Source organism: Glycomyces sp. NPDC049804 (genome assembly GCF_040674615.1).
Taxonomy (GTDB): Bacteria; Actinomycetota; Actinomycetes; order Mycobacteriales; family Micromonosporaceae; genus Glycomyces; species Glycomyces niveus.
This window is the reverse complement of the sequence record NZ_JBFAMQ010000010.1, coordinates 1-56,635: the sequence shown is the minus strand read 5'-3', so window position 1 is coordinate 56,635 and position 56,635 is coordinate 1. Positions and strand designations below refer to the sequence as shown.

The following is a 56,635-nucleotide window of genomic DNA, read 5'->3' as shown; positions in this document are numbered from 1 at the left end:
CCGGTCAAGTCCAACAGCTTCCGGATCCGCGGATTCGCGACCACCACCACGAGACTCCCGCCCGAATCCGACAGCCGCCGCCGCGCCCCGATGAGCACGCCCAGACCCGTCGAATCACAGAACTCCGTCGGCGTCAGGTCGATCGCGACCCGCATCCGACCCTCCGAAGCCAGCTGCCGCACGGCCTCCCGCAACTGCGGCGCCGTGTACATGTCGATCTCCCCGGTCACGCTGATGACCGCGTAATCGCCGACCTCGGAGAGGCTCAACCCCAGCTCGGGCTCGGCCGCGCCATCACCTGATGTTCCCCTCACGCCGTCGCTCCCCTCTCTCGGCGAAACCCGCGGCCCGCAGCCGCGGCGGCGCGCGCGGGCGGGCCTCGGGCGGGCCCGGTCCCCGCTCGGGCCGGTGATCACTGTGTCTTGGCCCATAAGCGTACTGCGTTCCCAGTGGAGTGGAGCCGGGAGCGTATGACCGAATTGCGGACGCCCGCCCCCGCCGCCGCACCACCCTGTCGGTGGGCTGCGGCATCATTGGACGGTGTCCGTCGACCAGCTGATCGCCGCCCTCGAAGCCGACGAGGGCGGCCTGCGCCACCTGCGCCGCCTCCCGCCGCGCCGACCCGTGCGCACCGACTGGCCCGCATGGGTCCCCGACACCGTCCGCACCGCCCTCGGCGACACCGGCATCACCCGCCTCTGGCCCCACCAGGCCGAAGCCGCCACCCACGCCCACGAAGGCCGCGACGTCATCGTCGCCACCGGCACCGCCTCCGGCAAAAGCCTCGCCTACCTCCTCCCCCTCCTCACCGAAGCCGCCGCCGGCGGCGAAGGCCGCACCATCTACCTCGCCCCCACCAAAGCCCTCGCCGCCGACCAGGCCCGAGCCGTCGGCGAATTCGACCTCCCCGGCCTCATCCCCGCCATCGTCGACGGCGACACCCCCTTCGAACACCGCCAATGGGCCCAGCGCTTCGCCAACCTCGTCCTCTCCAACCCCGACCTCCTCCACCACTCCCTCCTCCCCCGCCACCGCATGTGGCGCTCCCTCCTCAAGAACCTCAAATACGTCGTCATCGACGAATGCCACGTCTACCGCGGCGTCTTCGGCGCCCACGTCGCCCTCACCCTCCGCCGCCTCCTCCGCCTCGCCGAGCACTACGGCGCCCGCCCCACCGTCATCGCCGCCAGCGCCACCGCCGCCGACCCCGCCGCCTCCCTCACCGTCCTCACCGGCCGCCCCGCCGTCGCCGTCACCCGCGACTACTCCCCCCACCCCGGCGCCACCGTCGCCCTCTGGGAACCGGTCACCTACGAGATCGAAGGCGAACCCCAGCAGGCCTCCACCCTCAGCGAAACCGCCCGCATGCTCGCCCAGCTCACCCGCCGCGGCATCCGCACCCTCGCCTTCGTCCCCTCCCGCCGCGGCGCCGAGATCGTCGCCGCAGAAGCCAAATCCCGCCTCGGCGCCGACCCCGCCGCCGACCGCATCGCCGCCTACCGCGCCGGCTACCTCCGCGAACACCGCCGCGACCTCGAATCCGACCTCCGCGAAGGCCGCCTCCTCGGCGTCGCCACCACCAACGCCCTCGAACTCGGCATCGACGTCACCGGCCTCGACGCCGTCCTCCTCTGCGGCTACCCCGGCCGGCTCGCGAGCTTCTGGCAGCAGATCGGCCGCGCGGGCCGGGGCGACACCGAGGCGCTGGCGGTGATGCTCGCGAAGGACGACCCGCTCGACACGTACCTGGTGCACCATCCGGAGGCGATCTTCGACCGGCCGGTGGAGGCGAGCGTGTGCGACCCGTCGAACCCGTACGTCCTGGCCGGGCACCTGTGCCTGGCGGCGGAGGAGCTGCCGCTGCGGGACGCGGACCTTGATGCGATCCCGGGCAGCCGGGAGGTGGCGGAGCGGCTGTGCGAGCAGAAGCTGCTGCGGCGCCGGCCGGGCGGCCGGTACTACTGGATCGGGTCGGAGCGTCCCGAGGTCACCTTGCGCGGTTCGGGTCCCATGGGCGTCGACATCGCGGAGACGAAGACGGGCCGGCTGATCGGCACGATCGACACGGCGGCGTCGCACCGGCTGGTGCACAAGGGGGCGCTGTACCTGCATCAGGGCGAGTCGTACATCGTCGACGACCTCGACCTCGAGGACGGCCTGGCGCTGGTCCACGCGGCGAAGCCGCCGTGGATGACGAGCGCGCAGGAGATCACGCACCTGGAGGTGCTGTCGGAGCGCGAGCGCCTGGAGATGGGCGACGTGACCCTGTGCCTGGGCGAGGTCGAGGTGACGTCGAACGTGATCTCGTACCAGCGCCGCAGGCTGCCTTCGGGCGAGGTGATCGACACGCAGCCGCTGGACCTGCCGCCGCAGACGCTGCGCACGGTCGCGGTGTGGTGGACGGTGGAACCTGAAGCGCTGGAAGGGGTCCCGGATCTGGCGGGGTCGCTTCACGCGGCCGAGCACGCCTCGATCGGCCTGCTGCCGCTGGTGGCCACGTGCGACCGGTGGGACATCGGCGGGCTGTCGACGCCCGCGCACATGGACACGGAGCTGCCGACGGTGTTCGTCTACGACGGTCACCCGGGCGGCGCGGGCTTCGCGGAGCAGGCGTTCCGCAAGTGGACGGACTGGCTGCGGGCCACGCAGGAGGCGATCGCGAGCTGCGACTGCCGTTTCGGCTGCCCGAGCTGCATCCAGAGTCCCAAGTGCGGCAACGGCAACGAGCCGCTGCACAAGAAGGGCGCGGTCGCGATCCTCGGCCTGCTGCTGAAGGCGGGGGAAGGCCCGGTCAAGTCCACGGTCTTCAGGGACAAGCCCGAACCCGAACCCGAGCCCGCAGAGGCGGACGACGACCTGTGGCCGGGAGACTTCTAAGCGCCCCAGCGCCTCCCGAAGGTTATCCACAGGCGAGCAACTCTTTGTTGTCGCTCCGCTACCACCCGTGACACGCTTGGGGAATGCGCCGTACAACCGCCACCACCAGCCACGCAACCGCAAAGCCCCGCAAGGTCGCGGCGCGCGGTGCATCACGCCCGCAGGAAGTTATCCACAGCCGGAAACTTTCTGTTGCCGCACAACTGCGGAGCGTGTCAGCCTTGAGACAAAAAACCATCAGGCCCGGCGGGATGGCGGCGAGACAAGGGGATTCGCGAACGTCGCCATACCGAGACCGCGCGCGGGAAGCCACCCGCGCGCGGTTCCCGCACCGGCCGGCCTCCACGTGGAGGAACACCAGCGGGCGGCCCGGCACACCAGCCAGGCCGCCCGCCACAACGAAATATTCGAGGCCTACCCGGCCACGCGGTTCAGGCTGGCGCTCAAGTGGGGGCTCAGCGGCTTGCCTTCGGCGGCCATCTCCTGGGCGTACATGAGCGCGCCTTCCACGATGCCGTACAGGCGCTTGCCGGCGGTGACCTCTTTCGCCTGCGGGCTGCGCACCACCGCGTCGGTGGCGATCTCGATCTGCATGCCGTCCACGTGGCCGTAGTACAGGTCGAGGATGCCGGTGGGGTGCGAGAGGAGCACTTCGATCTCGGGGCGCTTGGGGTCGTCGCCCTTGACCACACGCCACCAACCGGTCTCCTGGGCCGCGGGGCGCACGGGCTTGCCGTCGGCGTCGATGATCCAGGAGCGCGCGTGGTAGCGCAGGAACGGCCGGCCGTCGTGGACGAAGCTGATCTCCTGGGCGTACAGGAAGTCCTCGGTGCCGGGGTAGCCGCCTTGGCCGCGACCGCGCCAGCGGCCGACGAGGGGCAGCAGGGGCAGCAGGTCGTCGTGCAGGTTGGGCCCGCGGCGGAGGTCGTCGGTCTCCTCGAACGGGTAGGGCTCGACCTTTTGGAAGGTCGAGGCGAACTCTTCGGGTACTTCGCGCTCGCTCATTTGTTCCTCGCGGTTCGAATGGTCCAGTAGCCGAGTGCGCCCGCCATGGCGCCTGCGGCGATGACGAGCACGGCCGTCAATGCCGTCTCCACGGGCACCACTTTACGTCCGGTCCTCGTCGTTTTCTCCGAGCGATGGCAAGATGTTGAGCATGACTACACCTGGACCCTTCGACAGCTGGCTCTCGGACATGGACGGCGTGCTCGTCCACGAGGGCGTGCCGGTACCCGGCGCCAACAAGCTCATCGAGAAGCTGCAGACGGCGGGGAAGCGGTTCCTCGTCCTGACGAACAACTCGATTTACACCCCGCGCGACCTGCATGTGCGGCTGAAGAACTCCGGGCTGCAGGTGCCGGTCGAGTCGATCTACACCTCGGCGATGGCGACGGCGGACTTCCTGCAGTCGCAGCGTCCCAAGGGCTCGGCGTATGTGATCGGCGAGGCGGGTCTGACCACGGCCTTGCACGAGATCGGGTACGTGCTGACCGACTACCGTCCCGACTACGTGGTGCTCGGGGAGACCCGCCGGTACGACTTCGGGGCGCTCACGACCGCGGTGCGGCTGGTCAAGTCCGGCTCGCGGTTGATCTGCACGAACCCGGACACGACCGGGCCGAGCCCGGAGGGCTTGATGCTCGGTGTGGGCGCGGTTGCGGCGATGATCACTGCGGCGACGGGTTCAGAGGCGTACTTCCCGGGGAAGCCCAACCCTCTGATGATGCGGAACGCGTTGCGCCGCATCGGGGCCCACTCGGAGACGACGGTGATGATCGGCGACCGCATGGACACCGACGTGCTGTCGGGCCTCGAGGCCGGGCTCGAGACGGTCCTCGTTTTGTCGGGGGTCACTGACACTATGGAAGAAGTCGAGCGCTACCCCTTCCGGCCGAACCACGTCAAGGATTCGGTGGCGGACCTCATCGACTGGATCGAGTAAGGAGCTGCCCCATGCCTCCCGGCCAACGCCCCGCCGAGTCCGTTTCGCGTGCGCGCCAGGGAGGTGAGGAGCTCCTGCCGGTGCCGCGCCCTGCGCGCGGGCCGCATGAGGCCTCCCGTCCGGCACGGGAGGCGCCCCCGAAGCAGGCCGCGCCCCAGCGGGAGTCGCGCGAGCCCGAGTCGAAGCTGAGCGCGCTCGAGTCGCGGCTCCTGGCCTTCGAGGCGCGCTGGTGGCGCGCATCGGGTGCGAAGACGCAGGCGATCAGTGACGAGCTGGAGCTCACCCCCGAGCGGTACTACCAGCATCTGGCGCGCCTCATCGACCATCCGGAGGCGGCCGCGGAGCAGCCTGCGGTGGTCCGCCGGCTCAGGGCCGCCCGGGATCAGCGCCGGGCTGAGCGGTAGTCGAAAGAGGGCTGGGCGGGCCCCAGTTCGTCTGCGCATTGCAGGCAGCGATGGCGGGCTTGGTTTTCGGCGTGTCCTCCGCCGCCGTGTCTGCGGCTGCTCGGGTCAGGCGGTGCGCGTTCGGTGTTCGGTGATCGCGTACCAGCCGGCGCCTGCGGCGAATACGGCGAGGCCGCCGAGTACTGACGGGAGCGGGAGGCTCGCGGCGACGATGAGGCATCCGGCGAGGCCGAGCCATGGGAGCGGGTCGCGCCGGTCGAGGGTGGCCGCGGAGGCGTTGGCGACACCGTAGTAGACGAGGACGCAGAAGCTGGAGAAGCCGATCGCGCCCGTCAAGTCCATTGTGGTCACCAGGATGAGGACGAGGGCGCTCGCGGCGACCTCGGCCGCCCAGGGGACCCCGAATCGTTCGGAGACGGCGGTGAGCGCGCCCGGGAGGCGCCGGTCGCGGGCCATGGCGAGTGCGGTGCGGCCGATGCCGGCCAGGAGGCTGAGGAGGACGCCGGCGACGGCGACGCCCGCGCCGATGGCGACGACGGGTTTGAGGGCGGGTGCGCTGGCGCCGGCGAGGTCGGCGAGGGGCGCGGTGGAGTCGGCGAGGGTGCCTGCGCCGAGGACGGTGAGGACTGTGATGGCGACGGTCAGGTAGACGGTGAAGGTGATCGCGAGGGCGATGGGGACGGCCCGGGGGATGGTGCGTTCGGGGTGTTTGACCTCTTCGCCGAGGGTGGCGATGCGGGCGTAGCCGGCGAAGGCGAAGAAGATGAATCCGGCGGCGGTGAGGACGCCCCAGGGGTGGGTGTCGCCGAGGGGTTGGGCGGCGGCGGGGCCGGTGGTGCCGGCGATGACGACGGCGGCGAGGACGGCGAGGGTGATGGCGGTGAAGACCGTGGAGGCGAGGGCGGTCTTCTTGACGCCGAGGAGGTTGATCGCGCAGAAGGCGGCGACGGCCGCGGCGGCGAGGGCGCGGGGGTGTTCGGGGAGGAGGTAGGCGCCGAGGGTGAGGGCCATGGCGGCGGCTGAGGCGGTCTTGCCGACGAGGAAGGCCCAGCCGGCGGTGAAGCCGGCGGCGGGATGGAGTTGGCGGGTGCCGTAGATGTAGGCGCCGCCGGCTTGGGGGTGGCGTGCGGCGAGGCGGGCGGTGGAGCGGGCGTTGCAGTAGGCGATGACGCCGGCGATGAGGAGTGCGGTGAGGAGGCCGGGGCCGGATCCGGCGGCGCGGGCGGCGGGGGCCCAGACGGCGAAGACGCCGGCGCCGAGCATGGAAGCGAGCCCGATGGTGATGGCGGAGGGGAGTCCGAGGCGGCGCTGGAGGGTCGGCCGCTCGCGCGGCGGTGTGGGCATGTGTTGAAGATACCGTGCGGGTTTTCGGTGGTTCGGTTAGCGATATCGCCGTTCGGGTTCGAGCCAGAGGGGGAGTTCGACGGTGTCCCAGGGGATGCGTTGGACGGTGCGGAGGATGACGATGCCGATGCAGAGTCCGGCGGGGGTGTCGGTGAACCAGTGAAAGCCGAGGTAGGTGGTGGAGAAGGTGACGATGATCGGCGGGAGGATGAGGAAGGCCCGCCGCAGGGCGGGGTGCCAGCGCGTGCCGACGAGGAAGACGATGAAGCCGTACCAGATGATGGTGTTGAGGACGTGGCCTGAGGGGTAGGCGCCGGAGGGTTCGAGTCCGGAGAAGAGGACGGCTTGCGCGGCGTCGGCGTAGGGGGGGTTGGAGGCTTCGGGCCAGTGGGGGTAGACGCGGGGGAGGGTGTATTTGAGGGCGAGGACGGCGCCGGCCATGGCGTAGGCGGCGAGGAAGGCGATGAGGGGGCGGACGTTGCGGCCGCGCCAGGCGAGGATGGCGGCGATGCCGAGGGCGATGCCGCCGAGGAGGCCGCCTTGGCCGAGGCGGTTGGTCTGGATGGCGATGAAGTTGGCCCAGTCGGGGCGGTTGGCGTCGGAGAGGTCGCGGATCCAGATGTCGAGGTCGATGAGGGCGCTGGGCCAGGCGAGGGGGATGGTGATGGCCGTGAAGGCGGCCGCCATGGCGATCTCGGGGAGCCATGAGCGTGGTCGTCTGAGGACGAAGGGCCGCCATGCCTGGGTGTCGGTCTTGCGGCGCTGGTCTGCGGCGGTCACGGGCGTAAGCCTAGCGACCGTGGTGCGGTGGTCGAATCCGATATCGGGTGCATGGGGGGAAACGGTTCAGGGGCGCTCCGTTGCGGGAGCGCCCCTGGGTCGTGTCAGCGGGGGTCAGAGTCCGGCGACGTCGGCCTGCTTGGTGCGGACGGCTTCGGCGGCTTCTTTGAGGTTGGCGAGTTCGTCGTCGGTGAGGGGGGTTTCGACGACGGCTTTGACGCCTTCGGCGCCGATTTGGGCGTTGACGCCGAGGTAGACGCCGGAGATGCCGTATTCGCCGTCGACCCAGGCGCAGACGGGCATGACGGCGCCGGAGTCTTCGGCGACGGCTTTGGCCATGCGGGCGGCGGCGGCGGAGGGCGCGTAGTAGGCGGAGCCGGTCTTGAGGAGGGCGACGATCTCGGCGCCGCCGTTGCGGGTCTTTTCGACGAGTTCGTCGATCTTCTCGGCGGGGAGGAGGTCGGCGAGCGGCTTGCCGTCGACGGAGGACTGGCTGGGGACGGGGACCATGGTGTCGCCGTGGGAGCCGAGGGTGAGGGTGGTGACGGATTTGACGGGGACCTGGAGCTCTTCGGCGACGAAGTTGGTGAAGCGCGCGGTGTCGAGCATGCCGGCCTGGCCGAGGACCCGGTTCTTGGGGAAGCCGGAGGCGAGTTGGGCGAGGGCGGTCATTTCGTCGAGGGGGTTGGAGACGACGATGATGACGGCGTTCGGGGAGTGCTTGACGAGGTTCTCGGTGACGCCGCGGACGATCTTGGCGTTGACTTCGAGGAGGTCCATGCGGCTCATGCCGGGTTTGCGGGGGAGGCCGGCGGTGATGACGATGACGTCGGAGCCGGCGGTCTTCTCGTAGCCGTTGCCGTCGTTGTCGGTGGTGGCGCCGACGACTTTGGTCTCGAAGCCCTCGATGGTGCGGGACTGGTTCATGTCGAGGGCGATGCCCTCGGGCTTGCCGTCCACGATGTCGGTGAGGACGACCTCGTCGAAGATGTCGTACTCGGCCAGGCGCTGGGCGGTGGTGGAGCCGTAGAATCCGGCGCCGACGACCGTGACTTTCTTACCCATCGAATGCTCCTCTGCATTAAGGCTGCCTGTGCGGTTCGCAGGCCCTCGGGTTGTGGCGGCGGCGCGAGCGTCGCCTTGTGCCAGGTGAATGGCACGCTACGCGAGCGTAACCAGGTCTGTTCGTTCACGCTATGACCCTCGTCTCGGGGAGTGCATCCGGCCCCTGACCGGGTGGCGTCGGCCTCCAAATGCGGCGGTTCGGGGTGTGAGGGGCGGGGGTGGCGGGGGCGGGGGATGATGTGGGGACGGGTGGGTTCCCGGTGCCGCGTCTCATTTGGCGTCCCGAAGCGTGGGCATTCGTTGACTTCTCCTATTGATCTAGTGGACTATTCAGGGGCCGTCCGTATCCGAGGGAGCCGCGCGTGCTGTTCGCGACTACTGTTCTCTATGCCGTCGCCGCGGGGTTCGTCGCCCAGCTCGTCGACGGCAGCCTCGGCATGGGCTTCGGCACGATCACGATGACGTTCCTGCTGGGTCTGGGCATCGCTCCGGCGGTGGCGTCGGCGTCGGTGAACGTGGCGACGATCGCGACGGGCGCGGTGAGCGCGGTGTCGCACCACCGGCTGCGGAACGTGCACTGGCCGACGACGTTGAAGCTCGGCGTCCCGGGCGCGGTCGGGGGTTTCGCGGGTGCGTGGGCGCTGGCGTCGTTGACGCGTCTTGACGCGGCGACGCCGGTGACGAGCGCGATCTTGATCGCGTTGGGCGCGGTGATCGTGTGGCGGTTCGTGCGGGGCCGGGGCGCGGGTCACGGCCCGGTGCGGTCGGGGTTCGCGGTGCCGACGGGCCTGGTGGGTGGTTTTCTGGCGGCGGTCGGCGGGGGCGGCTGGGGGCCGGTGACGATGCCGATCACGTTGACGACGTCGCGGCTGGAGCCGCACCGGGTGGTCGGTTCGGTGTCGACGGCGCAGGTGTTCGCTTCGGCGGCGGCGGTGCTGGGGTTCTGGATGGCGGTGCCGGACACGTTGACGGTGCTGTGGCCGGTGGTCGCGGGGATGGCCGTGGGCGGGATGGCGGCGGCGCCGCTGGCGGCGTGGTTGACGCGCAAGATCCCTACGGCGAAGCTGGGTTCGACGATCGGGATGCTGGTGGTCGTGTTGAACCTGCGGACGCTTCTGGGGAATTTCGCGGTGCCGTGGCCGATCGTGACGGGCTTGTATTTGGCGCTCGCGGCCGTCTGGGCGTTCGTGCTGGTGGCGCCGAGGCGCAAGGCGGCGCGGCGGGACGCGGTCGAGCTGGCTCCGGTGGAAGCCGAGGCGTAGTCCCCCGGCCGTCTGCTCGCCGGACGGTCCGGTGGCGCTTTTCCCTGGTGCCGTTTGCGTTCTCTGAGGCGGGAGAAAAGACCCGGACCGATGACTGTCCGGGCCTTTTCCACTCGCGATGCGAGTCCTGGGCAGGTCTTCAGAAGGCGTTGCCGCGTTGGAGTTCGCGGGCGATGACGATGCGCTGCACCTGGTTGGTGCCTTCGTAGATCTGGGTGATCTTGGCGTCGCGCATCATGCGTTCGAGCGGGAAGTCCTGGGTGTAGCCGTAGCCGCCGAGGACTTGGACCATGTCGGTGGTGATCTGCATGGCGGCGTCGGAGGCGAAGCACTTGGCGGCCGCGCCGAAGTAGGTGAGGTCGGCGTCGCCGCGTTCGGAGCGGGCGGCGGCGGCGTAGGTGAGTTCGCGTGCGGCGCTGATCTTCATGGCGGCGTCGGCGAGGAGGAACTGGACGCCTTGGAACGCGGCGATGGGCTTGCCGAACTGCTCGCGTTCGGCGGCGTAGGCGGTCGCGGCGTCGAGGGCGCCCTGGGCGATGCCGAGGGCCTGCGCGGCGATGGTGACGCGGGTGTGGTCGAGGGTGCGCATGGCGAGCGAGAACCCTTGGCCGGCTTCGCCGATGAGGCGGTCGGCGGGCAGGCGCACCGAGTCGAAGTACACCTCGGCGGTCGGGGAGCCCTTGATGCCGAGCTTCTTCTCGGGCTTGCCGAAGGACACCCCGGCGTCGGCCTTCTCGACGATGAACGCGGAGATGCCCTTGGCGCCCTTGCCGGGTTCGGTGACGGCGAAGACGGTGTAGTACTCGCTGACGCCGGCGTTGGTGATCCACCGCTTGACGCCGTTGAGGACCCATTCGTCGCCGTCGCGTACCGCGCGGGTGGTCATCGAGGCGGCGTCGGAGCCCGCTTCGGGCTCGGAGAGGCAGTAGGAGAACATGGCGTCGCCGGCGGCCACGGGCGGCAGGTAGCGGCGCTTGAGGTCGTCGCTGCCGTCGAGGATGAGCGGCAGGGAGCCGAGCTTGTTGACGGCCGGGATGAGCGACGAGGACGCGCAGGCGCGGGCGACCTCTTCGATGACGATCGCGGTGCCGAGCGCGTCGATGCCCGCGCCGCCGTACTCGGCGGGGATGTGCGGGGCGTGCAGGTCCGCGGACTTCAGCGCCGCGTAGGAGTGCTCCGGGAAGGTGGCGGTGGCGTCCGCCTCGGCGGCGTGCGGCGCAACGCCGGTGTCGCAGACATCGCGGGTGGCGGTGCGGATGTCGGCGTACTCTTCTGGCAACTGGTAGGGGCTGAACCCGGTGGACATCGATGGCTCCCGCGTTTGTTACTCGTCAGTAAGACAGGCCGAGTGTAACCCACCGCGGACCGGACCGGTGATGGCCGCCACCGCGAATTTTCTACGGCTTCGCCGCAACTTACGACGAAGTTCATGCGTGAGGCTGAATATACGACTGCGCAGGCCATAGTCGCATTCACGTACAATTCGAGGTCGCCGCGCACGGATCCAACGCCGCACGGGCGGGCCCGCACCGGGCGCACCCGCCGCACGAACAGACAGGGCACGCCACAGCATGGTCAACGCGATCCAGACCCCCTCGCAGAACACCACCACCCGGCCCCGCATCGCCTTCCTCGGCTGCGGGTACCTCGGGGCGACCTACGCGATCTGCTTCGCGGAACTGGGCTACGAGGTGATCGGGTACGACGTCGACGCCGCCAAGATCGAGTCGTTCAGCAACGGGGTCCTCCCGATCCACGAACCGGGCCTGCCCGAACTGCTCAAGAAGAACCTCGAGTCCGGGCGCCTGCGGTTCACCACGGACATCCAGGCCGTCGCCGACTTCGCCGACGTCCACTTCATCTGCGTCGGCACCCCGCAGCGCAAGGGCGAGCACGGCGCCGACCTGTCCTACATCGAGGCCGCCGTCGTCGACCTCTCCCGACACCTGAGCCGCAAGGTCCTCATCGTCGGCAAGTCCACCGTCCCCGTCGGCACCGCCACCTGGGTCCAGGAGCTCGTCGACCGCCACGCGCCCGAAGGGCTCGGCGTCGAGGTCGGCTGGAGCCCGGAGTTCCTGCAGGAGTCGAACGCGATGCACGACGTCCTGCGCCCCAACCGGATCGTGTACGCCGCCCAGTCCGCATGGGCCTCGCAGCTGCTCAAGGACGTCCACCGCGGCATCCTCGAGCTCGCCGCCGTCGAAGACCGCGAAGTGCCGGTCGTCGAGACCGACCTGGCGACCGCCGAACTGGTCAAAGTCGCCGCGAACGCGTTCCTGGCCACCAAGATCTCCTTCATCAACGCCATGGCCGACCTCAGCGAGGCCGCCGGCGCCGACGTCGTCGACCTCGCCCGCGCGATCGGCTACGACCAGCGCATCGGCAACAAGTTCCTGCGCGCCGGCATCGGCTTCGGCGGCGGCTGCCTCCCCAAGGACATCCGGGCGCTCTCGGCGCGCGCCGGCGAGCTCGGCGTGGGCGAGTCGTTCCGCTTCCTCGACGAGGTCGACACCGTGAACACGCGCCGCCGCTCGCACACCGTGCGCGCGGTCGCGAACCTGGCCGGACGGCCCACCGGCCCGAACGGCCCCGACCTGTCCGGGGTGCGGATCGCCTACCTGGGCGCGACGTTCAAGCCCGACACCGACGACATCCGCGACTCCCCCGCGCTCGACATCGCGCGGCGGCTGCGGGCCGCCCGCGCCGACGTGGTCGTGTACGACCCGGAGGGCCTGGAGAACGCGAAGGCCGCCGCGCCCGAGCTGAGCTTCGTCAAGACCCTCGCCGAGGCGGTCGCGGGCGCCGACGTGGTGTGCGCGATGGTGCCGTGGGAGGAGTTCCGCACCCTCGACCCGGAGGCACTGGGCCAGCAGGTCGCCGAGCGGCGCATCCTCGACGGCATGAACGCGTTCGACCCCGAGCGCTGGCGCGGCCACGGCTGGACCTACCAGGGCGTCGGCCGCTAGACTTCGAGACGCGAATTCCCCGAACCGCCCGGCGCGCACGACGCGCCGGGCGGTTCGTCGTCCACCGCGGCTCGGCCTCGGTCAGGGCGCGGGGTTCACCCGCGTGAACGGCCAGGCGTGGGGGGCGCGCTCGATGAGCTCCCCGGGCGGGTCGGGGAGGCGGCGGGGCGGGTTCGGGCCGACGGCGATGACGACGACGCGTTCGCCGGCGATGAAGACCTCCAGGCGCACCTCCGGGTCGGCGACGGCGTGCACGCCCTCGTCGAGCACCCAGCGGAGCAGTTCGGCCCCGCGTCCGGCGGCGGCCTTGGCCTCCCACATGAGCGTGTCCACCGCTACTCCCCTTCCGCGTCAGGGCCTTGCAGGCCGTCCCAGCGCCGCGCCTTCGGCGACTCGAGCCCGAACTGGTCGAGCGTGCGCGCCACCACGTGGTCCACGATGTCGTCGATCGTCTCAGGCCGGTTGTAGAACGCGGGCACCGGCGGCAGCACGACCGCGCCCATGCGCGAGAGCGCCAGCAGGTTCTCCAGGTGGATCTCAGAGAGCGGGCTCTCCCGGGCCAGCAGGACCAGCCGTCGCCGCTCCTTGAGCGTCACGTCCGCCGCCCGCCCGATCAGGCCCTCCGTGTACCCGGTGCGCACGGCCGCCACGGTCTTCATCGAGCACGGCGCGATGATCATCCCGTCGGTGCGGAACGACCCCGACGAGATCGGCGCGGCCTGCTCCCCCGGCCCCCACGCGTGGTCGGCGAGCGCCGCGACCTCGGCGGGCGCGTACGGGGTCTCGAGGCGGAGCGTGGTGCGGGCCCAGCGGCTCATCACGAGGTGGGTCTCGACGCCGTCGAGGTCGCGGAGGGCTTCGAGGAGGCGGACGCCGAAGATCGCGCCGGTCGCTCCGGTAATGCCGACGACGAGTCGCATGTGTCCCCTCCAGCTTTCCCTGCAATGTGGCCTAGAGCACTTACAATCACGACATGGTTCGTCACCAACTGTGCATAGCGGCTGCCGTCGCCGCGCTGCTCGCGCTCGCCTGGGTGTGGCCCGAAGGGGCGGAGCCCCCGGCGGACGCGGTGACCGCGACCGAGCCTACTGGGTCCGCGTCGCAGGCGCCTTCGAGTGCGGGCGAAGGGGAGGCCGAAGACACGGCGTCCCCCGAGAAGCCCGCGTCGTCCGAGGCGGCGCCGGAGCCGGAACCGGGACGGGACGCGGCGTCGGGCGACCCGGCACCGCCGAGCGGGTCCGCGCCGCCCGCGCCGGCGGCGGCCCCGTCCCCGCCGGCGGTCGAGCTGTCGGCGAACACGTACGACGGACCACTGGGGACGCGCAACCACACCGGGGACGAGCGAGTGGCGCTCACGTTCGACGACGGGCCGTCGCCGGAGTGGACGCCGAAGGTCCTCGACATGCTGCGCGAGCAGGGGGTCAAGGCGATGTTCTGCCTCATCGGGGCATACGCGGAGGCGTACCCCGAGCTGGTCGCCGACATCGCGCGGGAGGGGCACACGCTGTGCAACCACTCGTGGTTCCACGAGTTCGACCTGGGCACGTGGAGCGAGGCCGAGATCGGCGCGAACCTGCAGCGCACGAACGACGCGATCGTCAAGGCCGCGCCCGGCGCCGAGGTGCGGTACTTCCGCCACCCGGGCGGGCAGTGGACGGACCGGGCGATCGCGGTCGCGGCCGACCTGGGCATGGAGTCGCTGCACTGGACGGTGGACCCCTCCGACTGGGACGACCGGGTCACCGAGTCGCAGATCCGCGACCACGTGATCGACCGTTCGTCCCCGGGCGCGATCGTGCTGCTCCACGACGGCGCGTCGAACCAGAAGGACATGTGCGGGGCGCTCAGGTCGATCCTCGCCGAGTTCACGCGCCGCGGCTACGTCTACACGGCGATGTAGACGCCGCCGGCCCGGGCCCACGGCCGCGAGGCCACGGCAGCCGGTTCACGTTGCGCGGCAACCGTTCACGCCTCGCGTCAGCGAAGGTCGGCGGGCATCTTCCGGCCCGGCAGGAGCGCGAGGAACGCGAGGGCGAGAAGCCCCACGCTCATGCCCGCCTGGACGGGGAACGCCAGGTTCAGCAGGCCGCCGTCACCGCCCCCGCCATCGCCGCCGCCCTTCGGCCCGGTCTCAGGGGTCGCCCCGCCCGGGTCCGGAGTGCCGTCGCCGTCGGAGTCCGCCGGGCCGGTGCTGTCGGGGTCGGAGGTGCCGTCGCCGTCGTAGCTGGGGCTCGGGGTGGGCGAGCCGGGCGGGATCGGGTAGGTCTCGTCGACGTTCGTCCAGTCCACATGGGAAATACCGGAATGGCTTGCAGTGGCGGCATCGTTCGCGGTCGGGCTCCCGGGGATCAAGGGCAGCGAGAAGAGCCCCGCCACCCCGATCACGGTCGCGGCGAGCACCAGACGCGAGAGCCGGAACTTGCGCACAGGTACACCTTAGTCGTGAGAGACCAGCGATGCTCGCCTGTCGGGCCATGTAACCCGAACGAGTTCGCTTGGCGGTCAAGCATGACGGCCCGATCGGGCCGCACCGCGCACGGCGGCGGCGGTTTCGGGCCCGGGGCGGCGCGGTCAGGCGGCGGCCGCGCGGGAGGCGCGGACCGTGCCGGTGACGACCGCGCCCACGAACACCGCGGCGACGTACACCGCGAGCGCCCCGTAGACCACAGTGGCCACTGCCGGAACGGTCGCCACAGCGACCGCGGCCGCCGCGATCGCGATGAGGCTCCGAGCGGGCCAGCCGAGGCCGAGGTCGCGGCGGGCCACCGGGGAGGCGGCCTTGTCGAGCCCTGCGGCGAGGTCGTAGAAGTACAGGGCGATCACCGTCAGCAGCGTGTACAGGACCGGCCAGGACACGCCCGCGGCGATCCCGGCCGCACTGACGATGCCCAGCTCGACCGCGCGCAGCCCGGCGGGGATGAACCAGTCGAGCAGGCCCTCATGGTCGGTGCGGGCCACCGAGGCGGCCAGGACCAGGGCCAGCCCGGCGAGCCCGAACGGCACCCACGGCGGCGTCCCGAACGCGGCCGCGACCACGGCCGCGCCGGCGGCGAGCACCGCCGCGCCGGTCGCCGCGAACGGCGTCATGTCCCCGCCGACGGGGCTGCGCGGCACGAGCTTCCCCAGCGGCCCGTCGTCGCGGTGCGCGGCCCGGTCGGGCCGGCGCAGCGCCGCCGTGCGCGCCGCCAGGGACCGGAGCGTCCGCCCCGCCGTCGTGTACCCGAGCGCGAGCAGCTGCCACACCAGGAGCGCCGCGAGCGCGGCCTGCGGCCCGAACGCGACGGCGGCGACGGCGAGGAGGAGCCAGCGCTCGCCGACGGGCGCGACGATGGTGCGCTTGATCCAGTACAGGGGGGTGCGGTGGGCGCCCATGACCTGCTCGGAGGCGGAGCCGAGGCGCTGGCCGAGGTGGGCGGCGCGGCCCACGGGCGGGGCCGACTCGCGGGTGCGGGCCTGGCGGACCACGGCGGTGTCGAGGAGGACGGCGTACCAGGTGTCGGCGGTGTGCCGGATGGTCTGGGTGGCCATGGCGGCGATCGCGAGGCCCCACGCGGCGGGCGCGGGGACGCCCCCGGCGGTGGCGCCGGCGGCGAGGCCGGCGTAGATGAGGAACTCCTTGGAGCGGTCGGCCATCATGTCGAGCCAGCCGCCGAAGGAGGAGAAGTTCTGGGTGTAGCGGGCGAGCTGCCCGTCGACGCAGTCGAACACGAAGCTGGCGTACATGAGCGCTGCCGCGGCGAGGTACCACCAGGACCAGCCGGCGGCGAAGACGGCGGCGGAGCCGACGGCGAGGGTGATGGACACCCAGGTGATGGGGGTGGGGGTCCAGCCGAGGCGGGCACTGAGCTTCACCAGGTGCGGGGTCCAGGTGGAGACGGCGTACGTGGCGAAGAAGTCGTCGTCGTGCTTGATGGCGTTCTTGAGCCGCCACGCGTCCATGTCGACCGCTTCGAACGCGGCGATCGTCGCGCGCGCCTCGTCGCCGGTGGCGGCCTGCCGGTGCTCGAGGCCGGCGGTCCGGTAGGCGTTCACGGGGATGGCGCGGGCGTGCAGGGCCGCGAGGAGGGCGGCGAACGCGTCGCCTTCGGCGCGGCGCGGCCAGTGGCGGCGCAGGCGCGCGAGGTGGGCGGCGGAGACCTTCGCGAGTCCTCCGAGGCGCGCCGGCCCGGGCCCGGGCCCGGTGACGAGGCCGCGCTCGCAGTGCACCGGTTCGGCGGTCGGGTCGTCGCCGCCGACAAGGACGCCCGAGCGGCGCGAGGAGTCGGAGAGGACCGCCGCGATCGTGGTCGGGGAGGCGACGAGGTCGGCGCAGGCGACGAACAGGGCGCCGTCCCCGGCGAACGCGAGCTCGGCGAGGTGGCGCAGGTCCGCGGTCGCGTCCGCCGATTCGATCTGGGCGGCCTTCACGGGCCGGTCCGTGCCGGGCCGGGTGAGGACGGTGACGTCGTCGCAGCCGGCGTCGCGGATCTGCGCGATGAGCCGGTCGACGACGGTGGTGTCTTCGGTGATCTCGGCGTAGCCGCCCCGAGCCGGCAGGATGACGGCTCGGCTCACGTGGCCGCCTCGACCGCTCCCGGGACGGGGGCCGGAGCGGCGGCCTGCTCCGCGGCGGCCTTCGCCGCCTGCTCGCGCTTCTTCTTCTCGGCCTTGGCGTCGGCGTCGCGCTTCTCGGCGGCCTTGTAGGCGGCGAGGGCCTCTTCGACGGTGCCGTCGGTCTCGAGCGTGCCGGCGTCGAGGAAGATCCCGCGCTTGCAGTACTTCTTGAGGTCGCCTTCGGAGTGGGAGACGAACACGAGGGTGCGGCCCTGCTCGAGCAGGTTCGCGATGACGGCCTGGCACTTGCGCTTGAACGCGGCGTCGCCGACGGCGAGCGCCTCGTCGACCAGGAGGATCGGGTGCGGCAGCTGCGTGATGACGCCGAAGCCGAGGCGCACCTTCATGCCCGACGAGTAGTGCTTCAAGGGCGTGTCCATGAAGTCCTCGAGTTCGGAGAACTCGACGATCTCGTCGTACTTGGCCTTGATCTCCTTGTTGGTCATGCCGTGCAGCGCGCCCACGAGGTTGACGTTCTCGCGGCCGGTGAGGTCGCCCGAGAAGCCCGCGGAGAGCGCGATGAGCGGGGCCACGCGGCCTTCGCGGCGCACGTACCCCTCGTCGGGGATGAGCACGCCGGTGATGAGCCGCAGCAGCGTCGACTTGCCGGTGCCGTTGCGGCCGATGATGCCGACGGCCTCGCCGGGGAAGATGTCGAAGTTGACGTGGCGCAGCGGCCAGAAGTCCTGCGCCGCGGCGCCCTTCTTGTTGGCGGAGCGCCTGACGAACAGGTCTTTGACCCGGCCTTTCTTCTGCTTGCCTTTCGCGAAGCAGATCCCGAGGTCACGAGCCTGGATGATCGGCTCTTCCATGGGGGCGGCCCTCCCGGACAGGTGGTTGCTGTGCAGCTGGTCGATGGCGCGCCAATAGTACCGCCCGGCGGTTTTCGGCAGCTCGCGGCAGATCGGAGAGCTTCCTCATGTCCCCCTGGGGACGCTCCGGTCAGGCCGCGTGGTCGCGTTCGGCGGCGCGCCGCCGCTCCGCTGCCAGGCGTTCGACCTCGAACGCGGCCAGGATGCGGCGCAGGGTGACCTCGGCGCGCTCGGCGGACGCGCGCGCCTCGAGGCGGGTCTGGCGGCTCTCGTTCCACACCAGCGCCAGCGCGCCCAACGTGACCAGGCTCATCAGCGATGAGACGACCCACACCAGGCGCTGGCCGCCGAAGAGGGCGACGGCGAGGAGCGCGAGGGCCGCGAGGGCCGCCGCGGCGGCGGCGACGTGCGCGGGCGCGGGCCGGCCGAGGCGGTGGTAGGCGGCTTTGAGGATCTGCTTCATCGCGGTCTCTCTCATCGGGCGACGGGACTGGGCTGGCTGTTGGGACCGTGGCGGGCGGGCTGGTCGGCGACGGCCGCGAGGTCCGCGCCGGCGGGGGCGGCGGGTCGGGCGAGGAGGCCGGCCACGAGGCGGCGGTAGGAGTCGTGGCTGAAGCGTTCGCGGACGCGCTGCTGGGCGAGGGCGCTGCGGGCGAGGAACCGGTCGGGGTCGGCGTAGAGGCCGTCGACGATGCCGGCCACTTGGGACGGTTCGCAGTAGAGGGCGGCGTCGCCGAAGACGGGCGCGAACCGGTGGGGCAGGATCGCGACGCATCCGGCGGCGAGCGCTTCGAGGACGGCGCGGCCGAACGCCTCGTACTGCTGCGGGTGGGGGAAGTAGATCCAGAAGTCGAGCTGGTACAGGAACGATTCGACGTCGGTCTCGTCGAAGCCGTAGCAGGTCCAGGCGGTGGGCGGGTCCTGGCCGGTGATGCGGGCGACGGCGGCGGCGCCGCCCATGATGCGCACGTCCCAGCGGCCGTCCCCGGGGTAGATGAGGGGGAGGTCGGCGGCGGTGGGCCATTTGGTGCGGTCGTCGCGGGAGTGGCGGCCGACGACGGGGAGGACGGACCGGAACCCGGTGCGGGCGGGGGCGATCGCGGCGGCGTCGAGGATGCCGGGCATGTCGAAGTCGGCGAGGGTGCCGGCGGTCAGGTCGGCGAGCGCTTCGCGGACTTGGGGGCCCTGCGGGACCCAGAGGGGTTCGACGCCGAACATGTCGGCGGCGTTGGCGTGGCAGGCGTCGGGGACGTAGCGGGTGTCGGAGCCGTCGCGTTCGTGGGGGGCCTGGTTGGCGAGGACGATCATCCGCTCGGGGCGGACGTTCGAGCGTTCTCCGGACCGGAACTGCAGGATCGGCGGGTAGCGGAGCACGAGGAGGTCGCAGGCGACGTCGTCGGTGACGAGGACCTGCTCGACGGCGCCGCTGTTGACGAGCCGCTGGAACGGCTCGCACATGGGCCGGTCCTCGACGGTCATGTGCCGCCACGACTCCAGGTGCATGACGGCGACGTCGAGGCCGGCGGCCTGGAGGGCGCGGATCTCCTCCAGCATGGACTTCTGGGGGCCGCCGAAGGGCCGCCAGTCGAGGCAGAAGACGACGTCGAAGCGGCGCTGCCGCTGCTCGGTCCGGGCGACGGCCGCGTGGTAGGGGGCCCAGAAGGGGCGCCGTGCGGGGGCTTTGGGCAGGTACGGGTCGGCGCCGGCGCGGATCGCGTCGTGCCAGAGGGGGTACGCGGACTGGTAGGCGCGGCGGGCGGGGTGCTTCCAGCCGGGCCCGAACTCGTCGCGGGAGAGCGACCCGGGCGCCTGCCGCATGATCGTGTCGCGCACGGGGAGGCGGCGGACCGCGCCGTCGCCGAACGCCGCCGCGACCCGGTGCAGGAACTCGGTGTCGGCGCCCTTGCGGACCTCGTCGTAGTAGCCGATCCGGTCGAGGGCGCTGCGGCGGAACGTCATCGAGGCCGTGGACACCGTCGTCAGGACCCGGCCGGGGCGGGTGACGGTGAGGTCCTCGTTGCACAGGAACGCCTCCCCGTACGTCAGCTGGAGTCCCGGTTCGGCCAGGAGCGGGGCGACCGACCGCGCCAGCCGGCCCGGCGCCGCCCAGTCGTCCGAGTCCAGACCGGTCACGAACTCCCCGGTCGCGGCGTCGAACGCGGTGTTGCGGGCGGCGAACGTCCCGCCGTTCGCCTCCCGGCGGATCACCCGCACCCGCTCGTCGAGCGCCGCCGCCGCGTCGAGGACCGCGTCGAACTCGGGCCCCGAGGCGTCGTCGACGACGAGGACCTCCAGGTTCGCCCACGCCCCGTCGAGCAGCGACCGCACCGCCGTCAGCAGCGCGCGGCCGGGCCGGTAGGCGGTCATCACGACCGACACCAGGGGCCCCGAACGGACCTTCGGCACCGGGACCGAGCGCAGACGGTCGAACCGCGGCAGGATCTCGCCGTCCACTGCGGCCGGACCGAGCCGCAGCCCCCGCTGCCCCGACAGGGCGCCGAGCCGCTTCACCCACGCGACCTCGTCGCCGCCCGCGTCCGGGTGCGCCAGGTCCGCGGCCAGCGCCGCCCGCTCCAGCCCCGGCAGGTGCCTGCCGTAGCGGCGCAGGAGGCTTCGGGCCTTGCCGGGGTCGCCGAGGACGTACGCGAGCTGCGCGTGGACGGCGGCCTCGCGCGGGCTCACCCGGCGCGCGCCGCCGGTGTCGAGGGCGAGGTCGAAGAGGGCCAGGGCGTCCCGGCGGTCCTGTTCGGCGCCGGTCTGGAGGCCGACGACGTAGGCGAGGGACGCGAGCGCGGCGGCGTTCACCTCCGGTTTCCTGTCGCGGGCGTGCGCGGCGGCGATGAGGGTGGGCAGGTCGAGCGAACGTGATGCGGCCCTGGCCAGCAGGTGCCGGGCGCCCGGGGAGCGGGTCCGCAGCGCGGTCGCGGCCATCGTGCCGGGCGCCCGCTCGCCCGCGCGCACCAGGAGGTCGTCGGTGAGTCGTCCCGGATAGCGCGCGGTCTCGTCAGCTGCGTTCATCTTGTCCGTTCATCTCCAGGTTGCATTCCGCCCAGATCTTCGCGTGTCGAATGGCAATAAGGCTGAATTGAATAAGAACAATGCTCTTCTCTCGCGTAAACAGCTGTTGAACTGGGAAGCCGGTCAATCCTCATTTACGGGCGCGGGATATCGTGGGCGCGAAATGAGCGACTCACCGAAACGCCCGCGCATCGTCCGCAACGACTATAGGGCCCTGCACCCGCCGGTTCCGGGTGATTGGAAGCCGAGTCTCGCGGTGAGCGTCATCGTTCCCGCCTATGGGGGACAGGGCGAACTGGACCTGGTATTGGCGGCGCTCGCCGCGCAGTCCTATCCGGCCGGCCTCATGGAAGTCGTCGTCGTCGACGACAATTCCGCGCCCCCCTTGCGCCTGCCCGAACTGCGGCCCGAGCACACGCGGCTCGTCGCGACCGCGGGCGAGTCCTGGGGGTCGGCGCACGCGGTCAACACCGGTGCGGGCCATGCCGACGGGCAGGTGCTGCTGCGCCTCGACGCCGACATGGTCGCCTTCCGCGACCACGTCGAGCAGCAGATGCGCTGGCACCACGCCGCCGACTACCTGGCCGTCCTGGGGCACAAGCGGTTCGTGGCGTGGGAGCCGGGGCGGTTCACGCCCGAGCAGGTGCACGAGAAGGTGGCCGCGGGCGAGGCGGAGGCATTGTTCGCGGTCGAGGACTCGGTGCCGCACTGGATCGAGAACGTCATCGCGGACACGGGCGGGCTCGTGCAGCACCACCCGGGGATCTTCCGGGTCTTCGTGGGCGCCACCAACTCCGTGCACCGCGACTTCTTCAAGGCCGTCGGGGGGCTCGACACGGCGCTGCGGTTGGGCTCCGACACCGAGTTCGCGTACCGGCTCGCGCAGGCCGGGGCCGTGTTCGTGCCCGAGACCGCTTCGTCCGCTTGGCATCTGGGGATGCCGCAGATGGTGCAGAAGTGGGACGAGGGCCGCCACCAGCGCGTTCCTTATATCGCGCAGCGCGTGCCCCTGCACGGGATGCGCCGCTCCGCGCCGCCGCGCGCGTGGCGGGTCCCGCTGGTGGACGTCGTCATCGAGGTGGGGGACGCGACCGCGGCCGAAGTGGACGCGTGCGTCGCGCCCGTCCTCGCCGGGCAGGACGCCCGGATCACGCTCGTCACCGGGCAGGGCCCGGCCCCGCAGGACCGCGCCTCGATCCTCGCCGGGGACGGCGCGCAGCTGCGCCTCATCGAAGAGGCCTACGACGTCGAGGGGCGCGTGTGCATCGCCGCGGAGGCGCCCGCCGCCGACCCGGCCGTCCCCTACCGGCTGCTCCTCCCCCGGCCGGTCCCGCTGCACGCCAAGAGCATCGGGAAGCTCCTCGCCGCGATGGAACGCGTCGACGCTGGGCTCGTCCTCGCCGACCTCCCCGACGCCCCGCCCGCGCGCCTCGAGCGCACCGCCGCGTTCGCGCGCGCCCGCCACATCACCGGCGGCACCGGCCTCGACCAGGTCGTCGCCGGCATCTGGGGTGCCGACCGGTACACGGGCCTGGCCGCCCGCGAACCCGAACCGACGGTGTACGAGCCCGGCCCGCCCGACGCCGCCCGCCGGATCCTGCGCCGCTTCTTCGACGCCCGCCAGCGCGCGCGCCTGCGCGCCCTCCTGCGCCGGTGAACGCCGTGCCCTCGCCCGCCCTGCGCGGCAACGACTACAGCCCGCTCGTGCGGCCCGGCGACGGCTGGGAGCCGCGCCTCTCGGTCACGGTCGTCGTCCCGGCGCACGGCCAGCAGGACAAGCTCGACGTCACCCTCGCGTCCCTGGCCGCTCAGACGTACCCGGCGGCGTTGCTGGACGTGGTCGTCGTCGACGACGGCTCCGACCCGCCGCTGCGGCTGCCCGAGATCCGGCCCGAGTCGACCCGGTTGATCGCGTCGCCGCCGGGCGGGTGGGCGTCCGCGCACGCCACGAACGCGGGCGTCGCCGCGAGCAGTGGCGACGTGGTGCTGCGGCTGGACGCGGACATGCTCGTCTTCGCCGACCACGTCGAGTCGCAGCTGCGCTGGCACCACACCGCTGACTACCTGGCGGTGCTGGGCCACAAGCGGTTCGTCGCGTACCGGGCGGGGGACCTCGACCCGGCGGCGGTGTTCGACGCGGTCCGGGCGGGCAAGGCCGGGGACCTGTTCGACGCCGAGGCGTCGGAGCCGCAGTGGATCGAGCGGATCGCCGAGGCGACCGGGGGGCTGCGCCAGGCGGACCACCGGGCGTTCCGGGTGTTCGTGGGCGCGTCGTTCTCGGTGCACCGCAGCCTGTTCGACGCCGCGGGCGGGATGGACGCCGACGTCCTGCTCGGCTCGGACACGATCTTCGGGTACCGGCTGCACCAGGCCGGGGCGGTGTTCGTCCCGGACGACCGGTCGTCGGCGTGGCATCTGGGGCCGCGGCAGATCGCCGAGCGCGGCGCGCTCGCGAAGGCGTACCGGCGCCCGCGCATCGCGAACCGGGTCCCTGAGCTGGATGTGAAGCGCCCCAGGGCCGCGCGCGGGTGGGCGACGCCGCTGGCGGAGGTGGTCGTCGACGCGGGCGGGGCCCCGTCGCTGGACCTGGAGGCCACGGTGGACGAGCTGCTGTCGGGGTCGGTGCCGGACGTGCGGGTGACGCTCGTCGGCGACTGGCCCGAACCGCACACGGGCCGGCATGCGCCGCTGGACGACCCGGCGCTGGAGGCGCGGCTCCTCATCGAGTCGTTCCGGGGCGACACGCGCGTCGCGTTCGCGGCGGCGTGGGAGCCGGACCCGAAGGTGCCGTATGTGATCCGTCTTCCCGCCGCGGTGCGGCCGGGGCCGGACGCGGTGGCGGCGCTCGTCGCGTACGCGAACCGGCACCGGCTCGGCCTCGTCGAGGTCGCGACCCCGCACGGCGTCGCGAGCCTGGAGCGGACCGCTGCGGCGGCGCGGGCGGCGCGGCTGGGCGTCGGCATCGACGCGGTGTGGGGCAGTGCGAAGCTCACCGCGCCCGCCGAACGTCCTGTCAAGGACGGCAGCGGGAGTGCGTTCGGCGGCGCGCTCGCCGAGGGCGGGTCAGGGCACGCGCGGGGCGGGCAGCGTGGGCTGCGCGGGAAGGCCCGGCGACTCGTCCGCCGCCTGCTGGACCGTTGAGGCGCCGATGCCGGTCGGGGCGCCCATCGAGCCGTTCGCGGAGGACGCCTCGACTTCGGACGCGGTCGGCTCCGGGGCGGGCGCGGGACGGCCCGGCTGCCCGGACCGGTTGACGCGCTTGGCGATCCGGTACACCTGCCGGAACGCCTCGTACCCGAGGTAGGCGCGGGCGGCGAGGAGCCGCTGCTTGAGGCCGGTCACGCCCGCCGCGGGCTGCCAGGCCTCCGGGCCGGGGTGGTAGCGGCGGTACAGCTCGGAGGTGCGGCGGAAGAACGCGCGCCGCTGCTTCGGCTCGACCCGCTCGGTGTTGCCGATGACGAGCAGGAGGTGCCAGACCATGTGGTTGAACAGGGCGACGCGGATGCCGGGGTCGTCGACGTCCTCGAAGTCGTCCCAGGTGCGCTGCCATTGCGTGAACACGTCGAAGTGGCGGTCGTCGCGGGTGCGGGTGATGGAGGACCCGGCCCTTTGGCGCCACTGGTAGCAGCATTCGGTGACGACCGAGATCCGCTCGGCGCGGCGCAGCAGCGCGTACGTCCACGGGATGTCGGTGTACCAGCCGGTGGGGAAGCCGAGGCCGGTGGCGGTGAGGAACTCGCGGCGGGAGACCTTCGTCCACGGCGTGTGCGTGTAGTCGACGATGCGGGGCCATTCGGCGAGCGTGAACGCGCTCGGGTCGGCCGGGCAGTGCTCGGCGAGTTCGGGGAGCTCACCGGTCTCGATGGCGCCGGTGTCGCGGCGCTTCTCGTGCTGGACGAGGACGACGTCCGGCGGGCGGGGGCCGGCGACGGCGGCGAGGACCCGCTCGACCGCGCCGGGCTTGAGTTCGTCATCGGCGTCGACGAACCAGACGTAGTCGCCGTTCGCCTGCGCCAGACCGAAGTTGCGGGCCGGGCCGGAGCCGGCGTTGGCGGGCGTGGTGATGACCTTGATGCGGCCGTCGCGGGCGGCGTAGCGCTCGGCGACGGCGCGGGAGCCGTCGGGCGAGCAGTCGTCGACGACGACGATCTCGAGCGCGTCCCCGCCGGCGCCGTCGCCGATGACGGTGTCGAGGCATCCGGGTAGGTAATCCTCGGCCTCGTATGCGGGGATGACAATGCTCAGAGCGGGCATGGGTCGATAGTAGCCCCAGCCGCACACTCGGATTGGGCAACGAATAGGGCGCGTGTCACGTCGCAGGAAGTGCATCGACGCATGTAAACGGCGAATTTCCGCCGCCATTGGCGAACCATTCTCGAGTTCGCGCGGCCGCGCAATGAATGGTGAACTCTTTTCGAGCACCAGGTAAACAACCTGACAAGGCAACGAAAGGCTTGACCCGAGGTGTCCTCGGAATGAACGAGTGATCTACAAGGACCCCCATCTCACCTGGTCAGGATCCGAGTGTTCGCCATTGCTAATGTGGCCGGGAAGACTCCCGAGACGCCTCTGAATCGCAAAGGACTCCACTGTGGCAACTGTTGACGAAGCAGCGCGCCCGATCGACCTGGTCGTGGTCGGCCAGGGCTATGTCGGCCTGCCGCTCGCCCAGGCGGCGATCGCGAAGGGCCTCACGGTCGTCGGCCTCGACCGCTCCCAGCGGGTGGTCGACGCGCTCAACGCGGGGTCCAGCCACATCGACGACGTCTCGGACGCCGAACTCGCCGCCATGATCGAGGGCGGGTACACCGCTTCGACCGATGCCGCGGTGCAGGCGCGCGCGAAGGCGATCGTGATCTGCGTGCCGACGCCACTCGGCGAGGCGGGCGGGCCCGATCTCGCGGCCGTCATCGGCGCGTCGCACGCGGCCGGGAAGCACCTGCGGCGCGGGACGCTCGTGGTCCTGGAGTCCACGACGTACCCGGGCACGACCGAGGAGGTCGTCGCCCCGATCCTGCGCGAGGAGTCCGGGCTCGAGGCGGGCGTCGACTTCCACCTGGCGTTCTCGCCCGAGCGGGTCGACCCGGGCAACCCGGTGTACGGGATCGTCAACACGCCCAAGGTCGTCGGCGGGCTCACCGCGGCGTGCACCGCGGCCGCGAAGGCCCTGTACGGGCGGTTCATCGACCAGATCGTGGAGGCCAAGGGGCCGCGCGAGGCGGAGATGGCGAAGCTGCTGGAGAACACGTACCGGCACGTGAACATCGCGCTCGTCAACGAGATGGCGGTGTTCTGCCGGGAGCTCGGCGTGGACCTGTGGGACGCGATCAACCTCGCGAAGACCAAGCCGTTCGGGTACCAGGCGTTCTACCCCGGGCCGGGCGTCGGCGGGCACTGCATTCCGATCGACCCGAACTACCTGTCGTACAAGGTGCGCACGCTCGGGTACCCGTTCCGGTTCGTGGAGCTGGCGCAGGAGATCAACAACCGCATGCCGGAGTACGTGGTGACGCGCGCGATGGCGAAGCTGAACGCGGGCGGCCTCGCGCTCTCGCGCGCGCGGGTGCTGCTGCTGGGCGTGACGTACAAGCCGGACATCGCCGACCAGCGCGAGTCGCCGTCGACGCCGGTGGCGCGCAAGCTCCTCGCGGCGGGCGCGGAGCTGGCCTACCACGACCCGCACGTGCCGGCGTGGAGCGTGGGCGCGGAGCCGGTCGAGCGGGTGACGGAGCTGGCGACGGCGAAGGCGGACTTGATCGTGCTGCTCACGCACCACGCCGAATACCAGGCGGGCGCGCTGCCGGCCGGGGTGCCGGTGCTGGACACGCGGGGCGCGCTGCGCGGCGTCGAGGGCGTCGAGACCCTCTGACCCTCCTCCGGGCAGCCCCCGCCCTCCCAGGGGGGCGTCCCCTGCTCAATTGTTTCGCGGGGGTCCGACAACAACCCCCGGTTCTTACCGTCGTAAGGAAAAGTGTCACCCGAAAGCGTGAACACCGCCGCCGCGGGCCAGCAGGCCCGCGGCGGCGTTTCGGTTCCCGGTTTCCTTGGGTCCCTTGCGGATCGGTCTAGGCGACCGCGCGCGCGAACTTGCGCGTGGCCCACCACACGAGCACGACCGCGAGCGCGCCGATGTAGGCCGCGGCCTGCCAGATGGCGTTGGCGCCCATGTCCCCTTCGAACAGGGAGCGGGCGGCCTCGACCGCGTAGTAGAACGGGTTGAAGTCGGCCACGCTCTGCAGCCACGCCGGGGCGAGCGCCATCGGCAGCATGATGCCCGACAGCAGCATGATCGGCTGGACGAACGTGTTGAGGACCGGCGCGAGCGTGTCCTCGCTCTTGAGGACGATCGCGACCCCGTACGAGAGCGCGCCGAGCATGAACGAGGTCAGGATGATGATCCCGAACATGAGGAACACGCCCGGCCAGTAGATCGTCAGGCCGCCGATCGGCGCGGCCAGGACGACCAGGAGGAGCGCCTGGATGAGCGTGGTCGTGACCGTGGCGAGCGTGCGCCCGATGAGGAGCGCGGCGCGGCTGACCGGGGTGACCCGCATCCGCTCGATGACGCCCGCGCGCAGCTCGGCGATGAGGCCGAAGCCGACGAACGTGGAGCCGAACAGGGCCATCATGATGATGAGGCCGGGCACGAACGTCTCCATGGCGCCCGCTTCGAAACCGGGCGCGCCGTCGAGGCCGTTGAGCAGCGGGGCGAAGAAGATCAGGAAGTACAGGGGCTGGATCAGCATGACCACCAGCCACACCGGCTGCTTCAGGTTGAGCGTCATGGCCCTGGAGTAGACGAGCCAGGTGTCGCGGAATGCCTTCATGTCAGTGCTCCTCTCGCAGCGAGCGGCCGGTCTGCTTCAGGAAGACGTCGTCGAGGCTGGGCCGGTGCAGCTCGATGGACGCGGGGGCGATGTCCTTGCCGTCGAGGGAGCGCAGCAGCTCCGGGAGCGCGGCGGCGCCGTCGTCGACGTACATGCGCAGGAGCGCGACGCCGGTGGCCGGGTCGGGGGCGCCCGCTTCGATCTCGCGGACGAAGTCCTTGCGGCCCAGGAGTTCGACCGCGGCGGCGGCGCCGTCGGTGACGCCGATGGCGACGACGTCCCCGGCGACCTCCTTCTTCAGGTCGAGCGGCGTGCCCTCGGCGACGATCTCGCCGTGGTCGATGATGGCGAGCCGGTCGCAGAGGGCGTCGGCCTCGTCGAGGTAGTGGGTGGTCAGGAAGATCGCGGTGCCCCGTTCGCGCAGGGCCCGGACCTCGTCCCACATGTGCGCGCGCGACTGCGGGTCGAGGCCCGTGGTCGGCTCGTCGAGAAAGAGGAGCTTCGGCTCGTGCATGATGCCGAGCGCGATGTCGAGGCGGCGCTTCTGGCCGCCGGAGTACGTCTTGACGTTGCGGTCGGCGTACTCCTCGAGCTGGAAGGCGCCGAGGACCTCGACGGCGCGGGCGGCGGCCCGCTTCTTGGACATGCCGTACAGGCGGCCCTGCATGACGAGTTCGTCGCGGGCGGTGACCTCGCCCCAGGTGCCTCCCTCCTGGCCGACGTAGCCGATGTCGCGGCGGACCGCGGCCTGGTTCTTGGCGAGGTCGTGGCCGCAGACGCGCGCCACGCCGTCGGTGGGCTCGATGAGGGTGCTGAGCATCCGCATCGTGGTGGTCTTGCCGGCGCCGTTGGGGCCGAGGAGGCCGAAGACCTCGCCTTCTTTGACGGCGAGGTCGACGCCGCGGACGGCCTCGACCTCCTTGCCGCGGGACTTGAAGGTCTTCTTCAGCCCCTTGGTCTCGATGAGCATGGGTTCCTCACGGGTGGTTGAACGGTAGTCCTATTTCCTTGTTCAAGTTTGACTATAACCATGGGGTAGCGAAGGGCACAACCAGGTATAAGCGAATCCGTGAGATTAGTCAAAGGTATAATATTGCGGGTATGTGGAGTACGCGTCTTCTCGTCCTCGGCCTCGTCCGGTGGCTCGGTCCCGTCCACGGCTACCTGGTGCGCCGGGAGCTGGACACGTGGCGGATGCCCGGCAAGCCCGAGATCGGCGCGGGCTCGATCTACCACGCGCTCAAGAAACTCACCGCGGACGGCATGATCGAGGTCGTGTCCACCGAGTCGGTCGACGCGCGCCCGGCCCGGACCACGTACGCCATCACCGCCCGGGGCGAGGCGGAGTTCCAGCGGACCCTGCGCGAGAAGCTGTGGGAGGTCGAGGCCGGCGAGGACCCGTTCAGCACCGCGTGGTCCTTCGCGCAGGTGCTCACCCGGGCCGAGAACATCGCGCTGCTGCGCCAGCGGGCCGACGTCCTCTTCTCCCGCGTCGAGCAGGTCACCGCGCTGCTCGCGGCCACCACCCCCGAGTTCGTGCCCGGCAACGAGGGGTCCTTCGTGCCCGCGCACGCGCGCGCGATGATGAAGCGCCAGATCGACCTGTGGATCACCGACGCCGAGTGGTGCGAGGAGACCGCGGGCCGCATCGAGTCCGGCGACCTCGTGCTCGGCCCCGACCTCGACGCCGAGCACGCCGCGTACTGGCGGGAGGCCATCAAGGGCGACCGGTTCATCGACCACGCCCGCGAACGCCAGGCCATGATCGACGAGATCGGCGCCTCCGAGGCCCGCGACAGCTGACCGCGCCGGGCCGGACCGCGCCACACCTGAACGGCCGTTTAGGAGATCACCCGAAAAAATCCACAACCCTCCTTATGGAGACCCTCCAAAACTTGTGCCGTTTATATCGTTTCGTCCGCTCTTCTGATGACGGCGTCGCCCCGCTCTCGGATATGCGGCCATTACACTGCGGAACGTGCGCAAGGTTTTGATCGCCAACCGCGGCGAAATCGCAGTGAGAGTCATCCGGGCCTGCCGGGACGCCGGGTACGAGTCCGTCGCCGTCTACGCGGACGGCGATCGCGATGCCCCCCACACGCTTCTGGCCGACGAGGCCTTCGCCCTCGACGGCCTCACCGCCGCCGACACGTACCTGCGGATCGACAAGCTCATCCGGATCGCCCAACGGTCCGAAGCGGACGCCGTCCACCCCGGGTACGGGTTCCTCTCCGAGAACGCCGAGTTCGCGCAGGCCGTCATGGACGCCGGACTCACCTGGATCGGCCCCACGCCGCAGTCCATTCGCGACCTCGGCGACAAGGTCACCGCCCGCCACCTCGCCATGAAGGCGAACGTGCCCCTCGTGCCCGGCACCAAGGACCCCGTCAAGGACGCCGCCGAGATCCTCGCGTTCGCCGACGAGCACGGGCTCCCCGTCGCCATCAAGGCCGCCTTCGGCGGCGGCGGGCGCGGCCTCAAGGTCGCCCGCGAACGCGAGGAGATCCCCGACCTCTTCGAATCCGCCGTGCGCGAAGCCGAGGCCGCCTTCGGCCGCGGCGAATGCTTCGTCGAGCGCTACCTCGACCGGCCCCGCCACGTGGAAGCCCAGGTCCTCGCCGACACGCACGGCAACGTCATCGTCGTCGGCACCCGCGACTGCTCCCTCCAGCGCCGCCACCAGAAGCTCGTCGAAGAGGCCCCCGCGCCGTTCCTCACCGACGAGCAGCGCGCCACCATCCACAACGCCGCCAAGGCCATCTGCAAGGAAGCGGACTACCACGGCGCCGGCACCGTCGAGTTCCTCGTCGCCGTCGACGGCACCATCTCCTTCCTCGAAGTGAACACCCGCCTCCAGGTCGAGCACCCCGTCTCCGAGGAGACCAGCGGCCTCGACCTCGTGCGCGAGCAGTTCCGCATCGCCTCCGGCGAACCCGTCCCGCTCACCGAGGACCCCGCGCCGCGCGGCCACTCCATCGAGTTCCGCATCAACGGCGAAGACCCCGGCCGCGGCTTCCTGCCCGCCCCCGGCTCCGTCACCAAGCTGCGCCTCCCCGCCGGCCCCGGCGTCCGCGTCGACACCGGCATCGAAGAGGGCACCGTCATCGACGGGAACTTCGACTCCCTGCTCGCCAAGGTCATCGTCACCGCCCCGACCCGCGAAGAGGCCCTGCGCCGCTCCCGCCGGGCGCTCGCGGAGATGGAGGTCGAAGGCCTCGCCACCGTGCTGCCGTTCCACAAGGCCGTGATCGAGGACCCGGCGTTCGCCGAGGACTTCACCGTCCACACCCGCTGGATCGAGACCGAGTGGGACAACACGCTCGAGCCGTACGGGGCGGGCGCCGCCGCGGGCGGCGAGAACGAGGAGCGCACCAGCCTCGTCGTCGAGGTCGGCGGCAAGCGCCTCGAAGTGTCGATCCCCGCCGGGCTGCTCAACCCCGTCGCGTCGGCCAAACCGAAGAAGCGCGGCCCCAAGAAGCAGGCCGACGCCGGACCCGCGATCGGCGGCGACGGGCTGCCCTCCCCGATGCAGGGCACCATCGTCAAGGTCGCCGTGACCGACGGCCAGTCCGTCGTCAAGGGCGACACCATCGTGGTCCTCGAGGCCATGAAGATGGAGCAGCCCATCGAGGCCCACAAGTCCGGCACCGTCTCCGGGCTCGAAGTCAACATCGGCGACGTCGTGGCCGCCGGGGCCCCGATCTGCCAGATCTCCGAATGAGGCGGGAGCCGGTTAACCGATCTGTCAGATCGCAGACTTACAGCGGGACGTTCGCGGAGGGACAATAGTCAGTGCTGTGCGTAGCACCACAAGCACTGCTCTCAACGACCGAAAAGGGTTAGGGTTCCCGGCGGCGGCATTCCCGCCCGGCACCCGACCACTCCCTACAGGGGGACAGCCATGCGCTTCATCGACGGACAACCCGGCCACGACCTCACTTACGCGGACGTGTTCATGGTCCCGAACCGGTCGAACGTGGCGTCGCGCCTCGACGTCGACCTGTCGACCGCCGACGGCACCGGGAACACCATCCCGATCATCGCGGCCAACATGACCGCGGTCTCGGGCCGGCGCATGGCCGAGACCCTGGCGCGCCGCGGCGCGCTCGCCGTCATCCCCCAGGACATCCCCGTCGACGTCGTCGCCGACGTGATCGCCCGTGTCAAGTCCCGCCCGCTCGACTGCGACGCGGCCCTGACCCTCCCGCCCACCGCGACGGTGGCCGAGGCGATCGCCCTGTTCCCCAAGCGCGCCCACGGCGCGGTCATCGTCACCGACTCCGAGCGCCGTCCGCTCGGCGTCGTCACCGAGGCCGACTGCCGCGGCGTCGACCGCTTCACGCAGCTCGAGCAGGTCGCCTCCGACCGGCTCGTCACCCTCCCCATGGGCCTCTCGGACGCCGAGGCGTTCAAGATCCTCGAGGAGGCGAACGTCAAGCTCGCGCCCGTGCTCGACGGCGAGGGCCGCCTCCACGGCGTGCTCACCCGAGCCGGCGCGCTGCGCAACACCATCTACACGCCGAACACCGACGCGAACGGCAAGCTCCGCGTCGCCGTCGCCATCGGCATCAACGGCGACGTCACCGGCAAGGCCGCCGCGCTCGTCGAAGCCGGCGCCGACGTCATCGTCGTCGACACCGCGCACGGCCACCAAGAGAAGATGCTCGACGCGCTCAAGCTCGTGCGCGACGCCGCCCCGCACCTGCCCGTCGCCGCCGGCAACGTCGTCACCGCCGAAGGCGCGACCGACCTCATCAACGCCGGGGCCGACATCGTCAAGGTCGGCGTCGGCCCGGGCGCCATGTGCACCACCCGGATGATGACCGGCGTCGGGCGCCCGCAGTTCTCCGCCGTCCTCGAATGCTCCGCGACCGCGCGCCGCCACGGCAAGCACGTGTGGGCCGACGGCGGCGTCCGCCACCCGCGCGACGTCGCCCTCGCGCTCGCCGCGGGCGCGTCGAACGTCATGATCGGCTCCTGGTTCGCCGGCACGCACGAATCGCCCGGCGACATGCACTACGACGCCGACGGCCGGGCCTTCAAGGAGTCCTTCGGCATGGCGTCCGCCCGGGCCGTCAAGGCCCGCAGCGCCAGCGACTCCTCGTTCGACCAGGCCCGCAAGGCCCTGTTCGAAGAAGGCATCTCGACCGGCCGCATGTACCTGGACCACAAGCGGCCCGGCGTCGAAGACCTGCTCGACTCGATCGTGGCGGGCGTGCGGTCCGCTGCGACCTACGCCGGCGCGACGAACCTCGAGGAGTTCCACGAGCGCGCGGCCGTGGGCGTCCAGTCCGCCGCGGGCTACACCGAAGGCGCGCCCGTGCCGAGCAGCTGGTAAGCGCCGCAAGGCCTTCTGGTGCGGGCGCGTCGGCTGGTCGCCGACGCGCCCGCGCGCTTCACCTCGCGAGGCGTCCTGGCAGGAGCCGCGCGGGAGTGCACTCCCGCGCGGTCTTCGGGGGCGGCCCCCGGGGTTCCCACTTCGCCGCCAGTCCTGCCAGGACCGGTTCGCCACTCCGCACTTCCACCACCACCGGCGAAGCAGCCGTTTTTGCTATTAACGATCACAGGTCCGGCCGTGGGCGGCAAGGACTGTTTTCCCGCCTGTGGATAACGTTCAGGCCTGTGGATAACTCTCCGACGTACCGGGTCAGCGTCCTGCGTCCCTGGCGTCTCTGGCGAGCATCGCCGCCTGAACGCGGTTGGCGCAGTCGAGTTTCGCGAGGACGCGGCTGACGTAGGTCTTCACCGACGCCTCGCTCATGTGGACTCGGCGCGCGATCTCGGCGTTCGACAGGCCTTCCGCGACCGCTTCGAGGACGTCGCGTTCGCGCGCGGCCAGGCGGGCCACGCGTGCCACCGCGTCGCGCCGCCGCGGCGCCGACTCCGGGGCGACCAGGCCCAGGACCATGCGGGTCACGACCGGGGACAGGTACGCCTCGCCCGCTGCCACCGCTTTGACGGCCGCGACCAGTTCCTCTGGCGCGCAGGTCTTCAGCACGAACCCGGCCACGCCCTGTTCCACGGCGGCGAGCACGTTCTCCTGGTCCCCGAACGACGTGAGCACCAGCGCCCTCGTCCCCGGCGACGCCTCCCCCAGGCGCGCGGCCACCGCGAGGCCGCCCATGCCCGGCATGTGCAGGTCCAGCAGCGCCACCTCCGGCCGCGCCCGCTCGATCGCGGCCAGCGCGTCGCGTCCATTGTGGGCCGTTGCGGCGACGGTGGCGCCGGCCGCTTCGAGGACGGTGCGGACGCCTTCGACGACGAGGGGTTCGTCGTCGGCGATCACGACGCGCGTCATCCGGCCCGCACCCCGGCGACGGAGGTGAGCGGGAGCAGCACGAGGAGGAGGACGACGGTGCCGACGGCGGCGGCGCGGGCGGCGCGGGTGAGCGGGGGGCGTGCGGCGGGGAGGGGCAGCATGGCGTTGAGGCGGAAGCGGGCGGCGTCGGTGCGGTGGTCGAGGAGGCCGCCGGCGGCGTCGACGCGTTCGCGGAGGCCGGAGAGGCCGTGGCCGCCGGGCAGGCCGGGGGGCGGGGCGGTGAGGGGGTTCTCGACGGCGACGAGGAGGGCGTCGGCCTCCCAGGTGACGGTGGCCGTGACGGGGGCGCCGGGGGCGTGTTTGGCGGCGTTGGCGAGGCCTTCTTCGAGGACGGCGTAGGCGGCGCGGGCGGCGGCGGCCGGGAGGGGTCCGGGTTGTCCCCGGTGGTGGAGTTCGACGGGGACGCCGGCTTCCATGAAGGCGGCGGCGAGGGTCGCGGCGGCGGCGGGGTCGAAGGCGGTCGCGGTGTCCGCGCCGGCGCGGAGGAGGGCGACGAGGCCGTGGAGGTCGTCGACGGCGGCGCGGACGGTGTCGCCGACCTGCCGGGTCGCGGCGCGGCGGGCGGGGTCGGTCTCGCGGACTTCGAGGGCGGCGACCTGGACGGCGGCGAGGCCGAGGCGGCGGCCGATGCGGTCGTGCATGTCGCGGGCGAGGCGGAGGCGTTCGCGTTCGACGGCGACTTCCTGTTCGCGCAGGGAGCGGCGGTAGACCTGCCAGAGGGCGACGATGACGGCGGCGGCGAGGATCGCGAGGACGGCGGCGGGGATAGGTCCGGCGGGCATGGCGGCGAGCAGCGCGAACTCGGCGAGCACGATCGCGACGGCGCCGAGGAGTCCTCTCATACCGTCAGGGTACGCATCGGGTCGGGGTGGGCGGCGTTCGCTTTCGTCTCGGGTTTCGGCGACGTTCGGCGACTGTGGGCGAGGGGCCGGGATTCCTACGGTGGCAATGTGATCGAAGTACAGCATTTGACGAAGCGGTATCGGGGCGGCACGGCCGTCGACGACCTGTCGTTCACGGTGGAGCCGGGGCGCGTGACCGGTTTCCTGGGGCCGAACGGGGCGGGGAAGTCCACGACGATCCGGCTGATCCTCGGGCTGGACCGGCCGTCGGCCGGGTCCGCGGTGGTGAACGGGCGGCCGTACGCGTCCTTCGACCGGCCGCTGACGGCGGTCGGTGCGCTCCTGGACGCCGGGGACCTGCATCCGACGCGGAGCGTCCGGGAGCATCTGCGGTGGCTGGCGCGCACGAACGGGATCGGGGAGCGGCGGGTCGGGGAGGTGCTGGAGGCCACGGGGATGGCCGGGGCGGCGCGCAAGCGGGCGAGGACGCTGTCGCTGGGGATGAAGCAGCGGCTGGGTGTGGCGGCGGCGCTGCTCGGGGACCCGGGGGTGCTCATTCTGGACGAGCCGGTGAACGGTCTCGATCCCGAAGGGGTGGTGTGGATCCGGCATCTGATGAGGGGTCTCGCGGCGGAGGGGCGGACGGTGCTGGTGTCGAGCCATCTCATGTCGGAGATGGCGTTGACGGCGGAGCACCTGGTGGTGATCGGGCGTGGCCGCCTGCTGGCGGACACGTCCACTGAGGATTTCATCGCGGCCCATGCGGGCGCGGACGGCGGCGGGGCGAGCCTGGAGGAGGCGTTCATGCGGTTGACGGGTGCGTCGGTCGAGTTCCGGTCGGGGGGCGCGCGATGACGGGTTTCGTGCGGGCGGCGTCCGCGGAGTGGGTGAAGATCCGTTCGGTGCGGTCGACGGCGGTGACGTTGGGGCTGTTCGCGTTGGTGGCGCTGGGTCTCGGCTGGGTGGTGGCGCGCGGGTTCTCGGCGGGCGGCCCGGAGTCGGATCCGCTGCTGCCGGTGTTCTTCGGGTTGCTGACGGCGCAGCTGGTGCTGGTGACGTTCGCGGTGTCGGTGGCGGGTGCGGAGTTCTCGACGGGGACGATCCGGGCGTCGCTGGCGGCGGTGCCGTCGCGAGGCCGGTTCTTCGCGGCGAAGATGACGGCGGTCGGGGTGACCGTGGCGGTGGCGGCGCTGGTGGTGGAGGCGGCGGTGTTCGGGGTCGTGAGCGTGATACTCGGTGACGCGGCGGCGCCGCTGTCGGCGTGGTGGACGATCGAGGCGCTGCTGGGCGGCTGGATCCATTTGACGCTGTTGAGCGTGTTCACGGCGGCGCTGGCGGTGATGCTGCGGAGCACGGTGCTGTCGCTGTCGATCCTGCTGCCGGTGCTGTTCCTGTCGGGGCAGGGCCTGGGGAATCTGGAGGCGCTGAGGCCGGTGGTGCAGTATTTCCCGGACCAGGTGGGAATGGTGATCATGCGGATGACGGTGCCGGGTGATCCGCAGTTCGGGCGGGATTACGGGGCGTGGACGGGGATCGGGATCCTGGTGCTGTGGACGGCGGCGGCGCTCGTCGGCGGCTGGTTGGCGATGCGCCGCAGGGATGCCTGATCCGGGGACCGGGACGGCCGCCGCGGCGATGCGCCGCGGCGGCCTCCGCTTCGGCACTGGATTGTAGACAGTCCACAGTTACTCGAACAGAGTTCATCGCTCTCCGTGTTCGTATAACTTCAGTCTGCAATCGGCTCGGTTCGCCGGGCCGCGGACTTCGCGCGGCGTGCCGCGCGGTGCAGACCGAAGGAGCTCCAGTGAAACGCATTGCCAAGTTCGGGGCGGGTTCGATGATGCTCGCGGCGGCCCTCGCGGCCCTGCCGGCCACCGCCGGGGCCGAAGCGGCCGACGCGAAGGCGAAGGAGGAGGCGAAGGACCTCCTCGTCGCCGAGAGCTTCAGCGGCGCCGAGATCGCCGACCCCGACCTCCGCTCCCTCAACGCGTGCCTGACGGCGGCCACGGTCCTCGGCGGCGACGACGAGTTCGACTCCTGCTCCGACCAGGCCGTCGGCCCCGTGCCCGAGTCCGGCAAGTCCCCCGGGTACCTCCAGCTCACCGACGGCGGGAACTACGACACCGGCGCGGTCATCCACAACGAGGCCCTGCCCTCCGGGAACGGCGTCGAGGTGACCTTCGCGCAGTACCAGTACGGCGGCAGCGCGGCCGACGGCATCGCGTTCTTCCTCGTCGACGGCGACACCGACCTCACCGAGACCGGCGCCTACGGCGGCAGCCTCGGCTACGCCCAGTTCGACGCCGACGGCCACGTCAACGACGGCATCGACGGCGGCTACCTCGGGCTCGGCCTGGACGTCTACGGGAACTTCTCGGGCGACACCGAAGGCCGCGGCAACGGCTGCCCCGAAGGGCAGCAGGCGCCCGCGCATCTGCAGATCGAGACCAACAAGGCGCCCAACAGCGTCGCGCTCCGCGGCCCCGGCCAGGGCAACGAGGGCTACTGCCTGCTCGCGACCACGGCCACCGACGAGTACATCGGCGCCTACTCCGACGGTGACGTCTACGGCTCGGACCTCGCGGGGGACCTCGGCGGGACGACGCTCGACGACGCCAAGCGCCTCGTCAAGCTCAAGGTCCTGCCCGAGGGCGACCGCGCGAACGTGACCGTGGACATCGACTTCCAGGACGGCGACGGCTGGGTCCGCGTGCTCGAGGCCGAAGTGCCCGAGGCCCTGCCCGAGACGTTCAAGTTCGGGTTCGCCTCCTCCACCGGCGGCAAGACCGACGTCCACCTCATCCGCCACCTGCGGGTCGAGGCCTTCCAGTAGCCGAGAACGACGAAGCGGCCCGCGGCGAGACGCCGCGGGCCGCTCCCGTGCCCGCGGTCAGAACTCCATGAGCTGGCGCGCGGCCTCGGCCACCGAGCCCGACAGCGACGGGTAGATCGTGAACGTGCGCGCCACCTGCTCGACCGTGAGCCGCTGCTCCACGGCGAGCGCGATCGGGGTGATGAGTTCGGAGGCGCGGGAGCCGACGACGACGCCGCCGGCGACGATCCCCGAGGAGTTCCAGGCGAAGAGCTTGACGAAGCCTTCGGTGCGGTCGACCATCTTCGCGCGCGGGTTGGACGCGAAGGGGAGGAGGACGCCGCGGCAGTCCACTTTGCCGGAGTCGACGTCGGCCTGGGTGACGCCGACGGAGGCGAGTTCGGGGTCGGTGAAGACGTTGGCGGCGACGTGGGCGAGTTTGATGGGGCGGACGGCTTCGCCGAGGGCGTGCCAGATGGCGATGCGGCCCTGCATGGCGGCGACGGAGGCGAGGGCGTGGACGCCGGTGACGTCGCCGGCGGCGTAGACGCCGGGGACGTTGGTGCGGGAGACCTTGTCGACGGGGATGAAGCCGCGGTCGTCGACGGTGATGCCGTAGGCGTGGAGTCCGAGGTTGTCGGAGTTGGGGATGGAGCCGACGCAGATGAGGGCGTGGGTGCCTTCGATGACGGTGCCGTCGTCGAGTTCGACTTCGACGCCGGTGTCGGTGCGGCGGGCGGCGGCGGCGCGGGAGTGGTTGCGGACGTCCATGCCGCGGCGGACGAAGACGCGGCCGACGGTCTCGGCGGCCTCGGCGTCCTCGTGGGGCATGACGCGGTCGCGGGAGGAGATGAGGGTGACGTTGGAGCCCATGGCGAGGTAGGCGGAGGCGAACTCGGCGCCGGTGACGCCGGAGCCGACGACGATGAGGTGTTCGGGGAGCTCTTTGAGGTCGTAGAGCTGGCGCCAGGTGAGGATGCGTTCGCCGTCGACGGGGGCGGAGGTGAGGGTGCGGGGGGTGGCGCCGGTGGCGAGGAGGACGACGTCGGCTTCGGAGTCGTACGGTTCGCCTTCGACGGGGACGATGTGGAGTTCGTGGACGTAGTTGTAGCCCTTGTCGACGCGGAGTGCGGCGCGGCCGTAGACGATGTCGACGCCGGCGTTGACGAGCTTCTGGGCGATGTCGGCGGACTGCTGGGTGGCGAGGCGGCGGACGCGGCCGTTGACGGCGACGGGGTCGGCGGTGGCCTCTTTGGTGCCGACGCCGAGCTCGGAGGACTCGTGGATCTCGGTGAGGACCGAGGAGGCGGCGATGAAGGTCTTGGAGGGGACGCAGTCGGAGAGGACGCAGGCGCCGCCCGCTCCGGTGGCCTCGATGAGGGTGACGTCGGCGCCGAGTTGGGCCGCCACGAGGGCGGCTTCATACCCGGCCGGGCCTCCGCCGATGATCGCTACTCGTGCCACGGTGCGCCTTTCGGTTTCGGGATGCTTCAGTGCGGGCTGGTTTAAGGGTATCTTCGAGTCGTGCATCTCTATGCCGCGTATGGCTCGAATCTCGACCCTGCCCGAATGCGCGCCACGTGCCCGCGGTCGCCGCTTGTGGGGACGGGCTGGCTGGAAGGCTGGCGTCTGACGTTCGGCAACGCCGACCTGGGCTCGGAGACGGCGGTGGCCACGGTGGTGGAGTCGCCGGGCGAGCGCGTGTTCGTGGCGCTCTACGACCTGGATCCGGCGGACCGGCAGGTGCTGGACGAGCTCGAGGGCTTGAACTCGGGCCTGTACCGGAAGATGCACACCCTGGCGGCGACGCTGGAGGCGAACCGGCCGGTGTGGCTGTACGTGTTCGAGGGTTTCGAGGGCGGCCTGCCGAGCCAGTGGTATCTGGACGAGATCATGCGGGCCGCCGAGGCGGCGGGCGCGCCGCAGGATTACGTCGAGGCGCTGCGCAAGCGCCCGACCGCCGAGTAGACGACATGCGATAGGGGGAGCCGCTCCGCGGCTCCCCCTATCGGCGCGCGGTCGCTCAGAAGGCCGGGCTCGCGGCGGCGGCGAGGACGGTGTGGGTCATGACGCGGATGCCGTGGCCGAGGGCGGTCTCGTCGATGTCGAAGTTGCCCTGGTGGATGTCGAGATGTTCGCCGGGGCGGCCGACGCCGAGGCGGGCCATGGCGCCGGGGACCTGCTCGAGGTAGTACGCGAAGTCCTCGCCGCCCATGGACATCGGGGCTTCGGCGACGGCTTCGTCGCCCAAAGCGGCGGCGGTGGCGCCGGCGAACATCGCGGAGGCCAGGCGGTCGTTGACGACCGGCGGGACACCGCGGCGGTAGTCGATCTCGCATTCGACGCCGGAGGCGCGGGCGACCGAGCGGGTGATCTCCTGGACGAGGTCGGGGATCATGTCCCAGGTCTCGTGGCCGTGGACGCGGACGGTGGCGCGCGCGAGGGCCTCCTGCGGGATCGCGTTCGCGGCCTCGCCGGCCTGGACCGCGCCGAAGACGATCGCGACCGACTGGCGCGGGTCGAGGCGGCGGTTGACGAGGGCGGGCACGTCGACGACGACGCGGCCGATGGCGTTCACGAGGTCGGTGGTGAGGTGCGGGCGGGAGGTGTGGCCGCCGCGGCCGCTCATGCGCACCTCCATCACGTCGCACGCGGCCGTCAGGGGCCCGTTGCGGACCGCGATCTTCCCGGCCGGGAACTGCGGGTCGCAGTGGAACGCGAAGATCGCGGCGACATCGGTGAGCGCCCCGTACTTGATCATGGTGGGCGCGCCGGAGGGGAACTGCTCCTCGGACGGCTGGAAGATGAGGCGGAAGCGGCCGGGTAGGCCCTCGCGGCGGTCGAGTTCGGCGAGGACCCGGCCGAGGCCGATGAGCATCGCGGTGTGCGCGTCGTGCCCGCAGGCGTGGCAGACGCCTTCGACGGTGGAGCGGTACGGGACCTGCTTGGGGTCGTGGATGGGGAGGGCGTCCATGTCGGCGCGGATCGCGATGACGCGGTCGCCGGTGCCGATGTCGCAGGTGAGGCCGGTGCCGTCGGGGATGAGCTGCGGGTCGAGCCCGGCTTCGGCGAGCGCGGCGGCCACGTAGTTCGCGGTGTCGTGCTCCTGGCGGGAGAGGCGCGGGTTCGCGTGGATGTGGCGGCGGGCCGCGATGACCTCGCCCGCGTGGGCGGCGAGCCACCCGTCCAGGAACTCGGGCAGCGACGTGGGCATGGCCTGCTCCTCAGCGGGATCGCCGGAATGGTCGAACGAGGGAAGGGCGCCGGGTACCACGAGACACGATTCAGGCGCTATCGCGCCCGGCAGCGGCTCATTGGCTTTTGTGGCGGTACCCATCTCGACGACTTTCTCCGCAGTGAGCGTAAACATTCCTTCGCGCCTCGCAATTCGCGTTCGAGGATCAAACCAATGGGGCGCGATCCGGCTAGCTTAATCCGATCGCGCTCCGTTGCGGCCAGCGCCGTGATTTGCGACGCCCGGTCTCCGCCCCCAGGTCCCCGCGCCAGTGGTGACGGTCACGCGACGTGCGGTCACGACCGTTAAGCCGTACCCGCCGTCATGAGGCATAACGCTTGCCGAGCCGATAAGTTACGGCCGAGATCCGGATTTTCAAACAGAACAGGGACGCGGCGGTCGGGCTTGACGCGTCCGCGGACCAGTCTTTCCAGGGATTGAGATCTCGGCGACAGACGCATTGTGCGCTTCGGCGATACGTGACGAAGCGGTCACCAATTGTCGGTGGGAATGTACCGTCCCCATTCGGCGGCGAGCGCGCCGCAGACCTCGCCGACGGTGGCGCCCGCGGCGAGCGCGGCCTTGAGGGGGTAGAGGACGTTGTCGCGGCCGGCGGCGGCGGCGGTGACGGCGGCGAGCGCGGCGGCGAGGGCGTCGGCGTCGCGGCCGGCGCGGTGCTCGGCGAGGCGGGCGACCTGGGCGGCCTCGATCGCGGGGTCGACTTTGAGGGGCTTGTAGGGGGCTTCGGCGCCGGTGAGGGTGTAGGCGTTGACGCCGACGACGATCTGCTCGCCGGCGTCGATGCGCTTGGCGGTCGCGTAGGCGCTGCGTTCGATCTCGCTCTTCTGGAAGCCCGCTTCGATGGCGGCGACGACGGAGCCGTGGGCGAAGACGGCGTCGATGAGGCGCAGGGCCTCGGCTTCGACGGCGTCGGTGAGGGCTTCGACGGCGTAGGAGCCGGCGAAGGGGTCGACGGTGTCGGTGAGGTCGGTCTCGTTGGCGATGACCTGCTGGGTGCGCAGGGCCAGGCGCGCGGAGGCGTCGGTGGGGAGGGCGATGGCCTCGTCGTAGGCGTTGGTGTGGAGGGACTGGGTGCCGCCGAGGACGGCGGCGAGGGCTTGGACGGTGACGCGGGCGAGGTTCACTTCGGGCTGCTGGGCGGTGAGTTCGACCCCGGCGGTCTGGGTGTGGAAGCGGAGCTTCATGGAGCGGGGGTCTTTGGCGCCGAAGCGGTCGCGCATGATGTGGGCCCACAGGCGGCGGGCGGCGCGGAACTTGGCGACCTCGCCGAGGATCGTGGAGCGGGCGACGAAGAAGAAGGAGAGGCGGGGGGCGACGGCGTCGACGTCGAGTCCGGCGTTGACGGCGCAGTTGACGTATTCGATGCCGTCGGCGAGGGTGAACGCGAGCTCCTGCGCGGCGGTGGCCCCGGCCTCGGCCATGTGGTAGCCGGAGATGGAGATCGTGTTCCATTGCGGGAGTTCGGCGGCGCAGTACGCGAAGGTGTCGGCGACGAGGCGCAGGCTGGGCGCGGGCGGGAAGATGTAGGTGCCGCGCGCGATGTACTCCTTGAGGATGTCGTTCTGGATGGTGCCGCGCAGTGCGGCGGGGTCGACGCCCTGCTCTTCGGCGACGAGCTGGTAGAGCAGGAGGAGGACGGCGGCGGGGGCGTTGATGGTCATCGAGGTGGAGACCTCGTCGAGGGGGATGCCGCCGAAGAGGACGCGCATGTCGGCGAGGGAGTCGATGGCGACGCCGACCTTGCCGACCTCGCCGGCGGCTTCGGGCGCGTCGGAGTCGTAGCCCATCTGGGTGGGCAGGTCGAAGGCGACGGAGAGGCCGGTGGTGCCCGCTTCGAGGAGGTCGCGGTAGCGGCGGTTGGACTCGGCGGCGGTCGCGAAGCCCGCGTACTGGCGCATGGTCCAGGGCTTGGAGGTGTACATGGACGGGTGGACGCCGCGCGTGTAGGGGAAGGACCCGGGTTCGCCGAGCCGTTCCGGGAGGTCCTTCGCGGCGTCGTCGGGCCCGTAGACGGGCCGGATCTCGATCCCCTCGCGGCCTTGCGGTGACGACTGCATGGCTGCCATCCTAGGGGTCCGACCGCGTCTTCGGGAAGGTCCGACCCGCCTGCCCGGGGGCGCCGCCGCGCCCGAGCCCGCCCGCCCCCTTACGTGCCTGTCGGGGGGCCGTTACCTGAACAGGCGCGGTGAGGCTTGCGAGCCGTAAGTGAGCCCGGTACCGACCGGTTGGCCCGGGCACGGCAGACTAGTGGGGATCCCTCGCGAGGAGTGGCCGAATGACGTACTCATCTGACTACGGTCGCGGTGGTCCCGGCGCATATGAGGACCCCCGCCCCGACGCGGTACCGTCCCCTCGGTACTCCCCCGGACCCGAAGCGTCCCACGGGTTCTCCGGCTCATCGTACGGAGACGAGCTGGGCGGCGGCGATCCGCACCCCTCCTTCGGCGCGGGCGGTCGGCGTGGCGCGGCCACGGGCTCCGACCCGTATCGCGGGCAGGGCCGGGAGCGGCCCGGCCACGGCCCGTCCGAGCCGGGCTACGGGCAGTCGAACCCCGGTTTCGGGCAGTCGAACCCGAACTACGGCCAGTCGAACCCCGGTTTCAACCGGGACGCGTACGGCGGCGACTCCTACGGCGACTCCTCGTACCGGCACAGCTCCTCGTACGGCAACTACGGGAACCTGGGGCAGAGCTTCGCCGTCGGCGGGCAGGACCCGCGCGGCGCCGGCCCCTCGCCCTCGGGCAACCGGGCCGGGCCCGGCGACCTCGTCGCCGAGCGGTACCAGCTCATCGACCTGGTCGGCAAGGGCGGCAACGGCTCCGTGTGGCGCGCCCACGACATCGTGCTGCGCCGCGAGGTCGCGCTCAAAGAGGTGTTCCTGCCGCCGGACCTGCCCGCGCCCGAACGCGTCCAGCTCATCGACCGGTCCCGGCGCGAGGCCCAGATCGCCGCGGCCCTGTCGCACCCGTCGATCATCCGCATCTTCGACGTGGTCGAGCACGCGGGCCTGCCGTGGATCGTCATGGAGCTCCTGCAGGCGCGCAGCCTCGCCGAGATCCTGACGCAGGACGGGCCGCTCGCGCCCCGCGTCGCCGCGAAGATCGGGCTCGCGCTCGTCGGCGCCCTCCAGGCCGCGCACGACGCCGGGATCGTCCACCGCGACATCAAACCCGGGAACGTGCTCATCTCCACCGACGGCCGCTGCGTCCTCTCCGACTTCGGCGCCGCCCAGCAGCACCAGGTCTCGGGCGGCACCACGCCCGGGAAGGTCCTCGGCTCGGCGCACTACATCGCGCCCGAGCGGGCCGTCGGCCACCCGGCCGAGCCCGCCAGCGACGTGTTCAGCCTCGGCGTCACCCTGTACGCGGCCGTCGAGGGCCGCCCGCCGTTCGACCGCGGCGACGCCGTCTCGACCATGCGCGCCGTCGTCCAGGAACCGCCGGAGAGCCCGCGCCACGCCGGGCCGCTGACCCCGCTCATCGGCGGGATGCTCGCGAAGGACCCGCAGCAGCGCACGCCGCTCCCGCAGGTGCGCCAGGAGCTCCAGGGCCTGCTCGCCGGGCCGCTGGGCACCGGCGGCATCCCGCAGCAGTCCCCGCCGTTCAGCCAAGGCCCCCAGGGCTACCAGGAGGGGTCGCCGCCGCACACGGGCGGGCGGCCGCAGGTGCGCGAACGCGACCCGGAGCCGGAGGAGCCGGCGGGGAACGTCTGGAAGTCCGCTTCGGTCATCGCGATCTGCGTCCTGCTCGTGCTCGTGCTGGGTTGGGGCGCCTACAAGTTCCTGTTCGGCGACACCGGCGGCGGCGCGGAGCCGGGCGCGTCCGAGAGCGCCGAGGGGGAGCCGTCCGGCGACGGCGGCGAATCCGAAGGCGGCGAGGAAGGCGGCGGCGAGGAGGGCCCGGCCTTCGAGACCGCGGCGCACGAGGGCGACGGGTTCACCGCGAACTACCCGGCGGACTGGGCCGCCGGCCAGGGCGACGAGGACTACGTCACCTACTACAACCCCGAGGACGACACCCAGTGGGTGCGGTTCTACTTCGGATCCGACAACGGCGCCGACGGGACCGCGGACTACCTCGGCGACTACTGGGACGGCCTGCCGGACGGCATGGAGGACCTCGACCAGGTCCGGCTCGAAGACGTCTCCTTCGGCGACATGGACGGCTCGGTCCTCGAGTACACCGGCACGAACCTCGACGACGGCGCCGAACGGCACTCGATCTGGGCGCTCGTCGACGCGGGCGACGGGACCACGTTCGGGGTCTTCGTCTCCGGCGACGCCGCTGCATGGGACCTATCACAGCAGGTGTACGACGAGGCCGTGGCGTCGTTCCAGACCGGCTGAGGCCACACCGTCCACAACATCGGCCTCCCGTGACGCGGGTATGCGACGATTTCCGCATGACGGAGGAGATGAACCTGGATGCGCTGCGCGCCGACGTGCTGCAGTGGATCACCGACGACCCTGACAAGACCTCCCGCGACGAGCTGTACCGGCTCCTCGACGGCCTCCCCGCGACCGGCCCCGAACTCGCCGACCGCTTCGCCGGGCGCCTCAAGTTCGGCACCGCCGGACTGCGCGGGCCGCTGCGCGCCGGACCGAACGGCATGAACCTCGCCGTCGTGCGCGCCGCCGCCGCGGGGCTGGCGAACTGGCTCGACGCCAAGGGCGCCGACGGGCCCGTCGTCATCGGCTACGACGCCCGCCACCTGAGCCGCGAGTTCGCCGCCGAGACCGCGCGCGTCGTCACCGGCTCCGGCCGCCGCGCCCTCGTCATGCCCGGCCCGCTCCCCACGCCCGTGACCGCGTACGCCGTCACCAAGCTCGACGCCGCGGCCGCCGTCCAGGTGACCGCCAGCCACAACCCGCCGCAGGACAACGGCTACAAGGTGTACCTGGGCCGCGAGCTCGGCGGCGACCTCGGCGCGGGCGCCCAGATCGTGCCGCCCGCCGACACCGAGATCGAGGCCGCGATCGAAGCGCTCGGCCCGCTCTCGGAGATCCCCCTCGGCGACGAGGGCGAGACCCTCGACGAGACCATCGTGGACCAGTACCTGACCGCGGTCGCCTCCGTCGTCGACCCCGACGACCCCAAGCGGCTCGCGTCCGTCGCCACCCCGATGCACGGCGTCGGCGGCGCGACCTTGGTCCGCGCCATGGAACGCGCCGGGTTCCCGGCCCCCGCGCTCGTCGCCCAGCAGGCCGACCCGGACGCCGACTTCCCCACCGTCGCGTTCCCCAACCCCGAGGAGCCCGGCGCGATCGACCTCCTCAAGGCCCTCGCGGTCGAGGAGGGCGCCGACGTGGCGCTCGCCCTCGACCCCGACGCCGACCGCTGCTCCGTGGCCGTCCCGGTCGGCGACGGCACCTGGCGCCAGCTCAGCGGCAACGAAGTCGGCGTCCTCCTCGCCGACCACTGGATGCGCAAGGGCCGCAAGGGCACCTACGCGACCACGATCGTCTCCACCACGCAGCTCAAGGCCATGTGCGCCAAGCGCGGCTACGGCTACATGGAGACCCTCACCGGCTTCAAGTGGCTCGCCCGCACCAGCGCCGACCTCGCGTTCGCGTTCGAAGAGGCCCTCGGCTACTGCGTCGCCCCCGAGTTCCTGCGCGACAAGGACGGCATCTCCGCGTCGCTCATCGTCAGCGAGATCGCCGCCGGCCAGGCCGCCCGCATGGCGACCCTCCAAGACCGCCTCGACGAGCTCGCCGAGGAGTTCGGCGTCTACGAGACCGGGCAGCTCTCCGTCCGCGTCGAGGACCTCGGCGAGATCGCCGCGTGCATGAAGCGGCTGCGCGCCCACCAGCCGACCTCGCTGCTCGACGAGCCCGTCACCGAGTACCTCGACCGGCTCCCCGACGCCGACGTCGTCACCATCACGACCGCCGACGCGCGGGTCGTCTGCCGCCCCAGCGGCACCGAGCCCAAGCTCAAGGCGTACCTCGAAGTCCGCGAAGACGTCGGCGGCGACCTGGGCGCGGCCCGCGAGCGCGCCCGCGCCGGCGTCGAAGCGCTGAAGGCCGAGATCGCCGCGGTCCTCGGCGTGCCGCACTGAGGAACACGAGAAAAGGGGGGCCGGTCGGCCCCCCTTTTCTTTGATGGGTCAGAAGCGGCGGTAGGCGCCGAACTGGCGGTCGCCGGCGTCGCCGAGGCCCGGGATGATGTACGCGGCCTCGTTGAGCTCGGGGTCCACGGCGGCGGTCGTCATGCGCAGGTTGAGGCCCGAGGCCTCGAGCTTCGCGATGCCGTCCGGCGCGCACAGGACGCTCACCAGGTCGATGTCGGTGCAGCCGCGCGCGGCGATCATCTCGCAGCAGCGCAGCAGGGAGCCGCCGGTGGCGACCATCGGGTCGAGCACGATCACGTGCCGGCCGGCCAGGTCGTCGGGCAGGGACTCCATGTACGCGTACGGCTCGTGCGTCTCCTCGTCGCGGGCCAGGCCCACGAACCCCATCGAGGCGTCCGGGATCATCGACTGCGCCGCGTCGGCCATGCCGAGCCCGGCGCGCAGGACCGGCACGAGCACCGGCGGGTTCCCGAGCCGGAAGCCCTTGGCCGGGGCCACGGGCGTCCTGATCTGGTATTCGGTCACGGCCACGTCGCGCGTGGCCTCGTAGACGAGCATCATGGTGAGCTCGCGGAGGGCGGCCCGGAACCGCGGTGAGTCCGAGCGCTCGTCCCGCATGGCGGTGAGCCGTTCAGCGGCGAGCGGGTGTTCGACGATCTTGACATCCACGGTTCCCAACCTTAACGCCCAGTTCGCCGCGCTAATGTGAGCTGGTCACCACAGTCCGAGTCGCACACGCGGCAAAGCTCGCGAGCCGCGCGTGCGTACAGCGGGGATACGGATATCATCCAGTCATGGGATCTATTTTGAGCGGCGCCGAGGCCGCGTCCCTCGTCCGCGCCCTCCCCGGCGTCGACGCGGTAGGCCTCGAAGCGCGCGCGGCGGGGCTCGCCACCCGCTCGGTCAAGGCCGAGTCGAAGGCCAAGGCCATCGACCTCGCCATCAGCATGATCGACCTCACCACCCTCGAAGGCGCCGACACGCCCGGCAAGGTCCGGTCGCTCGCCGCCAAGGCCATGCGGCCTGACGGCGACGCGCCCGCCACCGCCGCGGTCTGCGTCTACCCGGCCATGGTCGCCGTCGCCGCCGAAGCCCTCAAGGGATCCGGCGTCAAGGTCGCCTCCGTCGCCACCGGGTTCCCGGCCGGCCAGGTGCCCCTCGACATCCGCCTCGCCGACACCGAGGCCGCCGTCCGCGCCGGCGCCGACGAGATCGACATGGTCATCAGCCGCGGCACCTTCCTCGCCGGCGACCTCGAACGGGTCTTCCAGGAGATCAAGGCCGTCAAAGCCGCCAGCGGCGACGCCCGCCTCAAGGTCATCCTCGAGACCGGCGAACTCGTCACCTACGACGACGTGCGCCGCGCCTCCTGGCTCGCCATGTACGCCGGGGCCGACTTCATCAAGACCTCCACCGGCAAGGTCGGCGTCAACGCGACCCTCCCGGTCACCCTCCTCATGATGCAGGCCGTGCGCGACTTCCGCGCGCTCACCGGCACCCAGGTCGGCGTCAAGCCCGCGGGCGGCATCCGCAACACCAAGGACGCCATCAAGTACCTGGTGTGCGTCAACGAAGTCCTCGGCGACGACTGGCTCTCCAACGAGTGGTTCCGCTTCGGCGCCTCCAGCCTCCTCAACGACCTGCTCATGCAGCGCCAGAAACTCAAGACCGGCCACTACTCCGGCCCCGACTACGTGACGGTGGACTAAGCGATGTTCGAGTACGCGCCCGCACCCGAGTCGGTGCGGCCCCCGATCAAAGAGCACTACGGGCTCTTCATCGACGGCGCATTCAGGGACGCCGCCGACGGCGCCGTCTTCAAGTCCGTCAACCCCTCCACCGAGGAGGCCCTCTTCACCGTCGCCGAAGCGGGCGAAGCCGACGTCGCAGCCGCGGTGGCCGCCGCCCGCCGCGCGCAGGAGGCCGTGTGGGGCCCCATGAGCGGGACCGAACGCGGCAAGTACCTGTTCCGCATCGCCCGGCTCCTGCAGGAGCGGGCCCGCGAGTTCGCCGTCGCCGAGTCCCTCGACAACGGCAAGCCCATCAAGGAGACCCGCGACTTCGACGTGCCGACCGCGGCGCAGCACTTCTTCTACCACGCGGGATGGGCCGACAAGCTCGCCTACGCGGGCCTCGGGTCCGACCCGAAGCCGCTCGGCGTCATCGGCCAGGTCATCCCCTGGAACTTCCCGCTGCTCATGCTCTCGTGGAAGATCGCCCCCGCGCTCGCGTGCGGGAACACGGTGGTGCTCAAGCCCGCCGAGACCACGCCGCTGACCGCGCTCATGTTCGCCGAGCTGTGCCAGGAGGCCGAACTCCCGCCGGGCGTCGTCAACATCCTCCCGGGCGCGGGCGCGACCGGTGCGGCGCTCGTGGACAGCGCGGTGGACAAGGTCGCGTTCACCGGCTCGACCGCGGTGGGCCGCGCGATCGCGAAGTCCATCGCCGGCTCCAAGAAGAAGCTCACCCTGGAACTGGGCGGCAAGGCCGCCAACATCGTGTTCGACGACGCAGCCGTAGACCAGGCCGTCGAAGGCATCGTCAACGGCATCTTCTTCAACCAGGGGCACGTGTGCTGCGCGGGCTCGCGACTCCTCGTGCAGGAGTCCGTGGCGGACGAGGTGCTCGAGCGACTGAAGGCCCGCGTCGAGACGCTGCGCGTGGGCGACCCGCTCGACAAGAACACCGACGTCGGCGCCATCAACTCCGCCGAGCAGCTGTCGCGGATCCGGGACCTCACCGAGACCGGGACCGGCGAGGGCGCCGAGGCGTGGCAGCCCGCGTGCGACCTGCCCGAGCGCGGGTTCTGGTTCCGCCCCACCGTGTTCACCGGCGTCCAGCAGTCGATGCGGATCGCCAAGGAGGAGATCTTCGGGCCGGTGCTCAGCGTGCTCACCTTCCGCACCCCCGACGAGGCGATCGCCAAGGCCAACAACACCCCGTACGGCCTCTCGGCCGGGGTGTGGACCGAGAAGGGCTCCAAGATCCTGTGGGCGGCCGAGCGGCTGCGCGCGGGCGTGGTGTGGGCCAACACGTTCAACCAGTTCGACGCCGCCAGCCCCTTCGGCGGCCTGAAGGAGTCCGGCTACGGCCGCGAAGGCGGCCGCCAGGGACTGGAGGCGTACCTCGATGTCTGATCGTCTGCGGGTCAAGAAGACCTACAAGCTGTACGTGGGCGGGAAGTTCCCGCGCTCGGAGTCCGGAAGGAGCTACCCCGTGAGCAGCCCGGACGGGACCGAGCTGGCCAACGCCGCGCTCGCCAGCCGCAAGGACGGCCGCGACGCCGTGGCCGCCGCCCGCAAGGCGCAGCGGCCGTGGGCGGGCCAGACCGCGTACCTGCGCGGCCAGATCCTGTACCGCGCCGCCGAGATGCTCGAGGGCCGGGCCGGGCAGTTCGCCGAAGAGGTCGCCGAAGCCACCGGGGCCGAACCCGGTGCGGCGCTTGCCGTCGTGGAGGCCGCGATCGACCGGCTCGTGCACTACGCGGGATGGACCGACAAGTACACGTCGGTGCTCGGCGGGGCCAACCCGGTCGCGGGGCCGTACTTCAACCACACGACCCCCGAACCGCTCGGCGTCATCGCCGTCGTCGCGCCGCAGGACGACCCGTTCCTCGGGCTCATCGAGGCCGTCGCGCCCGCGATCGCCACCGGGAACACCGCGGTCGTGCTCGCGAGCGAGTCGAAGCCCCTGCCCGCGCTGAGCTTCGGTGAAGTCCTCGCCACCTCCGACCTGCCCGGCGGGGTCGTCAACATCTTGAGCGGCAAGGCCGCCGAGGTCGCGCCGCACCTGGCCGCGCACGCCGACGTCAACGGGCTCGACCTGAGCGGCGTCGCCGACGCCGGCCTCGCCGCGAGCCTCGAGGCCGCCGCTGCCGAGACCCTCAAGGTCGTGCGCCGCCCCGGGAAGGCCGGCACCTCGCTCGACCTGCTGCGGCAGTGGACGGAGTACAAGACCGTGTGGCACCCGGCCGGCATGGCCGCCGCCGCCGGAGGGGCGTACTAGCCGCGTCGTTTCGACGGGGCCCCGCGCGAGCCGCGCAGGGCCCCGTCGGCGTATGGGACACCGGGTACGACCGGGCGTGTCGCGTCGTCGTAGGCTGTTCCCCAGCTAGATCACTACGGGAGGGACGCGACATGGCGGCCGATTCGGACGGGCCGGTGCGCAGCGCCGAGACGGACAAGCTCTGGAACGAGACGAGCGTCGACCCGGTGGAACTCCACCTGGGCAAGGACTCCGGCTTCACCCTGCGCGCGTACCGGATGTCGGACACCCTCCCGGGCTCCAAGGCCGCTCCCGAGCCGGAACCCGAAGAGGAAGAAGAGGTTGTCGAGGAGCCTCGCGGCAAGCACCGCGAAACCGACGACGCCGAGCCCGAGGACGAGGACGCGCCCGAGCCCGACGCGGCCGACTTCGCCGATGAGGAGGCGGACGCCGCGGACGACGACGAGGACGCCCTCGACGCCGAACCCGAAGAGGTCCCGGTCTTCCTGACCCGCAAGGGGAAGCTGCTCGTCTTCCGCGAGGCCGAAGCGCTCGTCGAGTACGTCAAGGCGAACGACGACCACGACCTCGCCGCGATCGAGGAGTACGCCGAGCTGCAGGAGCGGCTCACCGCCGCCGACATCGCGTGTGACGAAGACGACATCTACGAGTTGGACCTGGTGGTCGCCAACCTCCGCGGCGGACACGAGGGCTGGGAGCCCGAGCTGCTCATCAAGGCCGCCGAGGTCGGCCGCGACCTCGGGTACGCGCTCAAGAACGACTCGGTCATCGCCTCCCTCGCTCCCGGCTCCCCCCTCGACGACCTCGACGAGACCTTCCGAGTCGTCGTCGACGGCGGCATGCGCGGCCGCTTCGCCAAGCGCCGCTTGAAGAGGAGCGACTCGCAGCAGGCGGCCATCGCCTGGCGCGGCGTCATCGCCAAGATCAACGACCATGTGGAATGGCGCGACTAGGGCCGCCGCTATCGGCCGAACAGCCCATCCCGGCTCATACTCCGAGTCCGATTCCCGGCGCCGCCGCGGCGACACGCGGCGGCGCCGGTGCGTTTTCCACCCTTATTCCACAAGGGAATCCCCTGGTGGGCACCGTCAAGGAATTGACGCAAATGCGTGTTATGGCCTTCCATCCCTTCGTGAACCCGCACTGTCCGTCCGCTTGCAGAACCGAGTATTCTGCGGAAAACTGATAACGGACTGGTAAATACTGGCGGGGCTTCGACCCCGCCGACAGGGCCGGCGCCCACCCCGGGCGCGCCCTACGAGAGGAGCCCCGCGGGTGCAAGTGTTCTGCGGCATCACCATCGACCAGCAGGTAGCAGGAGCCGGACAAGGCGACACCGCCTGCGCCGTCGCGCTCGTCGCGGCCGGCGGCGGCCTCATCGCCACCGACACCTTCGGCGACGACCCCCGCGGGTGGGTCCGCCTCAACAGCCTCTTCGCGCGATCGGCGCCCGGGCAGTCAGTCTCGGTTGCCGTCGACGGCGAGGTGGTCCAGCTGGCCGAATTCGCCGCAGCCGCCGGACAGCTCGTCGTCCGCGCCGCCAGCCCCGCCGGCCGCTCCAAAGACGCCCTCGACGACGCCATCGCGCTCGCCCGCCGCATGGCCACCGGCGAAGTCGGCGGGCAGCCCTTCGCCGCGCGCCCTGAGATGAACGCTCTGCGCCCCATCCTCGACACCGTGGCCTCGGCCGCCCGCGCCCGCCACGACGCCGCAGAGGCCCTCACATGCCTCCTGCGCGCCGTCTTCCCCGCCGCGCTCGCCGCCTGGGACGACCCCAGCGAAGCCAACGCCGTCGCCATCCTCACCCGGCTCCCCCAGCCCGGTGCGCTCCAGTCGATCTCGACCGAAGAGCTCGCCGCCGACCTCGCCACCGTCGCCGACCCCGGCCAAGTGGCCGCCATGGCCGGCGCCCTCACCGAGGCCATCCGCGAACTCGGCGGCGGCGACGACCCCTCCGTCGCCCCCTCCGTCTCCGCCACGGCCGCCGCGATCTCCGCCTGGGACCGCTCGCTCGAAGGCCTCATCGGGCTCCTCCAGGCCAAGCGCCCCCGCGTCGATATCGCACCCCCGGCCGCCCCCGCCGCGTACGACGACGACCGCGCCCCCCGCCGCCACGGCCACGACACGCACACCACCGTCCGCCTCCCGGGCGACCTTCCCGACCGCCAGAGCCTCCGCGCCCTCGACCCCGCCTCCCAGCTGCACTCGGTCGTGGACCTCGAAGCGACGCAGGTGATCCCGGAGTCCATGGTGCAGGCGCAGCTCCCGGTCGACGGCGAGAGCCACACCCGCTCCATCCGCCGGCGCCGCCGGGCCCAGCCCGCCGAACTGCCGCAGGTCGAAGAGCAGACCGAGCGGCCTTCGCGTCCGGCGCTGTCCGACGTCTTCCAGTCCGAGAGCATGCGGCAACCGGACCCCGAACCGCGCCGCCACCCGTGGCAGCCGAAGGACGACGTCCACATCGTCGACGTCGCCAGCCTCATGGCCGACGACGACGGCCTCATGATCCTCGGCCAGGCCCGCAGCGCCTGGTTCAAGCGGCCCGAAAGCGAAGAGCCCGAACCGGAGTCGTGGAACCTCCCCGGCGACGAGGGCTGGCGCATGGCCCGCCACGTCACCGAGGCGCCCGAGACCGAGGAGCCGACCACGCCCGCCGGGCTGCCGCGCCGCAAGCCGCAGGCGAACCTGGTCCCCGGCGCGGTCGTCGCCGACGAACACCCGCGCTTCGACGAGCCGATCGACCGCGACCCCGAGCTGCTGGCCCAGAACACCGCCGGCTACTTCAAGGGCTGGGGCCGCGCCCGCGGCGGCCGCCCCGGCGCGCCCGCCCGCAATGAGCGGATGGCGACCCGATGAGCAACCTCGGCGTCTACGAGCGGTCCCTGAGCATGCTCCTGGGCTCCCTCGTGGCCCGCACCCCCGGCCTCTCCCACGCCGTCCTCGTCAGCGTCGACGGCCTGCCCCTCGCCGTCTCCGCCGGGCTCCCCAAGGAGCGCGCGGACCAGTTGGCGGGCATCGGATCGGGCCTCTTGTCGATGGGCGAAGGCGCCGGGCGCTCGATGGACCACGGCCCGACCCAGCAGGTCATCGTCGAGATGGCCGAAGGCGTCCTCCTGGCCGCCCCGGTCGGCCCGCAGATCTGCCTGACGCTCCTGGCGGTCTCGCAGTGCGACCGCGAGCAGCTCGGTTACGAGCTGGGCCAGTTCACGATGCAGGTGGGGCCCTTGCTGAACGAGGCGCTGACGAACACGGGGTCGATCCCGAAGGTCGTCTAGGACAACGCGAAACGGGCCACGAGGCGACTCGTGGCCCGTTTTTCCGTACCCCTAGGCGTCGACCTTCTCGCGCGGGACCGCGACCGTGACCGGGCGGGTCCGGACCGACCCGGTGCGGGCGTGGGTGGCGTAGAGGGTGAGGCCCACGAAGGTGAGGCCGCCGACGAGGTTGCCGATGACCGTGGGGATCTCGTTCCAGATCAGGTAGTCGCCGACCGAGAACTCGCCGCCGAGCATGAGGCCCGCCGGGAACAGGAACATGTTCACGATCGAGTGCTCGAAGCCCATGTAGAAGAACACGAGCACCGGCATCCACATGCCGATCACCTTGCCGGGCACCGAGGTCGACATCATCGCGGCGACCACGCCCGTGGAGACCATCCAGTTGCACAGCACGCCGCGGATGAACAGCGTGAGCATCCCGGCCGCGCCGTGCTCGGCGTACCCGACGGTGCGGCTTTCGCCGATCACCCCGAGCTGCTGGCCGATCTCGTTGGGCTCCACCGAGAACCCGTAGGTGACGATGATCGACATCATGAGGGCGACGGTGAACGCGCCCGCGAAGTTCCCGACGAACACCAGGCCCCAGTTGCGGAGCACGCCCCGCAGGCGCACGCCGGGGCGCTTGTCGATGAGCGCCAACGGGACCAGCGTGAACACGCCGGTCAGGAGGTCGTAGCCCAGCAGATAGAGCATGCAGAACCCGACCGGGAACAGCAGCGCTCCCAACAGCGGCTGCCCGGTGTTCACCGAGATCGTCACCGCGAACGCCGCGCCCAGGGCCAGGATCGCCCCGGCCATGAAGGCGCGCAGGACGGTGTCGCGGGTCGACATGAAGACCTTCGCCTCGCCGGCGTCGATCATCCTGGCGGTGAACTCCGCCGGTTTCACATAGGACATGGTGGGCTCCTCGGGGGGTCGTCGGACGGACGGCGACGAGTCTCCCGAGACCTGGTTTCCTCCGTGTGAACGGCGCACGTTCGTCATGTCACAAACGCCGCACCGCAACGCATCTGAACCCTGTGACCTCGTCAGCTGGCCGGGTCGTACCCGAACTCGCGGACCTCCTGCGCGCATCGGCACGCGGCGGCGATCTTCGCAGCCCACTCGTACGCCGCCTCCCGCGTCGGCAGCTCGAGGACGCAGTAGCCGCCGTTGGGCACCGTGTGCCCCGGGTAGGTCCCCTCGGTGACCTCGCCGTCGGCCGCGACGAGCACCGGCCCGACCTCCTCGTTGAGGCCCCCGCCGAACACGTACACACCGGCGGCCTTGGCTTCTTCGATCACCGCGTGGGAATCGTCGACCACCGCTTGGAACTCCTCTTCGGGGAACACCATGGCCTCACTGGGGAAGGAGATCAAGAACTTGGTCATGCGGAGCCTCCTTGGCGGTTGTCGGCACTGAAATGGCGCCGAGCCTGATTATTGCCGCGGGGTCCGACATCTCGGGGCCTTTCCGTTCGGCTGCATGCTCCGATGAGCACAAGGTTCAAGCGGCAGCGACAAAGAGGTCCCATGTCGGCTGGGCCGGACTTCGACCGTCCGGCTCGAATTTGTTGCTGTTCAGCCGGGCAGCGACAGCAAGGCAGCGCCACATTGGGGCACTATTCCGGACTCCGGCCCTGATTTGGATGCGGTTCAGGCGGGCAGCGACAAAGAGGTCCCTTGTCGGCTGGGCCGGACTTCAACCGCCCGACTCGAATTGGCTGATGTTGGCCTCGACCTGTAGTCCGGCTGACAGCCCTGATTCGGATGCGGTTCAGGCGGGCGGCGACGAAAGGGTCTGAGCGGCCTCGGCCGGTAGTGCGGCCTCCGGGTGGTGTGGCGGCGGGCGGCGGAGCGCCATTCCCGAGCCGGTTCGCATTGCGCCCCAGGCAGTCTGAGGGCATTTGCGAGTGTCCCTCATGGATTATTCACCCCTTTGAGTGATGACACCACCACCCCGCGCCTGTCATCATTGAAGTACGAACAAGTAGGCGAAAACAAGCAGATCATTCGAGAACAGTGGAAGGAGGCGAGCGGTCGATGGGCTCTTGCACTAACACCCCCGGTTCCGAGCGCGCCGCCGCTATCCGCTCCGCTCTCGATGACGCCGCCTCTTTGATCAACGCCCAGCACGCCCAGGTCCTCTCCTGGGTGATCGAGATGAAGGAGCAGGGGCTCCA

General features: G+C 71.4%; 48 protein-coding genes (1 of these 48 cut by a window edge). 24 read left to right on the top strand and 24 right to left on the bottom strand.

Annotated features, from left to right (window positions below; translation table 11 throughout):
- Positions 1-269, bottom strand: the 5' portion of a protein-coding gene (locus AB0K52_RS16945) for an STAS domain-containing protein (RefSeq protein WP_363532732.1). Its footprint begins 46 nt before the window's first position; 269 of the gene's 315 nt are visible here — the first part of the coding sequence; its start codon is at positions 267-269; its stop codon lies beyond the left edge, outside the window.
- Between the two features lie 271 nt (positions 270-540).
- Between AB0K52_RS16945 and AB0K52_RS16940 the strand changes: the two genes are divergently transcribed.
- Positions 541-2,877, top strand: a complete 2,337-nt coding sequence (locus tag AB0K52_RS16940) for a DEAD/DEAH box helicase (RefSeq protein ID WP_363532729.1) — start codon at positions 541-543, stop codon at positions 2,875-2,877.
- Between the two features lie 414 nt (positions 2,878-3,291).
- Here AB0K52_RS16940 and AB0K52_RS16935 read toward each other — a convergent pair whose 3' ends face one another.
- The gene (locus AB0K52_RS16935; protein WP_208496956.1) at positions 3,292-3,882 is read right to left on the bottom strand and encodes an FABP family protein; all 591 of its coding nucleotides are present in this window, start codon (positions 3,880-3,882) and stop codon (positions 3,292-3,294) included.
- A gap of 151 nt (positions 3,883-4,033) precedes the next feature.
- Between AB0K52_RS16935 and AB0K52_RS16930 the strand changes: the two genes are divergently transcribed.
- Both AB0K52_RS16930 and AB0K52_RS16925 read left to right on the top strand, forming a co-directional pair.
- Complete coding sequence (locus AB0K52_RS16930) at positions 4,034-4,819, top strand: HAD-IIA family hydrolase (protein WP_208496955.1); 786 nt, start codon at positions 4,034-4,036, stop codon at positions 4,817-4,819.
- A gap of 11 nt (positions 4,820-4,830) precedes the next feature.
- The gene (locus tag AB0K52_RS16925; RefSeq protein ID WP_363532725.1) at positions 4,831-5,223 is read left to right on the top strand and encodes a DUF3263 domain-containing protein; all 393 of its coding nucleotides are present in this window, start codon (positions 4,831-4,833) and stop codon (positions 5,221-5,223) included.
- Between the two features lie 105 nt (positions 5,224-5,328).
- Here AB0K52_RS16925 and AB0K52_RS16920 read toward each other — a convergent pair whose 3' ends face one another.
- The 3 genes from AB0K52_RS16920 to mdh form a co-directional block, all read right to left on the bottom strand.
- The gene (locus AB0K52_RS16920; RefSeq protein WP_363532722.1) at positions 5,329-6,567 is read right to left on the bottom strand and encodes an APC family permease; all 1,239 of its coding nucleotides are present in this window, start codon (positions 6,565-6,567) and stop codon (positions 5,329-5,331) included.
- Positions 6,568-6,603: 36 nt separating this feature from the next.
- Positions 6,604-7,347, bottom strand: a complete 744-nt coding sequence (locus AB0K52_RS16915) for a phosphatase PAP2 family protein (protein WP_363532719.1) — start codon at positions 7,345-7,347, stop codon at positions 6,604-6,606.
- A gap of 114 nt (positions 7,348-7,461) precedes the next feature.
- Positions 7,462-8,412: a malate dehydrogenase gene (mdh, locus tag AB0K52_RS16910; RefSeq protein ID WP_363532716.1), complete on the bottom strand. Its 951-nt coding sequence runs from the start codon at positions 8,410-8,412 to the stop codon at positions 7,462-7,464.
- A 362-nt stretch (positions 8,413-8,774) separates the two neighbouring features.
- Here mdh and AB0K52_RS16905 point away from each other — a divergent pair, with 362 nt between their 5' ends.
- A complete protein-coding gene (locus AB0K52_RS16905; RefSeq protein ID WP_363532713.1) occupies positions 8,775-9,674 on the top strand; it encodes a sulfite exporter TauE/SafE family protein in 900 nt (299 codons plus the stop codon).
- 139 nt (positions 9,675-9,813) lie between these two features.
- Here the strand turns inward: AB0K52_RS16905 and AB0K52_RS16900 are convergent, their stop codons facing one another.
- The gene (locus AB0K52_RS16900) at positions 9,814-10,980 is read right to left on the bottom strand and encodes an acyl-CoA dehydrogenase family protein (RefSeq protein WP_363532711.1); all 1,167 of its coding nucleotides are present in this window, start codon (positions 10,978-10,980) and stop codon (positions 9,814-9,816) included.
- A 265-nt stretch (positions 10,981-11,245) separates the two neighbouring features.
- Between AB0K52_RS16900 and AB0K52_RS16895 the strand changes: the two genes are divergently transcribed.
- Positions 11,246-12,640 carry a UDP-glucose/GDP-mannose dehydrogenase family protein gene (locus AB0K52_RS16895; RefSeq protein ID WP_363532708.1) on the top strand — a complete coding sequence of 465 codons (1,395 nt, stop codon included), beginning with the start codon at positions 11,246-11,248 and terminating at the stop codon, positions 12,638-12,640.
- Positions 12,641-12,721: 81 nt separating this feature from the next.
- Here the strand turns inward: AB0K52_RS16895 and AB0K52_RS16890 are convergent, their stop codons facing one another.
- Both AB0K52_RS16890 and AB0K52_RS16885 read right to left on the bottom strand, forming a co-directional pair.
- On the bottom strand, positions 12,722-12,973 hold the full coding sequence (locus AB0K52_RS16890; RefSeq protein WP_363532705.1) for a hypothetical protein: 252 nt from the start codon (positions 12,971-12,973) through the stop codon (positions 12,722-12,724).
- Between the two features lie 2 nt (positions 12,974-12,975).
- A complete protein-coding gene (locus AB0K52_RS16885) occupies positions 12,976-13,560 on the bottom strand; it encodes a non-oxidative hydroxyarylic acid decarboxylases subunit B (RefSeq protein ID WP_363532702.1) in 585 nt (194 codons plus the stop codon).
- 53 nt (positions 13,561-13,613) lie between these two features.
- Here AB0K52_RS16885 and AB0K52_RS16880 point away from each other — a divergent pair, with 53 nt between their 5' ends.
- Positions 13,614-14,540, top strand: a complete 927-nt coding sequence (locus AB0K52_RS16880) for a polysaccharide deacetylase family protein (protein WP_363532699.1) — start codon at positions 13,614-13,616, stop codon at positions 14,538-14,540.
- Between the two features lie 77 nt (positions 14,541-14,617).
- Here AB0K52_RS16880 and AB0K52_RS16875 read toward each other — a convergent pair whose 3' ends face one another.
- From AB0K52_RS16875 to AB0K52_RS16855, 5 genes are all read right to left on the bottom strand, one after another.
- The gene (locus AB0K52_RS16875) at positions 14,618-15,067 is read right to left on the bottom strand and encodes a hypothetical protein (protein ID WP_363532696.1); all 450 of its coding nucleotides are present in this window, start codon (positions 15,065-15,067) and stop codon (positions 14,618-14,620) included.
- Between the two features lie 144 nt (positions 15,068-15,211).
- Positions 15,212-17,194 (bottom strand): CDP-alcohol phosphatidyltransferase family protein, encoded by a 1,983-nt coding sequence (locus AB0K52_RS16870; protein ID WP_363532693.1) that lies wholly within the window; start codon positions 17,192-17,194, stop codon positions 15,212-15,214.
- A complete protein-coding gene (locus AB0K52_RS16865; RefSeq protein WP_208496938.1) occupies positions 17,191-18,045 on the bottom strand; it encodes an ABC transporter ATP-binding protein in 855 nt (284 codons plus the stop codon). Before AB0K52_RS16865 ends, AB0K52_RS16870 begins: the two co-directional genes overlap by 4 nt.
- A gap of 130 nt (positions 18,046-18,175) precedes the next feature.
- Positions 18,176-18,523: a hypothetical protein gene (locus tag AB0K52_RS16860; RefSeq protein WP_363532690.1), complete on the bottom strand. Its 348-nt coding sequence runs from the start codon at positions 18,521-18,523 to the stop codon at positions 18,176-18,178.
- The gene (locus tag AB0K52_RS16855; RefSeq protein WP_363532687.1) at positions 18,520-21,063 is read right to left on the bottom strand and encodes a glycosyltransferase; all 2,544 of its coding nucleotides are present in this window, start codon (positions 21,061-21,063) and stop codon (positions 18,520-18,522) included. The genes AB0K52_RS16860 and AB0K52_RS16855 overlap by 4 nt, the downstream gene beginning before the upstream one ends.
- Positions 21,064-21,319: 256 nt before the next feature.
- On the opposite strand from AB0K52_RS16855, the gene AB0K52_RS16850 reads away from it, so the two are divergent.
- Both AB0K52_RS16850 and AB0K52_RS16845 read left to right on the top strand, forming a co-directional pair.
- A complete protein-coding gene (locus AB0K52_RS16850; protein WP_363532684.1) occupies positions 21,320-22,720 on the top strand; it encodes a glycosyltransferase in 1,401 nt (466 codons plus the stop codon).
- Positions 22,717-24,204, top strand: coding sequence for a glycosyltransferase family 2 protein (locus AB0K52_RS16845; RefSeq protein ID WP_363532682.1), 1,488 nt, complete (start codon positions 22,717-22,719; stop codon positions 24,202-24,204). Before AB0K52_RS16850 ends, AB0K52_RS16845 begins: the two co-directional genes overlap by 4 nt.
- Here AB0K52_RS16845 and AB0K52_RS16840 read toward each other — a convergent pair.
- Positions 24,127-25,317, bottom strand: coding sequence for a glycosyltransferase family 2 protein (locus AB0K52_RS16840; protein ID WP_363532679.1), 1,191 nt, complete (start codon positions 25,315-25,317; stop codon positions 24,127-24,129). The two genes, AB0K52_RS16845 and AB0K52_RS16840, sit on opposite strands and share 78 nt — an antisense overlap.
- A 337-nt stretch (positions 25,318-25,654) precedes the next feature.
- On the opposite strand from AB0K52_RS16840, the gene AB0K52_RS16835 reads away from it, so the two are divergent.
- Positions 25,655-26,932 (top strand): nucleotide sugar dehydrogenase, encoded by a 1,278-nt coding sequence (locus AB0K52_RS16835; protein ID WP_363532676.1) that lies wholly within the window; start codon positions 25,655-25,657, stop codon positions 26,930-26,932.
- A 196-nt stretch (positions 26,933-27,128) separates the two neighbouring features.
- On the opposite strand, the gene AB0K52_RS16830 is transcribed toward AB0K52_RS16835, so the two are convergent.
- Together AB0K52_RS16830 and AB0K52_RS16825 are read right to left on the bottom strand one after the other, a co-directional pair.
- The gene (locus tag AB0K52_RS16830; RefSeq protein ID WP_363532673.1) at positions 27,129-27,890 is read right to left on the bottom strand and encodes an ABC transporter permease; all 762 of its coding nucleotides are present in this window, start codon (positions 27,888-27,890) and stop codon (positions 27,129-27,131) included.
- Position 27,891: 1 nt separating this feature from the next.
- Positions 27,892-28,860, bottom strand: a complete 969-nt coding sequence (locus AB0K52_RS16825; RefSeq protein WP_363532670.1) for an ATP-binding cassette domain-containing protein — start codon at positions 28,858-28,860, stop codon at positions 27,892-27,894.
- A 131-nt stretch (positions 28,861-28,991) separates the two neighbouring features.
- Between AB0K52_RS16825 and AB0K52_RS16820 the strand changes: the two genes are divergently transcribed.
- The 3 genes from AB0K52_RS16820 (at position 28,992) to AB0K52_RS16810 (ending at position 33,228) form a co-directional block, all read left to right on the top strand.
- Entirely contained in the window at positions 28,992-29,693 is a 702-nt protein-coding gene (locus AB0K52_RS16820) for a PadR family transcriptional regulator (protein WP_363532667.1), read from the top strand.
- A 175-nt stretch (positions 29,694-29,868) separates the two neighbouring features.
- Positions 29,869-31,611 carry a biotin carboxylase N-terminal domain-containing protein gene (locus AB0K52_RS16815; protein ID WP_363532664.1) on the top strand — a complete coding sequence of 581 codons (1,743 nt, stop codon included), beginning with the start codon at positions 29,869-29,871 and terminating at the stop codon, positions 31,609-31,611.
- A 180-nt stretch (positions 31,612-31,791) separates the two neighbouring features.
- Entirely contained in the window at positions 31,792-33,228 is a 1,437-nt protein-coding gene (locus AB0K52_RS16810; RefSeq protein ID WP_363532661.1) for a GuaB1 family IMP dehydrogenase-related protein, read from the top strand.
- A gap of 309 nt (positions 33,229-33,537) precedes the next feature.
- Here the strand turns inward: AB0K52_RS16810 and AB0K52_RS16805 are convergent, their stop codons facing one another.
- Positions 33,538-34,188 carry a response regulator transcription factor gene (locus AB0K52_RS16805; protein WP_363532659.1) on the bottom strand — a complete coding sequence of 217 codons (651 nt, stop codon included), beginning with the start codon at positions 34,186-34,188 and terminating at the stop codon, positions 33,538-33,540.
- Positions 34,185-35,051 (bottom strand): histidine kinase, encoded by an 867-nt coding sequence (locus AB0K52_RS16800; RefSeq protein ID WP_363532656.1) that lies wholly within the window; start codon positions 35,049-35,051, stop codon positions 34,185-34,187. Before AB0K52_RS16800 ends, AB0K52_RS16805 begins: the two co-directional genes overlap by 4 nt.
- Before the next feature lie 108 nt (positions 35,052-35,159).
- On the opposite strand from AB0K52_RS16800, the gene AB0K52_RS16795 reads away from it, so the two are divergent.
- From AB0K52_RS16795 to AB0K52_RS16785, 3 genes are all read left to right on the top strand, one after another.
- On the top strand, positions 35,160-35,906 hold the full coding sequence (locus AB0K52_RS16795; protein ID WP_363532653.1) for an ATP-binding cassette domain-containing protein: 747 nt from the start codon (positions 35,160-35,162) through the stop codon (positions 35,904-35,906).
- Positions 35,903-36,658, top strand: a complete 756-nt coding sequence (locus AB0K52_RS16790; RefSeq protein WP_363532650.1) for an ABC transporter permease — start codon at positions 35,903-35,905, stop codon at positions 36,656-36,658. The genes AB0K52_RS16795 and AB0K52_RS16790 overlap by 4 nt, the downstream gene beginning before the upstream one ends.
- A 197-nt stretch (positions 36,659-36,855) precedes the next feature.
- Positions 36,856-37,884 carry a hypothetical protein gene (locus tag AB0K52_RS16785; RefSeq protein WP_363532647.1) on the top strand — a complete coding sequence of 343 codons (1,029 nt, stop codon included), beginning with the start codon at positions 36,856-36,858 and terminating at the stop codon, positions 37,882-37,884.
- A 57-nt stretch (positions 37,885-37,941) separates the two neighbouring features.
- Here AB0K52_RS16785 and AB0K52_RS16780 read toward each other — a convergent pair whose 3' ends face one another.
- Positions 37,942-39,327 (bottom strand): NAD(P)H-quinone dehydrogenase, encoded by a 1,386-nt coding sequence (locus tag AB0K52_RS16780; protein ID WP_363532644.1) that lies wholly within the window; start codon positions 39,325-39,327, stop codon positions 37,942-37,944.
- A 60-nt stretch (positions 39,328-39,387) separates the two neighbouring features.
- Between AB0K52_RS16780 and AB0K52_RS16775 the strand changes: the two genes are divergently transcribed.
- Positions 39,388-39,831, top strand: a complete 444-nt coding sequence (locus AB0K52_RS16775; RefSeq protein WP_363532641.1) for a gamma-glutamylcyclotransferase family protein — start codon at positions 39,388-39,390, stop codon at positions 39,829-39,831.
- 55 nt (positions 39,832-39,886) lie between these two features.
- On the opposite strand, the gene AB0K52_RS16770 is transcribed toward AB0K52_RS16775, so the two are convergent.
- Together AB0K52_RS16770 and AB0K52_RS16765 are read right to left on the bottom strand one after the other, a co-directional pair.
- Complete coding sequence (locus tag AB0K52_RS16770) at positions 39,887-41,077, bottom strand: amidohydrolase (RefSeq protein WP_363532639.1); 1,191 nt, start codon at positions 41,075-41,077, stop codon at positions 39,887-39,889.
- Between the two features lie 512 nt (positions 41,078-41,589).
- Complete coding sequence (locus AB0K52_RS16765; RefSeq protein ID WP_363532637.1) at positions 41,590-43,176, bottom strand: methylmalonyl-CoA mutase family protein; 1,587 nt, start codon at positions 43,174-43,176, stop codon at positions 41,590-41,592.
- A gap of 218 nt (positions 43,177-43,394) precedes the next feature.
- Between AB0K52_RS16765 and AB0K52_RS16760 the strand changes: the two genes are divergently transcribed.
- Both AB0K52_RS16760 and AB0K52_RS16755 read left to right on the top strand, forming a co-directional pair.
- A complete protein-coding gene (locus tag AB0K52_RS16760; protein ID WP_363532634.1) occupies positions 43,395-45,464 on the top strand; it encodes a protein kinase in 2,070 nt (689 codons plus the stop codon).
- Positions 45,465-45,520: 56 nt separating this feature from the next.
- Positions 45,521-47,179, top strand: a complete 1,659-nt coding sequence (locus tag AB0K52_RS16755) for a phospho-sugar mutase (RefSeq protein ID WP_363532631.1) — start codon at positions 45,521-45,523, stop codon at positions 47,177-47,179.
- 48 nt (positions 47,180-47,227) lie between these two features.
- Here the strand turns inward: AB0K52_RS16755 and upp are convergent, their stop codons facing one another.
- Complete coding sequence (gene upp / locus AB0K52_RS16750; protein WP_363532629.1) at positions 47,228-47,860, bottom strand: uracil phosphoribosyltransferase; 633 nt, start codon at positions 47,858-47,860, stop codon at positions 47,228-47,230.
- A gap of 125 nt (positions 47,861-47,985) precedes the next feature.
- Between upp and deoC the strand changes: the two genes are divergently transcribed.
- The 6 genes from deoC (at position 47,986) to AB0K52_RS16720 (ending at position 54,471) form a co-directional block, all read left to right on the top strand.
- Complete coding sequence (deoC, locus tag AB0K52_RS16745) at positions 47,986-48,900, top strand: deoxyribose-phosphate aldolase (RefSeq protein ID WP_363532626.1); 915 nt, start codon at positions 47,986-47,988, stop codon at positions 48,898-48,900.
- A 3-nt stretch (positions 48,901-48,903) separates the two neighbouring features.
- The gene (locus AB0K52_RS16740) at positions 48,904-50,328 is read left to right on the top strand and encodes an aldehyde dehydrogenase family protein (protein WP_363532623.1); all 1,425 of its coding nucleotides are present in this window, start codon (positions 48,904-48,906) and stop codon (positions 50,326-50,328) included.
- Positions 50,321-51,196, top strand: a complete 876-nt coding sequence (locus AB0K52_RS16735) for an aldehyde dehydrogenase (RefSeq protein ID WP_363532621.1) — start codon at positions 50,321-50,323, stop codon at positions 51,194-51,196. The genes AB0K52_RS16740 and AB0K52_RS16735 overlap by 8 nt, the downstream gene beginning before the upstream one ends.
- 131 nt (positions 51,197-51,327) lie before the next feature.
- Positions 51,328-52,149: a DNA primase gene (locus AB0K52_RS16730; RefSeq protein ID WP_363532618.1), complete on the top strand. Its 822-nt coding sequence runs from the start codon at positions 51,328-51,330 to the stop codon at positions 52,147-52,149.
- Between the two features lie 322 nt (positions 52,150-52,471).
- Positions 52,472-54,052 carry a hypothetical protein gene (locus AB0K52_RS16725; protein WP_363532615.1) on the top strand — a complete coding sequence of 527 codons (1,581 nt, stop codon included), beginning with the start codon at positions 52,472-52,474 and terminating at the stop codon, positions 54,050-54,052.
- Positions 54,049-54,471 carry a roadblock/LC7 domain-containing protein gene (locus AB0K52_RS16720; RefSeq protein ID WP_363532612.1) on the top strand — a complete coding sequence of 141 codons (423 nt, stop codon included), beginning with the start codon at positions 54,049-54,051 and terminating at the stop codon, positions 54,469-54,471. Before AB0K52_RS16725 ends, AB0K52_RS16720 begins: the two co-directional genes overlap by 4 nt.
- A gap of 51 nt (positions 54,472-54,522) precedes the next feature.
- Here AB0K52_RS16720 and AB0K52_RS16715 read toward each other — a convergent pair whose 3' ends face one another.
- Together AB0K52_RS16715 and AB0K52_RS16710 are read right to left on the bottom strand one after the other, a co-directional pair.
- Positions 54,523-55,371: a formate/nitrite transporter family protein gene (locus tag AB0K52_RS16715; RefSeq protein ID WP_363532609.1), complete on the bottom strand. Its 849-nt coding sequence runs from the start codon at positions 55,369-55,371 to the stop codon at positions 54,523-54,525.
- 131 nt (positions 55,372-55,502) lie between these two features.
- Positions 55,503-55,844 (bottom strand): transcription initiation protein, encoded by a 342-nt coding sequence (locus AB0K52_RS16710; protein ID WP_363532606.1) that lies wholly within the window; start codon positions 55,842-55,844, stop codon positions 55,503-55,505.
- Positions 55,845-56,635 lie beyond the last annotated feature (791 nt).

Coding starts and splice junctions, on each gene's coding strand:
- AB0K52_RS16935 (WP_208496956.1), bottom strand. CDS start 3,882: ATGAGCGAGCGCGAAGTACCCGAAGAGTTCGCCTCGACCTTCCAAAAG.
- AB0K52_RS16930 (WP_208496955.1), top strand. CDS start 4,034: ATGACTACACCTGGACCCTTCGACAGCTGGCTCTCGGACATGGACGGC.
- AB0K52_RS16925 (WP_363532725.1), top strand. CDS start 4,831: ATGCCTCCCGGCCAACGCCCCGCCGAGTCCGTTTCGCGTGCGCGCCAG.
- AB0K52_RS16920 (WP_363532722.1), bottom strand. CDS start 6,567: ATGCCCACACCGCCGCGCGAGCGGCCGACCCTCCAGCGCCGCCTCGGA.
- mdh (WP_363532716.1), bottom strand. CDS start 8,412: ATGGGTAAGAAAGTCACGGTCGTCGGCGCCGGATTCTACGGCTCCACC.
- AB0K52_RS16900 (WP_363532711.1), bottom strand. CDS start 10,980: ATGTCCACCGGGTTCAGCCCCTACCAGTTGCCAGAAGAGTACGCCGAC.
- AB0K52_RS16895 (WP_363532708.1), top strand. CDS start 11,246: ATGGTCAACGCGATCCAGACCCCCTCGCAGAACACCACCACCCGGCCC.
- AB0K52_RS16885 (WP_363532702.1), bottom strand. CDS start 13,560: ATGCGACTCGTCGTCGGCATTACCGGAGCGACCGGCGCGATCTTCGGC.
- AB0K52_RS16880 (WP_363532699.1), top strand. CDS start 13,614: ATGGTTCGTCACCAACTGTGCATAGCGGCTGCCGTCGCCGCGCTGCTC.
- AB0K52_RS16865 (WP_208496938.1), bottom strand. CDS start 18,045: ATGGAAGAGCCGATCATCCAGGCTCGTGACCTCGGGATCTGCTTCGCG.
- AB0K52_RS16860 (WP_363532690.1), bottom strand. CDS start 18,523: ATGAGAGAGACCGCGATGAAGCAGATCCTCAAAGCCGCCTACCACCGC.
- AB0K52_RS16855 (WP_363532687.1), bottom strand. CDS start 21,063: ATGAACGCAGCTGACGAGACCGCGCGCTATCCGGGACGACTCACCGAC.
- AB0K52_RS16840 (WP_363532679.1), bottom strand. CDS start 25,317: ATGCCCGCTCTGAGCATTGTCATCCCCGCATACGAGGCCGAGGATTAC.
- AB0K52_RS16830 (WP_363532673.1), bottom strand. CDS start 27,890: ATGAAGGCATTCCGCGACACCTGGCTCGTCTACTCCAGGGCCATGACG.
- AB0K52_RS16825 (WP_363532670.1), bottom strand. CDS start 28,860: ATGCTCATCGAGACCAAGGGGCTGAAGAAGACCTTCAAGTCCCGCGGC.
- AB0K52_RS16820 (WP_363532667.1), top strand. CDS start 28,992: ATGTGGAGTACGCGTCTTCTCGTCCTCGGCCTCGTCCGGTGGCTCGGT.
- AB0K52_RS16810 (WP_363532661.1), top strand. CDS start 31,792: ATGCGCTTCATCGACGGACAACCCGGCCACGACCTCACTTACGCGGAC.
- AB0K52_RS16805 (WP_363532659.1), bottom strand. CDS start 34,188: ATGACGCGCGTCGTGATCGCCGACGACGAACCCCTCGTCGTCGAAGGC.
- AB0K52_RS16800 (WP_363532656.1), bottom strand. CDS start 35,051: ATGAGAGGACTCCTCGGCGCCGTCGCGATCGTGCTCGCCGAGTTCGCG.
- AB0K52_RS16790 (WP_363532650.1), top strand. CDS start 35,903: ATGACGGGTTTCGTGCGGGCGGCGTCCGCGGAGTGGGTGAAGATCCGT.
- AB0K52_RS16770 (WP_363532639.1), bottom strand. CDS start 41,077: ATGCCCACGTCGCTGCCCGAGTTCCTGGACGGGTGGCTCGCCGCCCAC.
- AB0K52_RS16765 (WP_363532637.1), bottom strand. CDS start 43,176: ATGCAGTCGTCACCGCAAGGCCGCGAGGGGATCGAGATCCGGCCCGTC.
- AB0K52_RS16760 (WP_363532634.1), top strand. CDS start 43,395: ATGACGTACTCATCTGACTACGGTCGCGGTGGTCCCGGCGCATATGAG.
- AB0K52_RS16755 (WP_363532631.1), top strand. CDS start 45,521: ATGACGGAGGAGATGAACCTGGATGCGCTGCGCGCCGACGTGCTGCAG.
- deoC (WP_363532626.1), top strand. CDS start 47,986: ATGGGATCTATTTTGAGCGGCGCCGAGGCCGCGTCCCTCGTCCGCGCC.
- AB0K52_RS16740 (WP_363532623.1), top strand. CDS start 48,904: ATGTTCGAGTACGCGCCCGCACCCGAGTCGGTGCGGCCCCCGATCAAA.
- AB0K52_RS16735 (WP_363532621.1), top strand. CDS start 50,321: ATGTCTGATCGTCTGCGGGTCAAGAAGACCTACAAGCTGTACGTGGGC.
- AB0K52_RS16730 (WP_363532618.1), top strand. CDS start 51,328: ATGGCGGCCGATTCGGACGGGCCGGTGCGCAGCGCCGAGACGGACAAG.
- AB0K52_RS16720 (WP_363532612.1), top strand. CDS start 54,049: ATGAGCAACCTCGGCGTCTACGAGCGGTCCCTGAGCATGCTCCTGGGC.
- AB0K52_RS16715 (WP_363532609.1), bottom strand. CDS start 55,371: ATGTCCTATGTGAAACCGGCGGAGTTCACCGCCAGGATGATCGACGCC.
- AB0K52_RS16710 (WP_363532606.1), bottom strand. CDS start 55,844: ATGACCAAGTTCTTGATCTCCTTCCCCAGTGAGGCCATGGTGTTCCCC.